General features: G+C 70.5%; 51 protein-coding genes (1 of these 51 running past the window's edge). 20 read left to right on the plus strand and 31 right to left on the minus strand.

Translation table 11 applies throughout. From position 1 onward, the window contains the following. A partial coding sequence (locus ACWIHY_RS29735; protein ID WP_454378991.1) for a hypothetical protein occupies positions 1–232 on the plus strand: 232 nt, incomplete at its 5' end. 199 nt (positions 233–431) lie between these two features. Here the strand turns inward: ACWIHY_RS29735 and ACWIHY_RS29740 are convergent. After that, positions 432–1,439: a stage II sporulation protein M gene (locus ACWIHY_RS29740; protein ID WP_454379116.1), complete on the minus strand. Its 1,008-nt coding sequence runs from the start codon at positions 1,437–1,439 to the stop codon at positions 432–434. Positions 1,440–1,570: 131 nt separating this feature from the next. Between ACWIHY_RS29740 and ACWIHY_RS29745 the strand changes: the two genes are divergently transcribed. Then, a complete protein-coding gene (locus tag ACWIHY_RS29745) occupies positions 1,571–2,602 on the plus strand; it encodes an RDD family protein (RefSeq protein ID WP_454378993.1) in 1,032 nt (343 codons plus the stop codon). 152 nt (positions 2,603–2,754) lie between these two features. Here the strand turns inward: ACWIHY_RS29745 and ACWIHY_RS29750 are convergent, their stop codons facing one another. Both ACWIHY_RS29750 and ahcY read right to left on the minus strand, forming a co-directional pair. Next, complete coding sequence (locus tag ACWIHY_RS29750) at positions 2,755–3,369, minus strand: hypothetical protein (RefSeq protein ID WP_454378995.1); 615 nt, start codon at positions 3,367–3,369, stop codon at positions 2,755–2,757. A gap of 102 nt (positions 3,370–3,471) precedes the next feature. Beyond that, a complete protein-coding gene (gene ahcY / locus ACWIHY_RS29755) occupies positions 3,472–4,929 on the minus strand; it encodes an adenosylhomocysteinase (protein WP_454378997.1) in 1,458 nt (485 codons plus the stop codon). 342 nt (positions 4,930–5,271) lie between these two features. On the opposite strand from ahcY, the gene ACWIHY_RS29760 reads away from it, so the two are divergent. Together ACWIHY_RS29760 and lepB are read left to right on the plus strand one after the other, a co-directional pair. Then, a complete protein-coding gene (locus ACWIHY_RS29760; protein ID WP_454378999.1) occupies positions 5,272–7,488 on the plus strand; it encodes a fructose-specific PTS transporter subunit EIIC in 2,217 nt (738 codons plus the stop codon). A 117-nt stretch (positions 7,489–7,605) separates the two neighbouring features. Continuing rightward, positions 7,606–8,310, plus strand: a complete 705-nt coding sequence (lepB, locus tag ACWIHY_RS29765; protein ID WP_454379001.1) for a signal peptidase I — start codon at positions 7,606–7,608, stop codon at positions 8,308–8,310. 184 nt (positions 8,311–8,494) lie between these two features. Here lepB and ACWIHY_RS29770 read toward each other — a convergent pair whose 3' ends face one another. From ACWIHY_RS29770 to ACWIHY_RS29795, 6 genes are all read right to left on the minus strand, one after another. Further along, a complete protein-coding gene (locus tag ACWIHY_RS29770) occupies positions 8,495–9,463 on the minus strand; it encodes a cation diffusion facilitator family transporter (RefSeq protein WP_454379002.1) in 969 nt (322 codons plus the stop codon). Positions 9,464–9,560: 97 nt separating this feature from the next. Beyond that, entirely contained in the window at positions 9,561–10,733 is a 1,173-nt protein-coding gene (manA, locus tag ACWIHY_RS29775; protein ID WP_454379004.1) for a mannose-6-phosphate isomerase, class I, read from the minus strand. Between the two features lie 70 nt (positions 10,734–10,803). Beyond that, a complete protein-coding gene (locus tag ACWIHY_RS29780; RefSeq protein WP_454379006.1) occupies positions 10,804–11,937 on the minus strand; it encodes an SIS domain-containing protein in 1,134 nt (377 codons plus the stop codon). 110 nt (positions 11,938–12,047) lie between these two features. Next, positions 12,048–12,230 (minus strand): Trm112 family protein, encoded by a 183-nt coding sequence (locus ACWIHY_RS29785; RefSeq protein WP_454379008.1) that lies wholly within the window; start codon positions 12,228–12,230, stop codon positions 12,048–12,050. Positions 12,231–12,569: 339 nt separating this feature from the next. Further along, on the minus strand, positions 12,570–13,949 hold the full coding sequence (locus tag ACWIHY_RS29790) for a phosphomannomutase/phosphoglucomutase (RefSeq protein WP_454379009.1): 1,380 nt from the start codon (positions 13,947–13,949) through the stop codon (positions 12,570–12,572). A 78-nt stretch (positions 13,950–14,027) separates the two neighbouring features. Then, positions 14,028–14,402: a DUF3499 domain-containing protein gene (locus ACWIHY_RS29795; protein ID WP_454379010.1), complete on the minus strand. Its 375-nt coding sequence runs from the start codon at positions 14,400–14,402 to the stop codon at positions 14,028–14,030. Between the two features lie 321 nt (positions 14,403–14,723). On the opposite strand from ACWIHY_RS29795, the gene ACWIHY_RS29800 reads away from it, so the two are divergent. Continuing rightward, the gene (locus ACWIHY_RS29800; protein WP_454379012.1) at positions 14,724–15,182 is read left to right on the plus strand and encodes a metallopeptidase family protein; all 459 of its coding nucleotides are present in this window, start codon (positions 14,724–14,726) and stop codon (positions 15,180–15,182) included. Positions 15,183–15,329: 147 nt separating this feature from the next. Here the strand turns inward: ACWIHY_RS29800 and ACWIHY_RS29805 are convergent, their stop codons facing one another. The 3 genes from ACWIHY_RS29805 to ACWIHY_RS29815 form a co-directional block, all read right to left on the minus strand. Next, entirely contained in the window at positions 15,330–16,874 is a 1,545-nt protein-coding gene (locus tag ACWIHY_RS29805) for a DUF5719 family protein (protein WP_454379014.1), read from the minus strand. Continuing rightward, positions 16,871–20,659: a glycosyltransferase gene (locus tag ACWIHY_RS29810; protein WP_454379016.1), complete on the minus strand. Its 3,789-nt coding sequence runs from the start codon at positions 20,657–20,659 to the stop codon at positions 16,871–16,873. Before ACWIHY_RS29810 ends, ACWIHY_RS29805 begins: the two co-directional genes overlap by 4 nt. Positions 20,660–20,964: 305 nt before the next feature. Further along, a complete protein-coding gene (locus ACWIHY_RS29815) occupies positions 20,965–21,228 on the minus strand; it encodes a WhiB family transcriptional regulator (protein WP_028810740.1) in 264 nt (87 codons plus the stop codon). A 681-nt stretch (positions 21,229–21,909) separates the two neighbouring features. Between ACWIHY_RS29815 and ACWIHY_RS29820 the strand changes: the two genes are divergently transcribed. From ACWIHY_RS29820 to ACWIHY_RS29830, 3 genes are all read left to right on the plus strand, one after another. Continuing rightward, positions 21,910–22,422 (plus strand): cysteine dioxygenase, encoded by a 513-nt coding sequence (locus ACWIHY_RS29820; RefSeq protein WP_454379017.1) that lies wholly within the window; start codon positions 21,910–21,912, stop codon positions 22,420–22,422. Positions 22,423–22,435: 13 nt separating this feature from the next. After that, positions 22,436–23,392: a 2-phospho-L-lactate transferase gene (gene cofD, locus ACWIHY_RS29825; protein ID WP_454379019.1), complete on the plus strand. Its 957-nt coding sequence runs from the start codon at positions 22,436–22,438 to the stop codon at positions 23,390–23,392. 116 nt (positions 23,393–23,508) lie between these two features. Beyond that, a complete protein-coding gene (locus ACWIHY_RS29830; protein ID WP_454379021.1) occupies positions 23,509–24,837 on the plus strand; it encodes a coenzyme F420-0:L-glutamate ligase in 1,329 nt (442 codons plus the stop codon). Between the two features lie 221 nt (positions 24,838–25,058). Here the strand turns inward: ACWIHY_RS29830 and ACWIHY_RS29835 are convergent, their stop codons facing one another. The 3 genes from ACWIHY_RS29835 to ACWIHY_RS29845 all read right to left on the minus strand — a co-directional run bounded on the left by ACWIHY_RS29835 (position 25,059) and on the right by ACWIHY_RS29845 (position 28,726). Next, complete coding sequence (locus ACWIHY_RS29835) at positions 25,059–26,066, minus strand: DNA-3-methyladenine glycosylase family protein (RefSeq protein ID WP_454379023.1); 1,008 nt, start codon at positions 26,064–26,066, stop codon at positions 25,059–25,061. A gap of 75 nt (positions 26,067–26,141) precedes the next feature. Next, on the minus strand, positions 26,142–27,224 hold the full coding sequence (locus ACWIHY_RS29840) for a sugar phosphate nucleotidyltransferase (RefSeq protein ID WP_454379025.1): 1,083 nt from the start codon (positions 27,222–27,224) through the stop codon (positions 26,142–26,144). Positions 27,225–27,310: 86 nt separating this feature from the next. Then, on the minus strand, positions 27,311–28,726 hold the full coding sequence (locus ACWIHY_RS29845) for a peptidoglycan recognition protein family protein (RefSeq protein WP_454379027.1): 1,416 nt from the start codon (positions 28,724–28,726) through the stop codon (positions 27,311–27,313). Positions 28,727–28,864: 138 nt separating this feature from the next. Here ACWIHY_RS29845 and ACWIHY_RS29850 point away from each other — a divergent pair, with 138 nt between their 5' ends. The 6 genes from ACWIHY_RS29850 (at position 28,865) to ACWIHY_RS29875 (ending at position 35,897) form a co-directional block, all read left to right on the plus strand. Next, positions 28,865–29,629, plus strand: a complete 765-nt coding sequence (locus ACWIHY_RS29850; protein ID WP_454379029.1) for a TIGR03089 family protein — start codon at positions 28,865–28,867, stop codon at positions 29,627–29,629. Between the two features lie 165 nt (positions 29,630–29,794). Next, positions 29,795–31,075, plus strand: coding sequence for an LCP family protein (locus tag ACWIHY_RS29855; RefSeq protein WP_454379030.1), 1,281 nt, complete (start codon positions 29,795–29,797; stop codon positions 31,073–31,075). Positions 31,076–31,293: 218 nt separating this feature from the next. Continuing rightward, positions 31,294–33,021 carry an LCP family protein gene (locus ACWIHY_RS29860; protein ID WP_454379032.1) on the plus strand — a complete coding sequence of 576 codons (1,728 nt, stop codon included), beginning with the start codon at positions 31,294–31,296 and terminating at the stop codon, positions 33,019–33,021. A gap of 50 nt (positions 33,022–33,071) precedes the next feature. After that, a complete protein-coding gene (locus tag ACWIHY_RS29865) occupies positions 33,072–34,754 on the plus strand; it encodes an LCP family protein (RefSeq protein ID WP_454379034.1) in 1,683 nt (560 codons plus the stop codon). Between the two features lie 158 nt (positions 34,755–34,912). Next, the gene (locus tag ACWIHY_RS29870; protein ID WP_454379036.1) at positions 34,913–35,341 is read left to right on the plus strand and encodes a hypothetical protein; all 429 of its coding nucleotides are present in this window, start codon (positions 34,913–34,915) and stop codon (positions 35,339–35,341) included. A gap of 109 nt (positions 35,342–35,450) precedes the next feature. Beyond that, positions 35,451–35,897 (plus strand): hypothetical protein, encoded by a 447-nt coding sequence (locus ACWIHY_RS29875; RefSeq protein WP_454379038.1) that lies wholly within the window; start codon positions 35,451–35,453, stop codon positions 35,895–35,897. Between the two features lie 91 nt (positions 35,898–35,988). Here the strand turns inward: ACWIHY_RS29875 and ACWIHY_RS29880 are convergent, their stop codons facing one another. Both ACWIHY_RS29880 and ACWIHY_RS29885 read right to left on the minus strand, forming a co-directional pair. Then, entirely contained in the window at positions 35,989–36,402 is a 414-nt protein-coding gene (locus tag ACWIHY_RS29880; protein ID WP_454379040.1) for a peptidase inhibitor family I36 protein, read from the minus strand. 99 nt (positions 36,403–36,501) lie between these two features. Beyond that, a complete protein-coding gene (locus ACWIHY_RS29885) occupies positions 36,502–37,518 on the minus strand; it encodes a glycosyltransferase family 2 protein (protein ID WP_454379041.1) in 1,017 nt (338 codons plus the stop codon). Positions 37,519–37,642: 124 nt separating this feature from the next. Between ACWIHY_RS29885 and ACWIHY_RS29890 the strand changes: the two genes are divergently transcribed. Further along, positions 37,643–39,070, plus strand: coding sequence for an LCP family protein (locus ACWIHY_RS29890; protein WP_454379043.1), 1,428 nt, complete (start codon positions 37,643–37,645; stop codon positions 39,068–39,070). A gap of 9 nt (positions 39,071–39,079) precedes the next feature. Here ACWIHY_RS29890 and ACWIHY_RS29895 read toward each other — a convergent pair whose 3' ends face one another. Beyond that, a complete protein-coding gene (locus ACWIHY_RS29895) occupies positions 39,080–39,634 on the minus strand; it encodes an acyl-CoA thioesterase (protein WP_454379045.1) in 555 nt (184 codons plus the stop codon). Positions 39,635–39,742: 108 nt separating this feature from the next. On the opposite strand from ACWIHY_RS29895, the gene ACWIHY_RS29900 reads away from it, so the two are divergent. Continuing rightward, complete coding sequence (locus tag ACWIHY_RS29900; RefSeq protein ID WP_454379046.1) at positions 39,743–41,002, plus strand: LCP family protein; 1,260 nt, start codon at positions 39,743–39,745, stop codon at positions 41,000–41,002. Between the two features lie 95 nt (positions 41,003–41,097). Here the strand turns inward: ACWIHY_RS29900 and ACWIHY_RS29905 are convergent, their stop codons facing one another. From ACWIHY_RS29905 to ACWIHY_RS29925, 5 genes are read right to left on the minus strand one after another with little or no spacing between them, the layout of a single operon-like run. Continuing rightward, a complete protein-coding gene (locus ACWIHY_RS29905; RefSeq protein WP_454379047.1) occupies positions 41,098–42,045 on the minus strand; it encodes a hypothetical protein in 948 nt (315 codons plus the stop codon). After that, positions 42,042–43,121, minus strand: coding sequence for a protein phosphatase 2C domain-containing protein (locus ACWIHY_RS29910; protein WP_454379049.1), 1,080 nt, complete (start codon positions 43,119–43,121; stop codon positions 42,042–42,044). The genes ACWIHY_RS29905 and ACWIHY_RS29910 overlap by 4 nt, the downstream gene beginning before the upstream one ends. Before the next feature lie 8 nt (positions 43,122–43,129). Next, the gene (locus tag ACWIHY_RS29915; protein WP_454379050.1) at positions 43,130–43,795 is read right to left on the minus strand and encodes a vWA domain-containing protein; all 666 of its coding nucleotides are present in this window, start codon (positions 43,793–43,795) and stop codon (positions 43,130–43,132) included. Between the two features lie 24 nt (positions 43,796–43,819). After that, positions 43,820–44,299, minus strand: coding sequence for a hypothetical protein (locus ACWIHY_RS29920; protein ID WP_454379052.1), 480 nt, complete (start codon positions 44,297–44,299; stop codon positions 43,820–43,822). After that, positions 44,296–45,555, minus strand: coding sequence for a hypothetical protein (locus ACWIHY_RS29925; protein WP_454379054.1), 1,260 nt, complete (start codon positions 45,553–45,555; stop codon positions 44,296–44,298). The genes ACWIHY_RS29920 and ACWIHY_RS29925 overlap by 4 nt, the downstream gene beginning before the upstream one ends. Positions 45,556–45,752: 197 nt before the next feature. Here ACWIHY_RS29925 and ACWIHY_RS29930 point away from each other — a divergent pair, with 197 nt between their 5' ends. Then, on the plus strand, positions 45,753–46,433 hold the full coding sequence (locus ACWIHY_RS29930; RefSeq protein ID WP_454379056.1) for a tellurium resistance protein: 681 nt from the start codon (positions 45,753–45,755) through the stop codon (positions 46,431–46,433). Positions 46,434–46,486: 53 nt separating this feature from the next. Here ACWIHY_RS29930 and ACWIHY_RS29935 read toward each other — a convergent pair whose 3' ends face one another. Continuing rightward, the gene (locus ACWIHY_RS29935; RefSeq protein ID WP_454379057.1) at positions 46,487–47,644 is read right to left on the minus strand and encodes an acyl-CoA dehydrogenase family protein; all 1,158 of its coding nucleotides are present in this window, start codon (positions 47,642–47,644) and stop codon (positions 46,487–46,489) included. Positions 47,645–47,820: 176 nt separating this feature from the next. On the opposite strand from ACWIHY_RS29935, the gene ACWIHY_RS29940 reads away from it, so the two are divergent. After that, positions 47,821–49,164, plus strand: coding sequence for a UDP-glucose dehydrogenase family protein (locus ACWIHY_RS29940; RefSeq protein ID WP_454379118.1), 1,344 nt, complete (start codon positions 47,821–47,823; stop codon positions 49,162–49,164). 1 nt (position 49,165) lies between these two features. Here the strand turns inward: ACWIHY_RS29940 and ACWIHY_RS29945 are convergent, their stop codons facing one another. Then, entirely contained in the window at positions 49,166–49,669 is a 504-nt protein-coding gene (locus tag ACWIHY_RS29945) for a CGNR zinc finger domain-containing protein (RefSeq protein ID WP_454379059.1), read from the minus strand. A 92-nt stretch (positions 49,670–49,761) separates the two neighbouring features. On the opposite strand from ACWIHY_RS29945, the gene ACWIHY_RS29950 reads away from it, so the two are divergent. After that, entirely contained in the window at positions 49,762–50,133 is a 372-nt protein-coding gene (locus tag ACWIHY_RS29950) for a VOC family protein (protein WP_454379061.1), read from the plus strand. 17 nt (positions 50,134–50,150) lie between these two features. Here ACWIHY_RS29950 and ACWIHY_RS29955 read toward each other — a convergent pair whose 3' ends face one another. The 4 genes from ACWIHY_RS29955 to ACWIHY_RS29970 form a co-directional block, all read right to left on the minus strand. After that, positions 50,151–51,386 (minus strand): dipeptidase, encoded by a 1,236-nt coding sequence (locus ACWIHY_RS29955; RefSeq protein ID WP_454379063.1) that lies wholly within the window; start codon positions 51,384–51,386, stop codon positions 50,151–50,153. A gap of 334 nt (positions 51,387–51,720) precedes the next feature. Continuing rightward, positions 51,721–52,911, minus strand: a complete 1,191-nt coding sequence (locus ACWIHY_RS29960; protein ID WP_454379120.1) for a dipeptidase — start codon at positions 52,909–52,911, stop codon at positions 51,721–51,723. Between the two features lie 5 nt (positions 52,912–52,916). Beyond that, positions 52,917–53,453 carry a 5-(carboxyamino)imidazole ribonucleotide mutase gene (gene purE / locus ACWIHY_RS29965; RefSeq protein ID WP_454379065.1) on the minus strand — a complete coding sequence of 179 codons (537 nt, stop codon included), beginning with the start codon at positions 53,451–53,453 and terminating at the stop codon, positions 52,917–52,919. After that, the gene (locus ACWIHY_RS29970) at positions 53,450–54,568 is read right to left on the minus strand and encodes a 5-(carboxyamino)imidazole ribonucleotide synthase (protein WP_454379122.1); all 1,119 of its coding nucleotides are present in this window, start codon (positions 54,566–54,568) and stop codon (positions 53,450–53,452) included. The genes purE and ACWIHY_RS29970 overlap by 4 nt, the downstream gene beginning before the upstream one ends. Positions 54,569–54,874: 306 nt before the next feature. Between ACWIHY_RS29970 and ACWIHY_RS29975 the strand changes: the two genes are divergently transcribed. Next, positions 54,875–55,390, plus strand: a complete 516-nt coding sequence (locus tag ACWIHY_RS29975) for a GtrA family protein (protein WP_454379067.1) — start codon at positions 54,875–54,877, stop codon at positions 55,388–55,390. Here ACWIHY_RS29975 and ACWIHY_RS29980 read toward each other — a convergent pair. Together ACWIHY_RS29980 and ACWIHY_RS29985 are read right to left on the minus strand one after the other, a co-directional pair. Next, positions 55,383–56,651, minus strand: a complete 1,269-nt coding sequence (locus ACWIHY_RS29980) for an ATP-binding protein (protein WP_454379068.1) — start codon at positions 56,649–56,651, stop codon at positions 55,383–55,385. The genes ACWIHY_RS29975 and ACWIHY_RS29980 overlap by 8 nt on opposite strands. Positions 56,652–56,666: 15 nt before the next feature. Further along, positions 56,667–56,723: the final stretch of a response regulator transcription factor gene (locus ACWIHY_RS29985; RefSeq protein WP_454379070.1), read on the minus strand. Its footprint extends 621 nt past the window's final position; 57 of the gene's 678 nt are visible here — the last part of the coding sequence; its start codon lies beyond the right edge, outside the window; it ends in the stop codon at positions 56,667–56,669.

The following is a 56,723-nucleotide window of genomic DNA, read 5'->3' on the forward strand; positions in this document are numbered from 1 at the left end:
GGTATCAACATATCTGGCGTTGACTTTTGGCACGCTGTTGAGTTCTCAAGGAACGGACGCTTCCTTTGTACTCACCCTCGCGGGCTTTCCTCCGGTATTTCGTGTTTCCAACCTTACCAGATCCGTTTTCCGTTCCGTTTCCGGTTCGACGTTTGTTTCCGGTGGCCGCTGGAGTGGCCTTTTGCCTTTCGGCTTGTCTCCGACTTTATCAGAAGCATTTCCACCGAGCTAATCGGCTTCGTGATTCGAATTGAGAGTCGAAGAGGCTCTCCGGAGAGGTGACTCCGCTGGAGAGCGAGACAGACTCTAACTATTGCCAGTGGGTATGTCCACCCGTTGCAACCGTTTAAATCTACCTCCCCACGCCAGCCGTGTCAACGGGTTTTGTGGGGCGGACAGGACAGTACCAGGTCAGAGGCGCCGCACGCACATCACGCGGCGGTGGGGAGTTCCGCGCTGCGGTCGGTCTCCTCGACGTCACCACGCTCCCCGGCTCGGGCTGCGCGGCCGCCCAGGATGTAGACGTACGCGAGAAACGCCAGCTCGGCGGCGACACCGATGGCGATGCGGGCCCAGGTGGGCAGGCCCGACGGCGTAACGAAGCCTTCGATCAGGCCCGAGACGAAGAGGACCACGGCCAGGCCGATCGCCATTCCGAGGGCGGCGCGGCCTTCCTGGGCGAGGGCGGTGCGACGGGGGCGGGGGCCCGGATCGATCAGGGTCCAGCCGAGGCGCAGGCCCGTACCGGCGGCTACGAAGACCGCCGTGAGTTCGAGCAAGCCGTGCGGTACGACCAGGCCCAGGAAGACGTCGAGGCGGCCGGCCGAGGACATGAGGCCGATGGCTACGCCGAGGTTCAGCATGTTGAGGAAGAGGATCCAGAGCACCGGGAAGCAGAGGAAGGCGCCGAGGACCAGGCACATGGCGGCGGCCTGTGCGTTGTTCGTCCAGACCTGGGCGGCGAAGGATGCCGCGGGGTGGCTGGAGTAGTACGTCTCGTACTGGCCGCCCGGGCGGGTCATCTCGCGGAGCTCGTCCGGAGCGGCGATTGCCGACTGGACCTCGGGATGGGTGCCGATCCACCAGCCGATCACAGCGGCCACGGCGATCGAGAGCAGGGCCGTGGGGACCCACCAGTGGCGGGTGCGGTAGATCGCGGCGGGAAAGCCCGCGGTGAGGAAGCGGGTGGCGTCGCGCCAGGACGCGCGGCGCGTGCCGGTCACCGTGGCGCGGGCGCGGGCCACGAGCTGGGTGAGGCGCGCGGTGAGGGTCGGGTCCGGGGCGCTCGACTGGATCAGCGACAGGTGGGTCGCCGTGCGCTGGTAGAGAGCGACCAGTTCGTCGGCTTCGACGCCGGTGAGGCGGCGGCCGCGGCGCAGGAGGTGGTCCAGTCGGTCCCACTCGGCGTGGTGGGCGGTGACGAAGACGTCGAGGTCCATGATCGGCTGCTGCTCCAGGCACTGGGTCCGTACGGTCCGTACTACGCGGCGCGTGCTGCGGGCCAGCTTGGCAGACTGGGCATCCAGGGGGCAGGGAAGGGCGGCCATGGGTGGCGGAGGGTGGGTTTCCGGTGAGTGAGCTTGTTACGGGCGACGCGGTTGTACTGGGGCTTCGGCCGGCGAGGCTGCCGAGCCGGGCGCTCGCTCTGGCGATCGACATGGCTGTGGTGTGGACGGTTTTCCTGAGTGTTTCGGTCGGGCTGGCGATAGCCACCGCCTCGCTCGACGAGGCGGCCGGTATGGCGATATCCGTGGCGTCGTTTCTGCTGGTGCTGGTCGGGGCGCCGATCGCGGTGGAGACGCTCACCCATGGGCGGTCGCTGGGGAAGATGGCGTGCGGGCTGCGGGTGGTGCGGGACGACGGGGGGCCGATCCGCTTCCGGCACGCGCTGGTGCGGGGGGCGGTGGGGGTCGTCGAGATTCTGATGACGTTCGGGGTTGTCGCCTGTATCGCTTCGCTCGTTTCCGAGCGGGGGCGGCGGGTCGGGGATGTGTTCGCGGGGACTCTCGTCGTACGGGAACGGGTGTCCGCGGGGCGGGTGGCTGCGGTGCCGCCTCCGCCGCCGTGGCTGGTGGGGCGGTTTGCCGGGCTCGATCTGTCCGGGGTGCCGGACGGGCTGTGGCTTGCGATACGGCAGTACCTGACGCGGATGGGGCAGCTTGATCCGCAGGTGAGCTGGTCCATGGCTGAGCGGCTGGCCGGGGATCTCGCGATACGTACGGGGGCGCCGGCGCCGCGGGAGGTGCCTCCGGCGGCGTATCTGGCCGCGGTGGTGAACGAGCGGCAGGCGCGGGATGCGCGGCGGGCTGGTGCGAGGGCGGCGGGGATTGGCGCGGGGGCGGTTGGTGGCGGGGCGGTTGCCGGCGGAGCCGACGGTGGCGGGTGGCTTGGTCGGGGTGCGGGCCCCGCAGCGGAGCCGGGTGCGGCGGGTGTGGGGGTGGCCTCGGGCGCGGGGGGCGTGGGAGTGGCTCCGAGTGCAGGTGCGGCTGCTCGTTCGGATGCGGCTTCGGGTGCTGAGGCTGCTCCGGGAGGGGTGCCGGTGTCTGGTGTGGCGGAGGCGGGGGGTTCCGCTTCGCGGACCGGGTTCGCGCCGCCTGCTTAGGCGCGGGGGTCCCTCCCCGGCCTGCCCCTCCGAGTGGGGGCGCCGTCCCGGTGCTGTGCTCGACTCTCAAACGCTGGGGGGTGCGTCTGCGGCGGTTGAGGAGGCGTCCGGCTCGCTGGATGCCGGGGCGGCCCGTCCTGGGGCGAGGGGGGTCAGAGGAACGCTGAGGGTGGGGTTTCCAGGTGTTCCAGTTCGGTGCCGGGTGCTGACAGGACCACGTCGCCTGCGATGTGGATGTGGTGCTGCTCGCCGGTGTCCAGGGCGTTGACCTGGTACTCGTCCACCATCAGGGGGCCGTTGTCAGTGGCATGCGCTTCACTCTTCAGCAAGGCCCAGGACTGGTCGATCGTGCGAGGGGCCAGGACGGGGTCGGTGAAGGCGACGAGGCGGACACGGGTGGCGGGGGAACCGGGGGTGAGGCGCAAAAGGCGGGTTGTGGCGATGAGGAAGGCGGGGGATGTGCCGGTGAAGGTGTGGGCGGGGACGTTGCCTTCGGTGGCGTGGGTGCCGGTCGGGTCGGTGCGTACCCAGGTCACACCGTCGATGGCGGCGCCGCGAACCTGCCAGCTCGCGGCGTGAAGTTCGAGGCGGATGGGGCGGCCGAGGTCGTCGATGGCCAGGTCGACGGAGCCGGCGTGGTCGCCGGAGGGGGTGGTGATCTGCGAGACGTAACGCCAGCCGGAGGGGCCGGGGGCGCAGTGGAAGTGTTCTTCCCCGAGGGGGGTGTGGTCGTGGGGATCGTGGAGCGAATAACGGCCGCGGGGCATGGGGTCCTCGGGTCCTTCTGGGTCCGGCACGGGGCAGGCCCCCGACACGGGGGTGCGGGGGCCTGCCTGACAGCTACTGCTGCTGAGTGCTGAGCGTGTGGCTCAGTAGCGGTAGTGGTCGGACTTGAACGGGCCCTCGACCTGGACGCCGATGTAGGCGGCCTGCTCGGGGCGGAGGGTCGTGAGCTTGACGCCGAGGGCGTCGAGGTGGAGGCGGGCGACCTTCTCGTCGAGGTGCTTGGGCAGCACGTAGACGTCGGTCGGGTACTCCTCGGGCTTGGTGAACAGCTCGATCTGGGCCAGGGTCTGGTCCGCAAAGGAGTTGGACATCACGAACGAGGGGTGGCCGGTCGCGTTGCCCAGGTTCAGGAGGCGGCCCTCGGACAGGACGATGATGACCTTGCCGTCGGGGAACTTCCAGGTGTGGACCTGCGGCTTGACCTCGTCCTTGACGACGCCGGGAACGGCGGCGAGGCCGGCCATGTCGATCTCGTTGTCGAAGTGACCGATGTTGCCGACGATCGCCTGGTGCTTCATCTTGACCATGTCGGCGGCCATGATGATGTCCTTGTTGCCGGTCGTGGTGATGAAGATGTCGGCGGTCTCGACGACCTCGTCGAGCGTCGTGACCTGGTAGCCGTCCATCGCCGCCTGCAGTGCGCAGATCGGGTCGATCTCGGTGATGATCACGCGGGCGCCCTGGCCCCGCAGGGACTCGGCGCAGCCCTTGCCCACGTCGCCGTAGCCGCAGACGACGGCGACCTTGCCGCCGATCAGCACGTCGGTGGCGCGGTTGATGCCGTCGATCAGGGAGTGGCGGCAGCCGTACTTGTTGTCGAACTTCGACTTGGTGACGGCGTCGTTCACGTTGATCGCCGGGAAGAGGAGGGTGCCGTCGCGGTGCATCTCGTACAGACGGTGGACACCGGTGGTGGTCTCCTCCGTGACGCCGCGGATCTCGGAGGCCAGCTGGGTCCACTTCTGCGGGCTCTCACCGAGCGTGCGGTTGAGGAGCGTGAGGATGTGGGCGTACTCCTCGCTGTCCGCGGTGGACGGGTCCGGAGCGGCGCCGGCCTTCTCGAACTCGACGCCCTTGTGCACAAGGAGCGTGGCGTCGCCACCGTCGTCGAGGATCATGTTCGGGCCGCCGGTGGGGGTGTTCGGCCAGGTCAGAGCCTGCTCCGTGCACCACCAGTACTCCTCCAGCGTCTCGCCCTTCCAGGCGAAGACCGGGACGCCGGCGGGGGCGTCGGGGGTGCCGTTCGGGCCGACCGCGATGGCGGCCGCGGCGTGGTCCTGGGTCGAGAAGATGTTGCAGGAGGCCCAGCGGACCTCGGCGCCCAGGGCGACCAGGGTCTCGATGAGGACGGCCGTCTGCACGGTCATGTGCAGCGAGCCGGTGATGCGGGCGCCGGCGAGCGGCTGGGTGGCGGCGTACTCCTTGCGGATCGACATCAGGCCGGGCATCTCGTGCTCGGCGAGAGTGATCTCCTTGCGGCCGAAGGCGGCAAGGGAGAGGTCGGCGACCTTGAAGTCCTGGCCGGTGGCGACAGTCGTCATGCGGGCTGCTCCTCGTGGTTACGGGTCGAGGTGGGTACGGCTGACTCTGCGGGCGGCGGGCATACGAGTGCCCGGGCGCTCGCAGCGCAGTCCGTCGGAGGCCCTCTCTCCCTCGGCCGGCCCACGGGACCGCCCGACCGCCATCAGCAGCGACGTCTGGCTAGGTCACGAATCTACACCGATCGGCCCAGTGATCCCCAGCCGCCCTGGTCGGGACTGTGGCCGGAAGTCGGGGTCAGGGGTCGGTACGGAACCGGGTTTTCTGGGCTTTTGATCTGGCCGCGCCGTGTTGCACGATGCCTGTGCATCGCATCGGCAACACATGCGCGACAGGAGATTCACGTGACTGGTCCGGCCGGCCCCCCACGGGGCGGAGGCACGAGCGGCGAGAAGAAGCTGAAGCTGCTCGCCGTCACCGCCTGCCCCACTGGTATCGCCCATACGTATATGGCGGCGGAGAAGCTCGCACAGGCCGCCGAGCGGCTCGGCGTGGAGATGAAGGTGGAGACGCAAGGCTCCATCGGTACTGAGAACGTGTTCTCTGACAACGATGTCAGAGATGCGGACGGGGTCATTGTCGCGGCCGACAAGGACGTCGACCGGAGCCGATTCGTCGGGAAGAAGGTGCTGGCTGTCGGGGTGGCTGAAGGGGTTCGTCATCCCGAGCGGTTGATCGAGCAGGTGCTCGACGCGCCCGTGCAGGAGGGAGAAGGCGGTGCGGGGGAAGCGGGTGGGCCTGCCGAGGCGCCGACCGGCGGTGACGGCGGCAGAGAGCGCAGTGTCGCGTACAAGGCACTGATGAACGGGGTCTCGTACATGATCCCGTTCGTCGTGGTGGGCGGGCTGCTGATCGCCGTCTCGCTGGCGCTCGGCGGGAACGCGACGCCGGAGGGCCTCGTCATCCCGAAGGATTCCTTCTGGATGGACGTCAACAACATCGGCGTCATCGGCTTCAAGCTGATGGTGCCGATCCTGTCCGGATACATCGCGTACGCCATCGGGGACCGGCCGGCGCTGGTGCCGGGCATGATCGGCGGCTGGATCGCCAATGACGGGTCGCTGTACGACTCGGAGGCGGGCGCGGGGTTCATCGGTGCGATCGTGACCGGGTTCCTGGCCGGGTACCTGGTGTTGTGGATCAAGAAGGTCAGGGTCCCGAAGTTCGCCCGGCCGATCATGCCGATCATCGTGATCCCGATCGTCGCGACCACGGCGCTCGGGCTTTTCTTCGTCTACGTGATCGGGAGTCCCATTGCCTGGGTCTTCGAGCATCTGACGAGCTGGCTCAGCGGAATGACCGGGACCAGCGCGATATTGCTGGGAGCCATTCTGGGGCTGATGATCGCATTCGACATGGGCGGGCCGGTCAACAAGACCGCGTTCCTGTTCGGGGCGGGGCTCATCGCCACGGGCAATCAGACCGTGATGGGGATGTGCGCCGCGGCGATTCCGGTGATGCCGCTCGGGCAGGGGCTGGCCACGCTGATCCGGCGCAAGCTCTACTCGGAGCAGGAGCGCGAGACCGGGATGGCCGCGCTGTTCATGGGGATGTTCGGCATTTCGGAGGGCGCGATCCCGTTCGCGGCGGCGCGGCCCGCGCAGGTCATTCCGGCCAACATGCTCGGTGGCGCGGTCGCCGGTGCGACAGCCGGCATGGCCGGCGTCACGGACGCCGTGCCGCACGGTGGGCCGATCGTCGCCGTGCTGGGCGCGGTGGGCGGCGTGCCGATGTTCTTTGTGGCTGTGGCGGCCGGGGTGGTGATCACCGCGGTCTCCACCAATGCGCTGATCGGCATCAAGGAGCGGGGCGGGCGTGGTGTGGTCGTGGCTGGCGGTGGGACTGGAGGTACGACTGCGGCTGGGGCGTTGGTGGCTGAGCCTGCGGTCGCTGGGGCTGGTGCGGGTGCTTGGGCTGGTGCGGGTGCTGGGGCTGGTGCGGGTGCCGGCGCTGGTGGTGGTGCGGATGTGCTGGCTGCTGGTGGAGGTCCGGTTCTTGGGGCTGGTGCTTCGCGTGGCAGCTCGGGGGCGGAGGTCAGTACTGGGGTGGGTGTTGGTGCTGGTGTTGGTTCCGGTGCTGCTGCCGTCGTGGCCGGGGTACGGGGTGATCTCCTGTCGGGGTATCTCACCGGGCTGACCGTCAAGGTCGCCCTGGACGCGCGCGACAGGGATGGCGCGATCCGGGAGATGGCCGAGCTGCTGGCTGCCTCCGGGAACGTACGGGACAGCGACGAACTGGTACGGGTTGCGCTCGCCAGGGAAGAGCAGGGCACCACCGGACTGGGTGAGGAGATCGCCATTCCGCATGCCAAGACCGATGCGGTCAGCGCGCCCGTCGTCGGGTTCGCGCGGTCCGCCGAGGGCATCGAGTGGGGTTCGCTTGACGGCACGAAGGCCAAGCTGGTCTTCATGATCTCCGTGCCGCAGGCCGCCGCCGGCGACGAGCATCTGCGGATCCTGGCGCTGCTCTCGCGCAAGCTCATGGACGCCGGTTTCCGCGAGCGGCTCTCGGCAGCCCCGGACGAGGCGGCGATCCTGCGGGTGCTGGGCGAGATCCGGTAGCCGGTACGGACCGGGGCGGGCCTCGCGCGATGTCGCGCGGGGCCCGTCGGCATCCCTACCGCCGGTGGTCTCTAGCATGTGCGAGCACATTTCCGGGGTGGGAGAGGCCAGCGAACCATGCGACAGGCGGCACAAGCGGTGGCAGTGACGGGGGACGGACGGCGTCCGGGGCGAGGGCCGGGGATCGCGGCGGCCGTACTGCTGCCGGCCGGGGCGGTGCTCATGGCGGTCGGTCTCGTCATGGGCCGGGGCGGGTATCAGGCGTCCGAGATCGCCTCGGGGAGCATGGAGCCGACGTACCGGCAGGGCGACACGATCGTCGCCGAGGAAATGGACGGCGCCGATGTCCGGCGCGGCGACGTGGTCCTTTTCTCGGCTCCGGACCGGGTCCCGGTCGGGCTCTCCGTGCAGCGGGTCGTGGCTTTGGGCGGTGACCGGGTGGCGTACCGCAACGGGGACGAGGCGGTGACGCTGAACGGCCGGCCGCTCGACGAGCCGTACGTCAAGGACGGCTCTCCCGGCGCCGCCGGCGCGGAGTTCGACGTCCGGGTGCCCGAGGGGCGGATGTTCGTGCTCGGGGACAACCGCGGGAACTCGCTCGACTCGCGTTACCGCTCCGAGCAGTCCGGCACGGTTGCCGTCACCGCTGTGCGGAGCCGGGTTCTGGACGACTGGACGGTTCCGGCCCTGTTCGTGGTGGCCGGGCTGACCGGAGCCGTGGTCTTCCTGGCAGGGGCCGGGCTCGCGGTGGCTGCCCTTGTGGTGCGGCGGCGTGCGGTGAGCGTCCCGGCGCCCTTTGGGCCCGGGTGGCCCCCGGCGTAGGTGGACGCCCGGCTTGGACAGGCAGCGAGAAGGCCCCCGCCGGTGGACGGCGGGGGCCTTCGTCGGTGACTGGCGGGGCGTCGCACGAGACGCGGCGGGCCTCTCGGCGTACGCCTCCTGCGCGGACCTCAAGGGGCGTACACGTCGTGTCGGGCGTACTCGGTGTACGCCTCCCCTGCGGGCGTCAGGGGGCGGACGGGCCGCCCGGGGTGCTCGCCGGGTTCTCGCCCGCCGCTGCCGCCGTCTCGCTGTAGATGTCCGGCTCCAGGTAGATCACCCGGGCGATCGGGACGGCCGCGCGGATGCGGTCCTCCGCCGCGTTGATCGCGTGTGCGACCTCGGTGGCCGTCTCGTCGTGCTGGACCGCGATCTTGGCGGCGACCAGCAGCTCTTCCGGGCCGAGGTGGAGCGTGCGCATGTGGATGACGCGGGTGACCGTGGCGCCGTCGACGAGCGCGGCCTTGATCTTCTCGACGTCCTCCGTGCCCGCCGCCTCACCGAGGAGCAGAGACTTCGTCTCGGCCGCCAGGATGATCGCGATGATGATCAGCAGGACGCCGATGCAGAGGGTGCCGATGCCGTCCCAGACGCCGTCGCCCGTGGCGATCGCCAGGCTCACACCGACGAGCGCCAGAACCAGGCCGACCAGCGCGCCGAGGTCCTCGAGGAGGACGACCGGCAGTTCGGGGGCCTTGGCGCGGCGCACGAACTCCTTCCAGGAGAGGCTGCCTCGCGTCTGGTTGGACTCGACGATCGCCGTACGGAAGGAGAAGGACTCCGCGATGATCGCGAAGACGAGGACGCCGACGGGCCAGTACCAGGCCTCGATCTCGTGGGGGTGCTTGATCTTCTCGTAGCCCTCGTAGATGGCGAACATGCCACCGACCGAGAACAGAACGATGGAGACCAGGAAGGCGTAGATGTAGCGCTCGCGCCCGTAGCCGAAGGGGTGCTGGGGGGTCGCCTCGCGCTGGGCCTTCTTGCCGCCGAGCAGTAGCAGGCCCTGGTTCCCCGAGTCGGCGAGCGAGTGCACGCTCTCCGCGAGCATCGAGGACGAGCCACTGAAGAGGAACGCCACAAACTTGGCTACTGCGATCGCGAGGTTGGCGGCGAGTGCCGCCACGATCGCCTTGGTTCCGCCTGACGCACTCATGGGTGCCGGATGTCCCTTCCTTGGTGCCGCGGCCCTGGCGCCGCCGTACGGCCGCACATTGTTGCAGCTTGCCGCGGCAGGCAGTACGGACGGTACGTCAGGCGACCACTGTGGCCCGGAAGAGTGTGCCCGTACCGGACAAATCAACGGATTCGCCTGCGGGCACGAAGGCCGACTCTCCGGGCGCGAGCGTCAGTTCGCCGGCCCGGACCCTGCCCGCCGTGCAGAGCAGGATCTGCGGGGTGGCGGACGGCAGGGTGCGCGGCGCGGCGCCCGGTGCCAGGACGTGACGGGAGAGGCGGAATTCGTCGATCGGGGTGTCGTACAGCTCTTCGCCGCTGGACGAGGACGCCTCGGGGCGCAGGATGCCGGGATCACCGGCCTCGAAACGGACGATGCGCAGAAGTTCGGGGACGTCCACGTGCTTGGGGGTCAGCCCGGAGCGCAGGACGTTGTCCGAGTTCGCCATGATTTCGACGCCGAGGCCGCTGAGGTACGCGTGCGGGACTCCGGCGCCGAGGAAGAGGGCCTCGCCGGGCTGGAGTCGTACGTGGTTCAGCAGCATGGCGGCGATGACGCCCGGGTCGCCCGGGAAGTGGTGCGCGAGGGTGGCGTACGGGGCGTGCGCGCCGCCCAGGCGGTCCGCGGCTGCCGCGGCGGCAGTGACGGTCTCGGCCATCTCTGCGCGGTCCGCCGACAGTACGGCGGTGAGGACTTCGCGGAGGGCGGCCTCTTCGGGGTGTGCGTGCAGGAGGTCGACGTACGGCTTGAGGGAGTCGACCCCGAGTGCGGCGAGTACGTCGGCCGACTCGGCGGGGGCGCGGAAGCCGCAGAGTCCCTCGAAGGGAGTGAGGGCGCAGATCAGTTCCGGCTTGTGGTTCGCGTCCTTGTAGTTGCGGTGCGGGGCGTCGATCGGGACCCCGGCGCGCTCCTCGGCGGCGTAACCCTCCTTCGCCTGGGCGAGGTTGGGGTGGACCTGGAGGGAGAGCGGGGCGCCGGCCGCGAGGATCTTGAGGAGGAAGGGGAGGCGGGGACCGAACTTCCGTACCGCGGCCTCGCCCAGTTCGGCTTCGGGGGCCGCGTTGATGACTGCCGACAGTGGCTGCTCGCCCGTACCGTCGCCGCGGTCGAGCCGGGAGGGGGCTCCCGGGTGGGCGCCCATCCACATCTCGGCCTGGGGTTCGCCGGTGGGGGCGGTGCCCAGGAGGGCCGGGATGGCTGTCGTGGAGCCCCAGGCGTAGGGGCGCACGGTGTTCGAGAGGCGGTCCATGGGGCTTCCCCTGGGTGCGGTGACGTTGCTGGTGGTGACCTTGGCGGTGGCCGCCGTCAGGTGCTGGTGCTCATGATCGCCCTGCGGATGCGAGCGCCAGGTAAACGGCGGCGAAATCTGTGATGGCGAGCATCTCGGCGAGGTTCTCCAGCTCGCTGCCGTCCTCGGGTTCGATCTCGCTGATGGCCGTGTCGTGGCTCAGGGCGAGTTCGCGAGCGGCGGGGGCGGCGGTCATTCCGCCGGTCGGGCGGTCGCGGAGGAGTACCACGCGGGCGTGCAGTGCCTGTGCCTCGTTGACGCGGTCGCGGAAGAAGTCGTCGGGGTCGGCGCCGGCGGCGAAGGCTCCCGAGAGCAGTACGCCGTGGGCGGGAAGGGCCTCCGGGAGCTCGGCCGACAGGGCGGGCCGGCCTGCCAGCTCGGCCAGTACGGCGGAGAAACGGCGGCCGACGGGGCCGGCGTACGCGCCCTCCGTCCAGATGAGCGGGAGCGAGTCGGCGAGCTCGGACGCGAGCGTCTTGGCCGGGTTGCTGTACATGGCGATGGCCGGGCCGCAGCGTTCCGCGGTGCGGTCGAGGCGGTCGGCGACGAGGCGCAGGGTGTCCGGCGGTGCGCTGATCAGGCCGAGGCGGTCGAAGAGGACGAGAAGGGGGGTCAGGAGCGCCCACAGTGCGCCGGGGCCGGTGGCCGTGCCCTCGTCGTACTCCTCGTACGGGGCTGTCGCCATCGGTACGACCAGGCCGTGCACGCCGTTGACGGACTCGCTCAGCGGTGAACGCTGCGGGGCCACGGCGACGACGGTGCAGCCGCGGCGGTACGCCTGCTCCGCGAGGACCGCGAGGCCGGGTTCGGCACCGTCCGGGGTGACGAGGAGCAGGAGGTCGACCGAGCCGGCCCAGCCCGGGAGCTGCCAGCGCAGGGCGCCGGCCGCGGGGGCGACGCCGGTGGAGTGCAGCCGGGTGACGGGGCAGGCGGCGCCGGCGAGCGTGGCCAGCAGGTCGGCCACGCCGCTGGCGGCGGTGCCGGGGCCCGCGATCAGTACGGCGCGGGGGCGGCCCTCCGGTTTGATCTCCGCCAGACCGGCCTCCGTGGCGTGCCGGGCGGCGGTCCGTACCCGGGCACCTGCCTCGGCGGCGCCGCGCAGCAGGCCGCGGAGGTCGGCGCGGGCCAGGGACTCCGGGTCGTCGAGCAACGACTCGTCGAGCATGGTGCGGGCCTCCGATCGCCGGGCGCGTGGCCTGTGGTGGGGCGCTGCGCGGGGTGGTGGGTGGTGCGGGGCGGGCGTGTCGGGCGGGGCTGTCGGGCGGGGCCGGCCTGTCAGACGGGGCGGCGGGCCTCGTCGACGAGGAGCACCGGGATGCCGTCCCGTACCGGGTAGGCCAGGCCGCAGTCCTTGCTGGTGCAGATCAGCTCGGGGGTTTCCGCGGCGGACGCGTCGCTGAGGGGCGCGTGACAGGCGGGACAGGCGAGGATCTCCAGAAGGCCGGCTTCGAGCGGCATGGGGTGGGTCCCTTCAAGCATGCGGATACGGGTACGGATTGGGCCAGGTCAGCCTACCGCCGGGTGGGGAGCGGCGCGGGATGGCGGGGCGTGGGTGTTCCGCTCTGCCGGTTCGGCGGCGGGTGGGTGGGTGGTCCTCGCACCACGAGCACCATGAGCAGCACGAGCACCACGAAGGCCCCCACGCGGAACGGCAGCTTCGTGCGCGCAGGTACCGTCCGGCCGAACAGTCGGTTCGCACTGTCCGCAGACCCAGCCCCAGACGCAGACGGGGGCGGCGCGAGTGCCCGCGCCGCCCCGTCCGGAGTGCCTTGCCGTTCCGGCGGGAACCGGCGGCGGCTAGGCGCGGATGAGAGCCAGGGCCTCGTCCCGGGTTTTCGACATCGTGGGCTCGTCCCTCGCCTCCACGTTCAGGCGCAGCAGAGGCTCCGTGTTCGACGGGCGGAGGTTGAACCACCAGTCCGCGGTGGTGACCGTCAGGCCGTCGAGTTCGTCGATGATGATGCCCTCGCGGCCGGCGTACGCAGCCTTGACCGCCGCCATACGGCCCGTCTGGTCGGCCACCATGGAGTTGATCTCCCCCGAGCCCGCGTAGCGGTCGTACTCCGCGACCAGGGCCGACAGCGTGCCCTCCTGGCCGCCGAGGGCCGCCAGGACGTGGAGGGCGGCCAGCATGCCCGTGTCCGCGTTCCAGAAGTCCCGGAAGTAGTAGTGCGCCGAGTGCTCACCACCGAAGATCGCACCCGTACGGGCCATCTCCTCCTTGATGAAGGAGTGGCCGACGCGCGTGCGGACCGGCGTGCCGCCGTTCTCCCGTACGACCTCGGGGACCGACCACGACGTGATCAGGTTGTGGATGACCGCGCCCTTGCCCCCGTTGCGGGCCAGTTCGCGCGCGGCGACCAGGGCCGTGATCGCCGACGGGGAGATGCCCTCGCCGCGCTCGTCCACGACGAAGCAGCGGTCCGCGTCGCCGTCGAAGGCCAGACCGAGGTCGGCGCCGGCCTCGCGGACCTTCGCCTGGAGGTCGACGAGGTTCTTCGGGTCGAGCGGGTTGGCCTCGTGGTTCGGGAACGTGCCGTCCAGCTCGAAGTAGAGAGGGACGAGCGTCAGGGGGAGGGACTCGAAGACGGTGGGGACCGTGTGGCCGCCCATGCCGTTGCCCGCGTCGACCACGACCTTGAGGGGCCGCATCGCCGAGAGGTCGACCAGGGAGAGGAGATGGGCCGCGTAGTCCGTCAACGTGTCACGCTGCGTGATGGTTCCGGTGCCGGTCGCGGGCGCCGTCGTCGGAGCGGGGCCGGCCGACCACTCCTCCACCAGTGCCCGGATCTCCGCCAGGCCGGTGTCCTGGCCGACCGGCGCCGCTCCCGCCCGGCACATCTTGATGCCGTTGTACTGCGCGGGGTTGTGCGACGCCGTGAACATCGCGCCCGGCAGTCCCAGGCGCCCGGAGGCGAAGTACAGCTGATCGGTCGAGCACAGGCCGATCTCCGTCACGTCCACCCCGCGCGCCGCCGCGCCGCGCGCGAACGCCCGCGACAGCCCCGGCGACGAGGGCCGCATGTCGTGACCGGTGACGATCGCGTCGGCCTGCGTCACCTGCGCGAAGGCCGCGCCGAACAGCTCGGCCAGCGACTCGTCCCACTGGTCGGGAACCACTCCGCGCACGTCGTACGCCTTGACGATCTGCGACAGATCAGCCCGGTCAGCAGCCACGGCCAGCCCTCCTGAGGTCCATTTGGTCGCCCTAAAGCTACCCGTAGGGCTACAGGAGCGGCCGGGAGGACGGTGGCTTCAGGAATCCGGGGAACGCAGGACGCGGAGATGGCCGCGGCGCGCGACCTCCATCGGGTCCGCCGTGCGTGCTCCGGCGCCCGCTTCCGCCGCGCGGTCGTGCGGCCTGGCGGCCTCACGCACGGCATTGGCGAGCGCTTCGAGATCGTCACCGCTGGGGTGGGAGGGGGCCGAGCCGTCGACGAGGCGCAGGACCTCCCAGCCGCGTGGCGCGGTCAGCCGATCCGAGTGCTCGGCGCACAGGTCGTAACAGTGGGGCTCGGCATAGGTGGCGAGCGGGCCGAGGACTGCGGTCGAGTCCGCGTAGACGTACGTCAGTGTCGCGACGGCAGGGCGGCCGCACGCGGTGCGCGAACAGCGACGTACAGGGCTCACGACGTTGGACGGTACCGCACTCTTGAGCGGGCCGCGACGACTCTCCCCCACGTCACTCCACCGTGTCGCGGATACCCCTGGGCCCCGGCGGCCCCTCACGCAACTGGTCTGACCTGCGCGGAGACTCGTGGGCACAGGCGGTGACCGGAGTGTGACCAGTCGCCACTTGGGGCAAATGCCGTCAACCGATGCGAGATCGACGGTCGCGTACGGGCGTGAAAACGAGCCCAACGTTGGCTGGAATGCTCAATATGCGACATGCCGCATGCCGCCCCTCCGGCGCGATCCAACCGTCCCCGGGAGGGCTACCCTGCGTCAGTGATGGACAGTCCCGTACCTCCCCTCCCCACCGGCCCGGGGCCCCGGCGACGCGACCGCCACGGGCGCGGCATGCGCGGCCCCGTGGCGCCGCCCCAGGTGCCCCTCTCGACCAGCCGGGCCGCCGCGTTCGGCGACCTCGTACAGGACTCCGTGGAGCGCCTGGAACGGCGGTGGCCGCAGCTCGCCGAGGTCGACTTCCTGGTACTCGACGTGCCGCCCGCGAGCGGCGGCGATTCCGACGGCTGGGCGGCGGAGTCCGTACCGCTCGGCGGAATGATCGCCGCCACGAGCAGCCATCCGGCGCGGATCGTCATCTACCGGCGGCCCGTCGAGATCCGGACCAAGAGCCGGGACGAGCGCGCCATGTTCGTGCACGAGATCGTCGTGGAGCAGGTCGCGGAACTGCTCGGGCTGTCGCCGGAGTCGGTCGATCCGCGGTACGGGGACGGGGAGGCCTGACTCCGGGCGGGTGTCAGGGCCGGGCGGGTGTCAGGGCCGGGCGGGTGTCAGGCCCGCCGGGTGTCAGGCCCGCCGGGTGTCAGGCCCGCCGGGTGTCAGGGTCGGCATACATCTGCCCCACCGGCCTGTCCCCGCCCCCCGTTTCCCTCAGTCGTCCAGTACCGACAGGTCCTGTTCCGCATCCGGCACCGAGACCGTCCCGCGGTCGTCCGGCATCGTCTGCACGGTGAACATCGGGATGCCGTCCTCGGGCAGCTCGAGCGCGCGCGACGCGTGGACCGGGCCGCCGGACCGCGGTTCGACCGTCAGCGCGTACGAGCCCTTGAGCCCGGACGGCACCGGCGGCTTCACCGCGAGCGTCGTACCGGCCTTGACGGTGTACGTCTTGGAGACCGCCTCGCCGCCCCCGCTGCCCGCCGACGCCGTCACCTTCACCTCGGCCGCCGCGCCGGGCGCGGTCAGCGAGAGCACCGACCCCTTCGCCCTGTTGTCGGCCGCCGTGGCCCGGTCGCCCACCTGTCCGGTCGCCGGGATGTACGCCACCTCTTGCGCGGCGCCCTTGCCGCGCACCACGCGCAGCGCGGCGACCACGGGAGTCGGGCGCCCCTGCGCGGCCGGGCTCAGCAGCAGTGAACCCGCCTCGCCCTTGGTGACGTCCTTGAGGTCGACCGCCGTGGTCATCCCCGCCTTGACGTGCAGGGTCTCGTGGCCGGCCGGTGTGATGGAGCCGGTCGGCCCGGCCAGTCGCACCTTGAGGTCGGCGTCGTCGTCACCGGGCGCGAACACCACCAGGCGCACGGACGTCGCGTCCTGCGGGATGCCGGGCAGCACAGCCGTGCCCGACGCCTCGGCGGACGCCGCCAGCCAGTCGCTGCCGCCCTCCTCGTCCACGGCCTGGACGACGGCGCCGACGCGGCCGGTCCGGGTGGTGACGTGAACGGTGACGTTCGCGGCGCCGTCGGCGCTCAGCGTCGACAGCAGTACGGGCACGCTGGACCTCGCCGGGACCGTGATGCCCTCCCCCGAATCCGACTCCAGGGCGCCGTCCTTGCCGTACAGCTCGATGTCGGCCACGGCTGCGGTGTCGTCCGGGTTCGTCAGGTGTACGTAGTCCTGCCGCCCGTCGGCGGTGCTCGCGCCCGGGAACCAGAAGCTGGTGTCCGGCGCGGTGCAGCTGACGCCGAGCACGCCCCGGCCCTGGCCCGCGGTGACCGTGGTGGTCTGCTGGGCGGTCCAGCCGGGCGCGAGGCGTCCGTCGGCCGATCCGACGAGGGCGGGGGCCTCGGCGGTGTTCGCCTCGGCGGTGACGGGCTTGCCCGGTTCCTTGAGGGAGAGGACCGGCTTGCTCGCCTCCGTCTTTCCCGCGCCCTTGCCCTTGTCCTTCTTCTTGTCCTTGCCGTCGTCCGGGGCGGCCAAGGTCGCGTCGGTCGGGAGGAGTTCGGCGGAGCCGGCCTTCGCGTTCGCCTCTCCCTTCCCTGCCGGAGTGAAGGACGTGTACGCCGTCTCCGCGAGGTCGGACGTACTGGGTGCCGGGCACAGCAGGCTCGAGCGCTCCACCGGCATCCGCCCCGGGGGGTTCGCGTCGGCGGCGGTCCCGGTCGTGCCGCCGTCCGGGGCGGAGACGACGGCGAACCCGGTGACCGCGGCGAGGGCGGTGGCGGCGGCGATAAGGGAGAGGGTGGTGCGGTTCATCGGTTGTTGCTCCCGTCGGGACGCTGCTCGGGCTCGTTGCCTTCGCCGTACGGCTGCTGCGGCGGCTGCTGCTGCTGCCCGTAGCCGTACGGGTCGTACTGGCCCTCCTGGTACGGGTCGGCCGCCGGGTACTGGCCTTCCTGGTACTGGCCCTCTTGGTACTGACCGTCCTGGTACTGACCGTCCTGGTACTGGCCCTCCTGGTACGGGTTGGCCTGGTACTGCCCGCCGTCGCCGTACGGTCCGGCCGCCTGGTACGGGTCGCCCTGGTACTGCTCGCCGCCGTAACCCTGCTGCTGTTCCTGGCCGACGTACTGCTGCTGCCCGTACTCGGCGCCCGGGTACGACTGCGTCGCCTCCCACTCGCCGTACTGCGGCTGCTGCGGTACGGACGCGTACACGGCGCTCTCGTCCTGCTCCTGCGGCAGCCGGCCGTACGGGTCCTCGGCCGGCGGGGCCGGCCGCTGCTCCCCGGCCGCCTCCTGCGCGTCCGTCCCCGGAGCGTGCGGCGTTTCCGCCTGCGCCGCCGCGCGCAGCCTGCGCGCCCGGCGGCCCTCGCCCGCGACCGGCTGCGCGGGCACCTCGTACTCCTCCTCGGGCAGGTCGTCGTCGACCTCCCGGCGGCGGCCCGGAAGTGCGAGCACCACGAGGAGCAGGGCGAGGCCGACCTGGGTCCAGATCCACACGGTGTGGGTGAGGGGGACCTCGTACGTGAGGTCGAGCCGACCGCCTTCGGCGGGCAGTTCGAAGCCCTGCGCCCAGCCGTCGATGGTCTTCTTCGGCAGTACGCGCCCGTCGAGCGTGGCCTGCCAGCCCTCGGCCGCCGAGTCCGCGATGCGCAGGACGCGTCCCGCCTCACCGGCGGGGATCTTCGTGTGTGCCTCGACCGGGCTCGACGCGACGGACAGCGGCTCGCCGCCCTCCTTGCCGGAGACGATCGTGGCCCGCGCGACCTGGCGGTCGACGCGCCACAGCGCGCTGCCGTCGAGCTGACTCAGCCGGCTCAGGCCGGGGGTCGAGTCCAGAACGCGGCTCATCGCGCGCGGCGCTCCGTCGCGTACGAGGACGTAGCGGACGGCGTAGCCGCCGAGCTGGTCGGCCTGGTCGGCGCCGGAGCCCGCGACCAGGTTGGAGACGATCTTGTCGAGCTGCGGGCTGCTGCCGCCCGCCTCGGCGAGCTCGCCGTCGCCCAGACGGGCGCCCGAGCCGCGTACGAGGGTGTACGAGACCTTCGCGGCCGACGTGCCGCCGAGGACCAGGGTGCGTGCCTGGTCGCGCGTGCCGCTCTCCTCCGCGACGAACGCCGGCACCTGCACCGGGTCGCGCCGCTCCAGCGGTCCCGCGGCGCCGCCGATCATCCAGCCGGCGGCGGCGAGCAGTGGTCCGGCGGCCGCGGCGAAGGCGATCAGTACGGCGACGGGCTGGCGCCAGCCGAAGCTCTGGGTGGCGACGCGTTCGCGTGCGCCGTCCGCGCCGAGCACGGTGGCGCCGATGAGCGCCAGACCGTAGACGAGGGTCGCGGGGCCGGCCCAGCCGCCTTCGGAGCTGTTCGCGAAGACGGCGAAGAGGAGGGACACGAGCGCCACGGTCCACGCCGTGCGGATGGGATACGTCCGCTCACCGCGCAGCAGGGCGGCCAGCGCCGTCAGGACGATGCCGATGAGCAGCAGCCCGCCCGCCGCCCTGGGGCCGCCGGGGCTCGTGCCGAGCAGGTCGAGCGCGCCGGCCGGGCCCGTACTGAAGTCGAGGCCGGCCTCGCGGAAGAAAGCGGAGGGGCTGGTGAGGAGGGAGAGGGACCAGGGGGCCAGCATCAGCACGGGCGTGCCGAGCGCCGCGACGAAGCGCAGTCCGTACGCCGTGATGTCGCCGCGCCGCAGCACGAGTACGCCGATGCCGAGGACCAGGGCGATCGGCCACACGATCGGCGTAAACGCCATGGCGAAGGTCAGCAGGAGCGCGTACGCCCAGACAGCGCGCCAGCTGGAACGCGCTCCCCCGGCGCGCAGACCGCTCGCGGCTACGGCGCACCGCGCGATGAGGGGCAGCAGGACCGCCAGGACGGCCGTACCGAGCCGCCCGGTCGCGAGCGCTCCGGTGGCGGCGGGCAGGAACGCGTAGGCGACGGCCGCCCAGGCGCGCAGCAGGCGGGACTCGACGAGCGGACGCGAGACGAAGTACGCGGTGAGGCCGGCCAGCGGCACGGAGCAGACCAGCAGCACGGTGAGCGCGAGCCCGGTGGAGCCGAGGAAGACGGCCGACAGGGCGGCGAGTACGGCGAGGTACGGCGGCGCCGTCTGGGTGCCGCCGGTGCCGATCGGATGCCAGACGTCGGCGTACCGCGACCAGAGGCCGGACACGTCGTCGGGCGCGGGCAGCAGGGCGCCGCCGGCGAGCGAGCCGCCGCCGAGGAGGCCGCGGCAGGCGATGAGTGACACGAGGAGAAGCAGCACGAAGAGCATGGGGCCCGGCTTGCGGGCGATCCGCTTCAGGCGCGCGAACTGCTCGATCTCCATGTAGTCGGCGTCGTCGCCGCCGGGGCCCGACTCGACGACGCCGTGCCGGGAGCCCGAGGCCGACTCGGGCTCGGAGCGGGAACCGAAGCTGCCCGCGACCTGTTCGACGGTGGCTCTGATGGTCGCGCCGGTCGGCGGGAAGAGCGGCCGGAGTTCGCTCGCTTCGACCTTGCCCCTTCCGCGCCGCTTCCTGGCCGCGAGGATCTTGCCGGGGCGCAGCAGGGTGCCCATCAGGCCGGTGACTTCGTCGACCGCCTGGCCGGGGACCTTGCCGAGGAGGTAAGCGAGGGTGCGGAGCAGGGTGCCGAGGACGAGGCGCAGCATGACGTACGGGAGGGCGGCGCCCCGCGCGTTCACGAGCATCGCGTAGACGGCGCCCGCCTTGTCGACGCGGTGCGGGTTGGCGACGGAGCGGCCCGCGCAGTCGATGGGCCTGCGCTCGCGCGCGGACGCCTCGGCGTGCCGCAGTACGGCGTCGGGGGCGACGAGCACGCGGTGGCCGGCGGCGTGGGCGCGCCAGCACAGGTCGACGTCGTCGCGCATGAGGGGCAGCCGGCGGTCGAAGCCGCCGAGCTCTTCCCACACGTCGCGGCGGATGAGCATGCCGGCGGTCGACACGGACAGTACGGAGCGGACCTGGTCGTGCTGGCCCTGGTCCTGCTCGCGCCGGTCGAGGCCGGTCCAGCGGCGGCCGCTGTTGGCGATGGAGACGCCGACTTCGAGGAGTTGCTTGCGGTCGTACCAGCCGCGGAGCTTGGGGCCGATGACGGCGGCGTGCTCGTCGGAGTCGGCGACGCGCAGAAGTTCGGCGAGGGCGTCCGGCTCGGGCGCGCAGTCGTCGTGCAGCAGCCACAGCCACTGCACCGGTTCGCCGTGCGGGAGTTCGGGCATGTCGTACGCGTCGTCGCGCCACGACCTGCTCACCGGGTCCCAGCCGCTGGGGCGCTTGAGGTAAGGCAGTTCCTCGGGCGTGAGGACCTGGGCGGTACGGACCGCCTCGTCGACGGCCGTGCCGAAACCGGAGCGGCGCGCGAGGTGCAGTACGCGGTCGGCGCCGATCGCTTCGGTGACGAGTTCGGCGGAATCGTCCGCGCTGCCGGTGTCGGCGGCGACGACGTTCTGTACGGGGCGTTCCTGCCCCAGAAGTCCGGCGAGCGCGTCGGGCAGCCAGCGCGCGCCGTCGTGGGAGACGAGCACGGCGGTGACGACATGCCGGGGGAACTCGGGAGCGGCCGCCGCGTACGGCGCCGACGTTTGGCTGTGCACGGACATCGGGGTACGGGCCCTCCGGCCGGGGTCCGGGGGTCGCCCCCCGGAAGGCTGCTGTCTGACTGCGTCGACGCGCGCGACCCTTGGGGGCGTTGATGCGTCTCGGACAGCGCCCCACACTAACGGCTGGGCAACACAACGGTCCGCCGCCTGCGGCCGGGGGCCGGGCGACGGACCGGTTGATACGTGCACACTTGCGCCATTTGATCAGTGAGCGCCGCGCGGGAACCGCTGGTCTGCTGGACTGTGGGACTGCTGGTGGATCTCGCGTGCTGTCGTCGCGCGCGGCCAGGCTTGGCGGTTCGCCGTCAGACGGCTGCCTTTTTCAGTCGTCGGCGTTCACGCTCGGACAGGCCGCCCCAGATTCCGAACCGTTCGTCATTGCTCAGGGCGTACTCAAGGCATTCGGAGCGGACTTCACAGGCGAGACAGACCTTCTTGGCCTCGCGGGTGGAACCGCCCTTCTCGGGAAAGAAGGACTCGGGGTCGGTCTGTGCGCACAGGGCGCGCTCCTGCCAGCCGATTTCCTCGTCCGCGTCCTCGACCAGCAGTTGCTGGAACAGCTCGGTCATGTGCGCCCCTCGTCTGTCTTTGCTTCCCCGTGATGTAGTCGTTGCCGTTTTCGGCCGAACGACACGAGTGAAATTACAAGTGTGCGGATCCGGGGCAGTCAAGCCGAGATCTGCTATTGAGCCGGTTATTCACTCTGCGGAACCAAAGCTATGCGGAAAGTGTTCAAATCGCTAAAATCTGTGACACATGCCACCGGCTCATCCACGCCCCCTCATCAGGGTGAGATGCGGCGGGGTTTGATCTTGTTGCGATAGATCCGCGGAAGCGATCCGGATCACAGTCCGGTCGCGACGCCGCGACGACGTTTGCTTGCGCGGCTGATGGGCCACATCTCCGCGCCGCCGCCTGCACAAACCTTTCTCCACATCCATTAACCGGATGAGGTGAAACATTAGCCCCAAAACGGTCACACAGTTGACAGCGAGTGAGGGAGCAGGTCTCCTTGAACGCATGTCATTGACCGCAGCGCTCCCCCGGACTCACACGCGTGGGTTCCGTCGCGCTGCCCAGGTCCGTTTTGGCTGTTCCTGTTGCTGTTGTTCCAGCTGTTGAAGCCCCCGCGCTCCAGCTGACCTTTCCTGACTCTGCGTAACGCCCCGAGGTATCCGTCTTGCGACGCCTCCAATCGCGACACCTTTCCTTGCGACACCCCAGCTCTCAAGCCGAGGAACCCCCGCACCATGAACAGCGACAGCGACCTCCAGATCGCCGGCGACATCCTCGCCGTCCAGCACCTTCTCCAGCCCGCCCGTGAGCACCCGGCCACCGTCGCCGAGTTCGCCGGCCTCGCCCGTTCCATCGCCGTCGACCGTGCGCAGTGGGAACACCTCGTCTCGTACGACGCCACCAGCCGCTGGTACCACCGGCTGCGTACCGGACCCGGGTACGAGGTCTGGCTGCTCAGCTGGGTGCCCGGTCAGGGCAGTGGTATGCATGATCACGGGGCTTCGTCCGGCGTACTGACCGTCCTCGACGGCGAGTTGACCGAGCGCAACGGGGCGGGCGGGGCGCAGCGCACGCTCGGGCCGGGATCGCAGCGGGTGTTCGCGCCCGGCTACGTCCACGAGGTCGTGAACGACGCGCTGGAGCCGGCGGTGAGCCTGCACGTCTACTTCCCCGGCCTCACCGAGATGCCGATGCACTCGGCGCGGTGCTCCTCCCCGGGCGCCGCCCAGGATGTCGTACCGGCCTGACAGACTGCTGTGCATGCGCATTGTGGTTCTGGCAGGCGGTATCGGTGGCGCTCGCTTCCTCCGCGGCCTCAAGTCGGCCGCGCCTGACGCGGACATCACCGTCATCGGCAACACCGGTGACGACATTCATCTGTTCGGGCTCAAGGTCTGCCCCGACCTCGACACCGTGATGTACACCCTCGGCGGTGGCATCAACGAGGAGCAGGGCTGGGGGCGTGCGGACGAGACCTTCCAGGTGAAGGGCGAGCTGGCGGCGTACGGCGTGGGGCCGGAGTGGTTCGGGCTCGGCGACCGTGACTTCGCGACGCACATCGTCCGTACGCAGATGCTCGGGGCGGGATATCCGCTGAGCGCGGTGACGGAAGCCCTGTGCGAGCGGTGGCAGCCGGGGGTGCGGCTGCTGCCCATGTCCGACGACCGGATCGAGACGCACGTCGCCGTCGATGTCGACGGGGAGCGGAAGGCCGTTCACTTCCAGGAGTACTGGGTGAGGCTCCGTGCGTCGGTGGACGCGCAGGCGGTCGTGCCGGTGGGCGCGGAGCAGGCGAAGCCGGCGCCGGGGGTTCTGGAGGCCATTGGTTCGGCCGACGTGATTCTCTTCCCGCCGTCCAACCCGGTGGTGAGCGTCGGGACGATTCTGGCCGTCCCGGGCATTCGCGAGGCGATCGCCGATGCGGGGGTACCGGTGGTGGGGCTTTCGCCGATCGTCGGGGACGCGCCGGTGCGAGGCATGGCCGACAAGATGCTGGCCGCGGTGGGCGTCGAGTCCACGGCTGCGGCCGTCGCACAGCACTACGGGTCCGGGCTGCTCGACGGGTGGCTCGTCGACACCGTGGACGCGGGTGTGGTGGACGAGGTGGAGAGCGCGGGGATCCGGTGCCGGGCGGTTCCGCTGATGATGACCGGCGTCGAGGCGACGGCGGCGATGGCGCGGGAGGCGCTGGGGCTGGCCGAGGAGGTACGGGCGTGAGGGGGGCGGGGCCGGAGGTGGGGGCGGCTTCCAACTCCGGTTCGGGTGCCGGCTCCGGCTTGAGTTCGGGTATCGGCTCCGCTCCGGGTTCGGGTGCTGGTTCGGGTGCCGCAGTGGTGCCTGCTCAGGTTTCGGGGGCCGGGCTCGGTGCGCAGGCGCCGGGGTACCGGGTGTGGGCGTTGGCCGGGATGCCGGAGGTGCGGGCCGGCGACGACATCGCCGAGCTGATCGCGGCCACCGGGGCCGGGCTCGTCGACGGCGACATCCTGCTCGTCACCTCGAAGATCGTCAGCAAGGCCGAGGGCCGCGTCGTGGAGGCGGCCGACCGCGAGGCGGCCATCGACGCGGAGACGGTACGGGTGGTCGCGCGGCGCGGGACGCTTCGTATCGTCGAGAACCGGCAGGGGCTGATCATGGCCGCGGCCGGGGTCGACGCGTCCAACACCGCCGCGGGGACCGTGCTGTTGCTGCCGGAGGATCCGGACGCTTCCGCGCGGATCATCCGGGACGGGCTGCGGGACGCGCTGGGTGTGGACGTGGGTGTCGTGGTCACCGACACCTTCGGGCGGCCGTGGCGCAACGGTCTGACCGATGTGGCGATCGGGGCCGCCGGGGTCCGTGTGCTCGAGGATCTGCGGGGCGGGACCGACGCGTACGGCAATCCGCTGAACGTGACGGTCGTCGCCGTCGGGGACGAACTGGCGGCGGCCGGCGATCTGGTGAAGGGGAAGGCTGAGGGGCTGCCGGTCGCGGTGGTCCGGGGGCTTTCGCATGTGGTGGCCGGGGACTCCGGCACGCGTGGCCTGGTCCGGTCCGCGGCCGACGACATGTTCCGGCTCGGGACGTCGGAGGCTGTGCGGGAAGCGGTGACGCTGCGGCGTACGGTGCGGGACTTCACGGACGAGCAGGTGGACCCGGCGGCGGTACGGCGCGCGGTCGCGGCGGCTGTCACGGCGCCGGCGCCGCATCACACGACGCCGTGGCGCTTCGTTCTGCTGGAGTCGGAGGCGGCGCGGGTGGCGCTGCTCGACGCGATGCGGGACGCGTGGGTGTCCGATCTGCGGGCCGACGGGAAGTCGGAGGAGTCGGTCGCGAAGCGGGTGCGGCGGGGGGATGTGCTGCGCAGGGCGCCGTATCTGGTGGTGCCGTGTCTCGTGATGGACGGCTCGCACGTGTACGGGGATGCTCGTCGGGACGCGGCGGAGCGGGAGATGTTCGTGGTCGCGGCCGGGGCGGCCGTGCAGAACTTCCTGGTGGCGCTCGCGGGCGAACGGCTGGGGTCTGCCTGGGTTTCCTCGACGATGTTCTGCCGTGACGTGGTGCGGGAGGTGCTGGGGCTGCCGGAGGGCTGGGACCCGATGGGCGCGGTGGCGGTGGGCCACGCGGCGGCGCCGCCGAAGGAACGGGCGCCCAGGGATCCGGTGGCGTTCATCGAGGTGCGCTGAGGCGGGGCGGTCGCTTCGGACTGCCGTGCCTGCGTCGGGGGCGCGGGTCACGGGGCTCCGGGGTCGTGCCGTGCGGTCGCGTCTCCTCGGGCGCCGAACACTCGGGTAATCGGTGCTGTGCGGGTGATTGCGTTTCGACGCCCTGCCGGGAGTGCCTTGGCACGCCCCCTGCCGGCACTGTGAAGCGTGGGGCGGGGTGGCTCGTCGCGGCGGTTGACGGGTCAGAGCGCGGCGATGTTGCCCGGGGTCATTCGGGGAGCGCGGCGGGGTGGGGTGCGGCCTGAGAGGAGGATCAGGCGGGCCGCCCGGTGGCGCTGACCCGCGTACGGGGCCAGGAGTTCGAGCATGACGTCGTCGTCCGCGTGGCGGTCGCCCGCCAGGGCGTAGCCGACCGTACTGGGCAGGTGGTAGTCGCCGACCGAGACCGCGTCGGCGGCCCCGTTGCTGCGCTGCAGGGTCTCCGCCGCCGTCCAGGGGCCGATTCCCGGGATCAGCTGGAGGCGGGCCGAGGCCTGTTCCAGGGGCATCGTGGACGCCTCCTCCAGGCGCCCCGCCACCCGTACCGCCCGCAGGATCGTCGCCGAGCGCTTGCTGTCCACGCCCGCGCGGTGCCACTCCCACGAGGGGATGAGCGCCCAGGTCCGCGCGGAGGGCATGACGTGCATACGGCCGTCCACCGGTCCCGGCGCCGGTTCGCCGTACTTGCGGATCAGCAGGCGCCACGCCCGGTACGCCTCGTCCGTGGTGACCTTCTGTTCCAGGATGGAGGCGATCAGGGATTCGAGGACCAGGCCGGTGCGGCCCAGCCGCAGTCCGGGGCGGCGGCGCCATGTCTCGGCGACGATGCGGTGGCGCGGCACGAAGGCGGAGGGGTCGTCCAACGAGCCGAGCAGGGCCGGGAGTTGGTCCAGCAGCCAGTCGGCGCCCTCGCCCCAGGCGGATGCCTCGACCGCGCTGTCGCGGGCGGCGACCCGCAGGGTGCCCGGGCCCGCCGGCGTGCGGCAGGTCCGCCAGAAGGCGCCGTCGGGGGTCGCACGGAACACGGGGTCGGCCGGGCCCCGGCGCAGCGGCCCGAGCACCAGGCCGAGGTCGAGCGGTCCCGGTGGTGTCCAGGTCCGGGTACGGGCGACCGGGTCCGCCAACGGCGTGGCCGTCTGGCGCGGGACCGTCGTGCCGCCGCCCCGCACCGTGGTGCGGGTGACGGGGCGGGGCGCGAAGCGGCCTGACACGATTGCGGTCCTTGGGTCGGGAGGTGCGTGGGCTTCGAGCCTACGGGTATCCCGGCCGTGGTGGGTGCGAGCCCGTTACTGGTCCGACGAGAAGCGGATCGAGGCGTCGGGGAGCGAGGCGCCGCACCATACCCGTACGCCCTCGCGCAGCTCGTTGTCCGCTCCCACCGTCGCGCCGTCGCCGACGACCGCGCCGGACACCACTGTGCGGGCTCCGATCCTCGCGCCTGCGCCGATGAGTGAGTCGGTGATCACCGCGCCCGCGCCGATCACACAACCGGGCAGGAGCGCGCTGCCGTCGACGCGGGCGCCCTCGGCGACCACGGCGCCCTCTCCCACGACGGTGCCGCCGGTCAGCTTCGCGTCCGTGGCGACGGACGCGGTCGCCAGGACCAGGCGGTCGCCGCAGCGGCCCGGCACAGCCGGAGACGGGGCCCTGCCCAGTACCAGGTCCGCCGAGCCGCGGACGAAGGCCTGTGGGGTGCCCAGGTCCAGCCAGTACGTCGAATCGACCATGCCCTGGAGATGCGCGCCGGAGGAGAGCAGGTCGGGGAAGGTCTCGCGTTCCACCGAGACGGGGCGGCCCGAGGGAATCGTGTCTATGACCGATCGGCGGAAGACGTACGCACCCGCGTTGATCTGGTCGGTGACGATCTCCTCGGGGGTCTGGGGCTTTTCCAGGAAGGCTGTCACGCGGCCCGTGGGATCGGTGGGCACCAGGCCGAAGGCTCTGGGGTCCTCGACCCGGGTGAGGTGCAGGGAGACGTCCGCGCCCGATGTGGTGTGCGTGGCGACGAGGGCGCCGATGTCGAGGCCGGTGAGGATGTCTCCGTTGAAGATGAGCACCGGGTCGTCGGGGCCCGAGTGCAGGCGCGAGGCCACGTTGCGGATCGCGCCGCCGGTGCCGAGGGGCTCTTCCTCGGTGACGTACTCCAGGTGCAGACCGAGCGCGGAGCCGTCGCCGAAGTGCGGTTCGAAGACTTCGGCGAGGTACGACGTCGCGAGGACGATGTGTTCGACTCCGGCGGCCCTCGCGCGGGCCAGCTGATGGGTGAGGAAGGGCACGCCCGCCGCCGGGACCATCGGCTTCGGTGTGTGCACGGTGAGCGGGCGCAGCCGGGTGCCCTTGCCGCCGACCAGGAGGATCGCTTCAGTCACCTTGTCGTCTCTGCTTCCTGCTGGGGCCGGCCGGGGTACGGGCAGGCCAGTGTATGCAGACCGTTCGATATACCCCGGCCGCCCCGTCAACGGCCCTGAAGGCGGGCCGAGGCGTCCCGGGCCTCGTCGAGCTTGCTGTAGAGGCGGCCTCCCGGACACTCGGTGGCGTATCCGTCCCGATGGCCGGAAATGACGTTGAGCTTGGCGATGGTGCCCTTCTTGAAGCGGTTGCCCCCACCGGACTTGAGCGTGGTCGTCGCGCGCGGGTCGGCGCCGTACAGACCGAGCTTCCAGGCGGTGAGGCGGGCAACTGCGTTGACTACCGCGGCGGGTGGGTTGGCTGTGCTGTACGTACCGAGGACGGCGATGCCTGTGCTGTTGCTGTTGAAACCGAGAGTGTGCGCCCCCATGACGGGCTTGGCCACACCCCCTGCCCGGCCTTCGTAGATGTTTCCGCACTTGTCGACGGCGAAGTTGTAGCCGAAGTCACGCCAGCCACTGCTCTTGACGTGGTAGCGGTAGATACTGCGCAGGACTGAGCCGGCCTGTGAGCAGCTGTAGTTGTTCCCGGTCGCGCTGTGGTGCACGAAGGCCGCCTTGACGCGGCTGGTGTAGACGAAGTTGCGCTCGCGGAGCTGCTCGTTCGCTCCCCAGCCCTTGCGGGTGACGATGCGCGGACGGGGTCCGATACGGGGCTTTCCGCCCAGTACGAAGGTCTGGTCCTCCGTCTCCGCCTTGCTCAGGGCCGGTACTTCGATGGCGCCGAGCGGCGCGAGGTCGGCGTTGACCGCCGAGGCCGCGGCGTCCTCGGCGGTGAGGACGGTGGTGCGGGGGTTGTCCGCGTCGTCGGCGGCCGCGGCCTGGGCCGCGGTGTCGTCGGCGTTGTCGTCGGCCGCTTCGGCGCTGGTGACGGTGACGGCGGTGCCCGCGGGGGGATCGTCGCCGGGGTCCACCAGTTCGAGGCGCAGGCCGGACGGGAGTTCGGCGGGGGTGGCACCGCGTACGGTGGCGGCATCCTCCGGCCGTACTCGTACCTCCACGCCGTCGCTCGCGCCGACCCACAGGGGCGCGGTCGAACCGCGGACCTTCCCCGTCTCGCGCTCCGCCGTTCCGGAGTCGGCGGCGTGCTCGTGATTGTGCGTCTCGAGGTACTGCCATCCCGACCAGACACCCGTCCCTGTGGAGCGGGTACGGACCTGGACCGTGCCGTGGAGTTCGGCCTCGGCGTCGTCCCAGACGACCCCGACCAGCGAGAACGGCCTGGCGTCACGCTCCGTCAGGCCCTGCGGAGCGGCGCCGGCGGCCCGGTCGTTCCAGGGGTCGACCGGCACGAGTGGCACGAGTGGCAACGACTGGGTGGAGCCCCCAGATGCCGTACTGGCGGGGGCAGCGGGGGCCGGAGCGGCGCGGGCAGCGGGGACCGGAGCGGCGACGGCGGCGGTGGGCAGGACCAGAGCGGCGGTGCACGCGACTCCGATCGCGGAAGCAAGGAATGCACGCATGGAGCAGATCTTGGACATAAGTAGACAAATATGTCCATTGGGGAATTGACGGCTCGTCGGCCGAACCGGTGTACGCGCGGCCCTCCCGCACCGGGGCAGCCCGGCCCCCGCACGGAGGCGCGGCGTACTCTTGCGCGGGTGAACGCCACCGATCGCACCCCCGCCGACCTGCTGCGATCCGCGCTCGCCGCGGACCCGGCCCAGCCCCTGGTCACCTTCTACGACGACGCCACCGGCGAGCGCGTGGAACTGTCCGTCGCCACCTTCGCCAATTGGGTGGCCAAGACCGCCAATCTGCTGCAGGGCGACCTCGCCGCCGCCCCCGGCGACCGGCTCGCGCTGCTGCTGCCCGCGCACTGGCAGACCGCCGTCTGGCTGCTCGCCTGTTCCTCCGTCGGCGTGGTCGCGGACGTCGGCGGCGACCCGGCCGACGCCGATCTGGTGGTCAGCGGCCCCGACACGCTGGAGGAGGCGCGGGCCTGCGGCGGGGAGCGCGTGGCGCTCGCCCTGCGCCCACTGGGGGGCCGCTTCCCGCAGCCGCCCGCCGGGTTCGCGGACTACGCCGTCGAGGTACCCGGGCAGGGTGACCGCTTCGCGCCGTACGCACCCGTCGATCCGGACGCGCCGGCGCTGCGGGTCGGCGCCACGGAGCTCACCGGCGCCCAGCTCGTCGACCGGGCGCGCGCGGACGCGCGGACCCTGGGGCTCGGCCCCGGGGCGCGGCTGCTGTCGGGTTCGGCGTACGACACCTGGGAGGGGCTGTCCGCAGGGCTCTTCGCGCCGCTCGCCGTCGGCGGCTCCGTGGTGCTGTGCCGGAATGCCGGTCAGCTCTCCGAGGACGGTCTCGCCCAGCGGATCGCGAGCGAGCGGGTCACCAACACGGCGGTACTACAAGCGCCCTGACTGCCACCCGTCCGGCCCACCGGCTGCCGAGCCCTGCGGCGGGAGCGCCGGACTCCGGTGGATGATCGGCGGTACGCACCGCACAACCAAGCGCGAGGTTCAGCCGTCTACCCCTGCGACCGGCGGCCCAGCGCGCCGCCGACTCCGTGAAGGATGGACGCAGACGTGACCGACAGTGCTGGCACGCCCTCCGGACCGGACACCCCGGCCGAGGAGGACGAGGCGAAGGACCGGGCCACGGAGGACGCGGGCGGGAGTACGGGCGGGAGCGGGGACGGCGCTGCCGACGCCGGCTCGGACACCGACGCCAACGACAACGACAAGCGGCACTGGCTCCGTTGGACCGCGCTCGGAGCCTCCCTCGTCCTCCTCCTCGCGGCCGGCGTCGGCGGGTGGCTCTACCGGAAACTCGACAGCAACATCACCACGGACACCACCGCCGCCGAGGAGCTGGAAAAGTACGAGAAGGAGCGCCCCACAGCCATCGCGCTGGACGCCCGGAACATCCTGCTCATCGGCTCCGACACCCGTTCCGGCAAGGGCAATCGCAAGTACGGCCCCGACAAGGGCACCCAGCGCTCCGACACGACCATCCTGCTGCACCTGGCCGGGGACCGTAAGAGCGCCACGGCCGTCTCGCTGCCGCGCGACCTGATGGCGAACGTCCCCAGCTGCCGCAAGGCCGACGGCAAGCGTACGAACAAGCAATTCACCCAGTTCAACTCGGCGTTCGAGCTCGGCGGTACGGCGTGCACCATCCGTACGGTCGAGCGGCTCACCGGCGTCCGGGTGGACCACCACATGGTCGTCGACTTCGCCGGCTTCAAAGGGATGGTCGACGCGGTGAACGGCGTCGAGATCTGCCTCAAGGAGCCGATCGAGGACGACGACGCCCTCCTGCGGCTGCCCAAGGGCCGCCAGAAGCTGAACGGCGAGCAGGCCCTCGGCTACGTACGCGCCCGCAAGACCGTCGGCGACGGCAGCGACACCGAACGCATGGAGCGCCAGCAGCGGTTCCTCGGGGCGCTGGTGAACAAGGTGCAGAGCAACGGCGTACTGCTCAATCCGACCAGGCTCTACCCGGTGCTCGACGCGGCGACGAAGGCCCTGACCACCGATCCGGGGCTCGACTCGCTCAAGGACCTGTACAACCTGGTGCGCGGCATGCGGAACATCCCCACCGAGCAGGTGCAATTCATGACGGTGCCCCGGCAGCCGTACGCGCAGGACCCGAACCGTGACCAGCTCGTCGAGCCGGACGCGAGCCGCCTGTTCAAGCAGCTGCGCGAGGACAAGCCGGTCTCGGTCGTACCGGCGGGAACCGAGAAGCCGGATAAGGAAGACAAATCCCAGGCCGTCGAGAAGCCGGACGACGCGGGTTCACCGAGCCCGACTCCGACGCCGACTTTCACCGGCAGCAATGCCGCCACCGACAAGTGCGAGTAAAGCCATGGCCAAGGTCGCCCAATCAACAGACACGGATTGGGCGTATTGCCCAGTTGTAAGGGGAGTGGAATTTGTCACGGACGTCGCCCCACGCTGAACTGGGCAGATAGTGTGACGCGATCCGGTGCTTCCGGCCCTGAGGTCGCACTGCTGGAAAGAACGCCAGAGGGCCTGGGGGAGGCGCCTCGTGTGGCACCCGACGGAGGACTCAAGCAACCGTGGATGCGCAAAACCGTGGGCGGGCGGAAGAAATCGACCCCGCAGACCAGTGGGTGCTCAACCCGGCCACCGGTGATTACGAATTGCGACTGGACCAATCCGCTGGGCAGTCGCCCGTACCCTCGCCGCGGAGCTCCCGGTCCAGAAGAAGCACCGTCCGGGAAGCAACCCCCGCTCCGCGACGGCAGGTTCCGGTCCAGCGCAGCCGACGGGCCGCGAACGGCTCCGACGGCAAGGGCCCCGGCGGGCCCGACCCGCAGGCCGGCCGGCGCAAGCGCAAGGCGAAGAAGTCCGGCAAGAAGAAGGCGCTGCTGTGGACCGGCGGCGTCATGGGCTTCGTGCTGGTCGGCGTCTCGGTCGGCGCGTACCTCGTCTACGACCGCCTGAACGGGAACATCAACTCGGTCGACGTGGGCGACGCGGCCAACGGCGGCTCCCTGAGCGACGGGCCGATGAACATCCTGATCATCGGCACCGACAAGCGCACGGGCAAGGGCAACGAGGGCTACGGCGACCGGGAGAACACCACGGGCCACGCCGACACGACGTTCCTCTTCCACGTCTCGGCGGACCGTACGAACGCGACGGCTCTGAGCATCCCCCGCGACCTGAAGACCGACATCCCCGATTGTCCCACCAAGCTGCCGGACGGTTCGGAAAAGATCATCCCCGGTAAGGCGTACACGAAGTTCAACGAGAGCTTCGGCGTGGCGGGCCGTGACCCGGGCTGCACCATGCGCACGGTCAAGGAGATCACCGGCCTCCCGATCCACCACTTCATGATGGCCGACTTCAACGCCGTCAAGACGCTGACCACCGCGATCGACGGCGTGGACGTCTGCCTGACCAAGCCCATCAAGGACGACGACTACTCCAAACTCGATCTGGCGGCGGGGGACCACACGATCCAGGGCGAGGAAGCGCTCGCGTTCCTCCGCAACCGGCACGGCCTCGGCAACGAGAGCGACCTCGACCGGATCAAGATGCAGCAGCAGTTCATCGCGTCGATGATCCGCAAGATGAAGGAAGAGACGCTCGGCAACCCCAAGCGGATGCTCGCGCTCGCGGACGCCGCCACCAAGGCGCTGACCGTGAACAGGGAGATCGGTGACATCCCGAAGCTCAAGGGACTCGCCGAGGAACTGGGCCGGATCAACCTCAAGAACATCACGTTCATGACGCTGCCCGTCGTCGACAATCCCGCCGAGACGGTCAAGGCGACCGTGGTCGTCGACCCCGTCAAAGCCCCGCAGGTCTTCAGCGCGATCCAGAACGACGTCTCCTTCACCGACGTGAAGAAGAAGGAGAAGGCCGCAAAGAGCAAGCAGGCCGCTCTGCTCAAGGGGCCGAGGGCCGAAGCCTCCGAGGTGCGCGTCGACGTGTACAACGGCAGCGACACCAGCGGGGCCGCGCAGAAGACCCTCAACTGGCTGCAGGTGCAGAAGGGCGTGCTCAAGTCCACGAACAAGAGCAACGCTCCGGAGAAGATCACGAAGACTACTCTGGAGTACGCACCCAACCAGGCAGACCAGGCGCGCAAGCTCGCCGACCTGATGGGCCTGCCCGCTTCGGCGCTGAAGAAGGGCACCAAGGACGCCGACGAACTGCAGGCGATGGTCCTGACCCTCGGCGCCGACTTCAAGGGGGAAGGGGTGCCCATCTCGGGTCCCGCGAAGGCGCCCGAGGTGGAGAAGGTCGAAGCAGACAAGAAGGTCTGCGCCAAGTGATACCGGGCCGCCCGAGGATGCGGCGCGCCTGAACGACAGGGGGGCCAGGGGTGGGGCAGAACAGCGTGCGTGGGGAGGGGACGCGAGGGGGCGTCCGCGACACGGGCGAACGCGGCTGGGAGGGCAGCGGGCCGGAGGGAGCCGGGACCGCGGACAGTGCGATTCCGGCGTCGGCCCGCCCGGCATCCGAAGGCGCCGGGCCGCCCCGGCGGCGCGGCGGTGCGCCCCGGCGCGGAAGACGTGGCAAACGGCGCGTACTGCGCTGGGTGTCCGCCGTACTGTCCCTGCTGATACTTGGCACGGCCGGCGCCGGATATCTCTACTACCGCCACCTCAACAGCATCCTGAAGAAGGAAGAACTCAACCTCGGCGACAAGCCGATGGCCGATCACAAGGTCAACGCGGCGGGGCAGACGCCGCTGAACATTCTGCTCATCGGCTCGGACGCGCGTAACTCCGACGCGAACAAGCGGCTCGGCGGCGCCAAGAACACGTTCGACGGCCCGCCGCTCGCCGACGTACAGATGCTGCTCCACGTCTCCGCCGACCGCAGCAACATCTCGGTGATCAGCATGCCGCGCGACACGCTGCTGAAGATGCCCAAGTGCACGGACCCCGAAACCGCCGAGGTCTACTCGGAGACCACGAATCTGCGCATGACCAACGAGAGTCTCGGACGCGGCGGTCCGGGCTGCACGGTCGCCACCTGGTACAAGCTGACCGGCATCACCATCGACCACTTCATGATGATCGACTTCTCGGGTGTGGTCTCCATGGCGGACGCCATCGGGGGCGTCCCGGTCTGCGTCACGGACAACGTCCGCTCACGCAACAGCAAGGGCGAGGGCTCCGGCCTGGAGCTCAGGGAGGGCACCACCTCCATCAAGGGTGAGCAGGCTCTCCAGTGGCTTCGCACCCGCTACGGCTTCGAGGACGGCACCGACCTCGCCCGTACGCACGCCCAGCACATGTACATGAACTCGATGGTCCGCCAGCTCAAGAAGAACACCAAGCTCAGCGACCCGAACAAGCTGCGCAAGCTCGCCGAGGCGGCCACGCGCGCGCTCACCGTCGACGAGGATCTCGACACCGTCAAGAAGCTGTACGACCTCGGCGAGGAACTCAAGCAGGTCCCGACGAGCCGCATCACGATGACCACCATGCCGTCCGTGCCCTCGGGCGCCAGGGTCCTCCCCAAGCCGGGCGAGGCCGACCTGCTCTTCAAGATGGTCCGCGAGGACACCCCGCTGGACGGCAAGGCCTCGAAGAAGCAGAAGCCGAAGGCGTCCGAGGACCCGGCCGCGCCGGATGCGGAGATCGGCGTGATGGTGCAGAACGGCACCTATACGGACACTCTCGGGGCGGCCTCGGGCCGCGCCACCGCGATCGCGGGCGTACTCACGGAGAAGGGCTTCACGCAGGCCAGGGCCGACACACAGCGCAACCCGCTGGAGCGGACCACGGTCTACTTCCCGAGCACCGACCTGGAGGGCGACGCCCAGGCGGTCGCCAAGGCCCTGGGCCTGCCCCTGAGCGCGGCGAAGAAGTCCACCGACGTCTCGGGCGTGACGCTGGTCGTGGGCGCGGACTGGCGTACGGGAAGCACGTACCCCAAGTCCGCGGCGGACGAAGGCAAGGACAAGGAAGAGACCCTCAAGTCCGCCCGTGCGCTGAACGGTGACGACGCCGGAGCATGCATGAAGGTGCAGCCCGGCTTCACCTGGAAGGAATGAGCGGGGGGACACCGCTTTGCGTCAGCAACTCCCCTTTCATGCAGGGGGGTTGCTCACAAGCTCAAGTGACACAGGTCACCCTTCTCGAACCTTTGCGCGAAGTGGATCACTCGAATAACTTCAACGAGCTTTATCTGCTCTTAACTTGGAGTTCTTCCGTGAACCTTGGCAAGAAGATCGCCTCGACCCTCGGCGCGCTCACCGCGATAGCGGGTCTCGGCCTCGTCAACGCCCCTTCCGCCGCCGCCAGCACCCCCGCCGGCTGCAGCAACGTGGGCCAGATCGGCAGCACCCGCGTGATCCAGATCGGCGGCGTGGACGCCGCCTCGGTCAAGCAGTACGCCGGCTGTGGCTACAACTACGCCTACATCTATGTGTGGACGCAGTACCGGAACACGCACAGCAACTGGGACCTCGTCGTCAGAATCGTCAATCACTCGGACTCCGGCACCGACTACGGCAGGGCCGTGCTGAGCAACACCACCAGATCCGAACTCTGGGGCCCGGCGGCCGACACCACCGCGTACTGCACGCACGCCACGGGCTACCTGAACGGCACCGGCGGATCCACCTCCACCGTCTGCTGACCTCACCGAACCGGGCGAACACCCATGCAGAAGCACAGGTTCAGCCGCCGGCTCGCCCCGGTTGGTTCCACTGCGGCTGACCCGACCACCCCTGAACAAAGGTAATTTCATGCGCAAGTTCACGTTCACCCGATTCTTGGCCGTCGCTGCCGTACTGATCGGGATCGGCGTCGTCGCGCCGGTCGCCACGGCGGCACCCGCCGCGGCCGCCGGTTACGGATGCGCCGGCAACCTTGTCTACTCGAAGTCCGTCTACGCGAACCGAAACGGCTACACGGGCAAGATCGGAACCGTGTACAGCTACTACGACGGCACCTACAACTGTTCCGTGTTCGTGAAGTCCGTCTACGTCGGCACGCCGACCCAGATGTCGTTCTCCATCTACAAGGAGGACGACGGCACGTTCGACGAGGACCACGGCGCGTTCAGCAGCTACGCGGGTCCCGTACGGATCAAGGCACCCGGCTCCTGCGTGAGCGAGATGCTCATCATGGACACGCCCGGTGACACGCAGATGTTCTTCGGGCAGGCCGCACCCCCGCACAACTGCGGCTGACCGTACGCACAGGGGTTTCCCTCTTTGTACGCAGAAACGTAGCGGTGCTCCTCGCGGACGAGCGAGGAGCACCGCTATCTGTTTCTCAAAACTAGTTGACCGGGCAGACAGCGTAGTAGTCGAAACACTGCGACGCGTTGTTGTTCTTCAGCGTCGAGTTGAAGTTACCCGAAGCGAGGGGGCGGAACGCCTGGCTGGGGCCGCCGTAGTTCGAGTTGTAGTAAACCCGCAGCGTGTAGTTGTTGTCACCATTTCTCACGGATGCCGCGTTGTTCTTGACGGTGTATCCATTGCTGAAGTAACCCGTGTAATTAAAGATGTACTGGGTGTTGCCCCGACCCTCACCGAACTTCGGTCCGCTGAGGTTGGAGTTGAAGTACAGGCAGGCGGAGTACGTGTCGCACGAGCCCGCGCCGTCGGCGGACGCGGGCGAGGCGCCTATCAGGCCAAGGCCGAGCGCTGCCACCGATACCGCGCCGGCGGTAACCTTGTTCCGGATGTTCATTTTTCTCCCCAATTCGTGCAGTTCTCATGCGTCCCAGGGCTGTTGGACGGTGGAACTTTACACGAATTGGCGAGAACTCGATCATGACTGCAATTGCATTTAGACCGTCGTGGTCCGGATCGCCGGACGGCGGCTCGCGATGACCTTTCTCGCGAGTGAGCGCGGGCTCGTCAGAAAGCCGAAACCCCACGACATGTGCATGGTGGCCAGGGCGACCGGGATTTGCGCCCGGGCCTTCAGCGAAAGGCCCCTGCCGGCCGGAACGGAGCCGGCCACGATCGCGGCCAGGTACCCGGCCGGAACCACGAAGCCCCACGGCGTGAGCGCGGCCCCGACGACGATGCCCGCGGCTATCGCGCAGACTGCGGCCGGCGGCGCGAGGTAGCGGAGGTTGATGGAACCCGCGTGGTAGCGGGCCACGACGTGACGCCAGCGGCCGTACTCCTTGTACTGCTTGGCGAGGGCCTTGACGGAGGGCCTCGGGCGGTACTGGACACGGAGCTCGGGCGAGAACCAGATCAGGCCGCCCGCCTCGCGGATCCGGAAGTTCAGCTCCCAGTCCTGGGCGCGGATGAACTCCTCGTTGTAGCCGCCCTGCTGTTCGAGGGCCTCTCGGCGGAAGACACCCAGATACACGGTCTCCGCCGGCGCGGCCTCGCCGCCCGTGTGGAAGGCCGCGTTGCCGACGCCGATCCTGGAGGTCATCGCGGCCGCGACCGCGTCCTCCCAGGCGTTCTCGCCCTCGGCGTGCATGATGCCGCCGACGTTCTGCGCGCCGGTCTCCTCCAGGAGGCGGACGGCGGTCGCGATGTAGTCGGGCGAGAGCATCCCGTGGCCGTCGACCCGCACCACGACGGGGTGCCGGGAGGCCTTGATGGCGGCGTTCAGCGCTGCGGGGGTACGGCCCGTGGGGTTCGGGACGGTGCGGACGCGGGGGTCCTCGCGTACCAGCTCGGCGGCGATCTCCTCGGTCCGGTCCGAGGACGGGCCGATCGCGATCACCACCTCCATCTCGCCGTCGTACTCCTGCTCCAGGATGTGGCGGACCGAGTTGCGCAGATGCCGCTCCTCGTTGAGGACCGGCATGATCACGGAGACTGCGGGTGTGGCGTTCATATCGGGGGTACGTTACCGCGAATGGGGGACACGGGGTGCGGGCGGCCGCGTCGCTGCCCGGGGTGTTGATCGTATGGGCCTACGTTGCTGGTGATCCCCCCTTGCCCTCGCGGAGGTTTCCCACGTGCCCAAGTCGCCCCGTCCGCAGAAGGGCCGCAGCCGGAGGCAGGACGAGCGCCCGCAGTGGTCGATGCGCCTGTTCACCACGATCTCGGTCCTTGTGCTGTGCGCGGGTGGCATCGGTCACGCGGTGGTCTCCGGGATGGAGACCGGCATTGAACGGGTCGACCCGTTCAAGGACATGAAGAACCGGCCCGCGGCCGGCCACGGCACGAACATCCTGCTCGTCGGCACCGACGGCCGCGACAAGATCACGCCGGAGGAGAAGCGGAAGTACCGGCTCGGCGGCGAACCGTGCCACTGCACCGACACGATCATGATGGTGCACCTCTCCGCCGACAAGGGGCGCGCGAGCATCGTGAGCCTGCCGCGCGACAGCTACGCGGAGGTGCCCGAGCACACCGACCAGTCCACGGGGAAGCACCACAACGCACACCCGGCGAAGATCAACGCGGCGTACGCCGAGGGCGGTCCCGGGCTCACGGTACGGACCGTGGAGCACATGACGAAGGTGAAGATCGACCACTACCTGGAGGTCGACTTCACCAGCTTCATGAAGACCGTCGACGTGGTCGGCGGCGTCGAGGTCTGCACGGTCCGCCCGCTGAAGGACAACTACACCGGTCTCGACCTGCCCGTCGGCACCCATCAGCTGAACGGCGGCCGGGCCCTGCAGTACGTCCGTTCCCGTCACATCGACGGCGCCGCCGACTTCGGCCGCATGCAGCGCCAGCAGCGCTTCCTCGCCGCCTTCATCGCCAAGGCCACCACCGGCGGCGTCCTGCTGAACCCGGTGAAGTTCCGGCAGGTGACGTCCACCCTGCTCGGCTCCGTACGGGCGGACAAGGGTTTCGGTACGGAGGAGATGCTCGCCCTGGGGCAGGCGATGCGGGGCTTCACGCCCGCGTCGTCGGAGTTCACGTCCGTACCGATCTCCGGGGTCAACGCGCCCGTCGAGGGCATCGGTTCGACCGTCAAGTGGGACGAGACGAAGTCCAGGAAGCTCTTCCAGAACCTGCGCGACGACAAGCCGCTCGCGCCGCCGCGCCCCAAGAAGACCGCGACGACCGTCGAGGTGGCGCCGCAGCAGATCGCCGTGCAGGTCTACAACGGGACGCTGATCCGCGGCCTGGGCAAGCGCGTGGACGACGGGCTTCGCTCCACCGGCTTCAAGACCACCCGCGCCCCCGAGGACGCCGACCGCAACGATGTGCGGCGCACGCTCGTCACGTACGACCCCCGCTGGGACCGTTCCGCGAAGTCGCTCCGGGCGGCGCTGCCCGGGTGCGAGCTGCGGGAGGTCGAGGGGCAGGGCGCGCTGCTGAAGGTGATGGCGGGTACGGACTTCAAGGGCGTGCGGACGGTACGGGCGGACGATCCGTACCAAGGTGAGTTCGGCGCGGTCACCGGCGACCAGGTCGTCTGCCCGTAACGGGCCGCGTCAGATCTCCGTGTCCAGGCCCTCGGCAGCGCGCTTGTCCCGCAGTTCCTTGATCGCGCGGCGGCGCGCGAGGCGGTGCGTGCGCCGGATCTGGGCCTCCTGGTAGCGGCGGCGGTCGCGTTCCGTCTCGGGTACGACGGGCGGTACGCGGCGGGGCTTGCCGTCCGCGTCCACGGCGGCGAAGACGAGGTAGGCGCTGCCGACCTGGGTGGCCGGGGTCGACTCGTTCCAGCGCTCGGCCAGGACCCGTACGCCGACCTCCATCGAGGACCGGCCCGTCCAGTTGACCTGGGCCTTCACATGGACCAGGTCCCCCACGCGCACCGGCTCCAGGAAGACCATCTCGTCCATGGAGGCGGTGACGGCCGGCCCGCCCGAGTGGCGGCCGGCGACGGCGCCCGCCGCGTCGTCCACCAGCTTCATGATCACGCCGCCGTGCACCGTGCCGAGGAGGTTGGTGTCACTGCCCGTCATGATGTGGCTGAGCGTGGTGCGGGAGGCGGCGGTGGGCTTGCCCGGAATGTCGTCTTCCGGGTGCTGGGGCTGATCTGTCATGCCCTCCACCTTATGCGCGGGGCGCATTGCATCAGCTCTGCAACAGCCCTGCTGCGATTTCCCACCCGCCCTGTAAGCGGCCCACCCCCAGCCTGCACACTGGTCCGCATGAGCGACTGGCCGGACGGATGGAACGACCGCAGCGACCCGCGCGGACGCGGCAGCGGCGGCGCGCAGCCCGAGGGCGCGCGCGTGATGAGGCATGTCCAGCGCGGCCAGGTCCCGCCGCCGGCCGCCCCTGTGCCGCCCGTGCACCGCCCGGTGCCGTCGCAGCCGCAGGGTTACGACGACGGTTACGGCCAGGGCTCCCACGGTGACGGATACAACACCGGCCAGGTCTACGGCGGCGGTGGCGGCCGGCCGCCCCGCGCGCCGCGCGTCGGCGCGGCGCCGGACTGGAGACGCCGCATCAAGCTGGGATCGCTGACGCTGGTCGTCGTGCTCCTCGCCGTCTCCATCGGCACGTACTTCTGGGCGGACGGCAAGCTCAAGCGCGAGGTCGACCTGTCGAAGGTCATCGAGCGGCCGGAGGCCGGTGACGGCACCAATTACCTGATCGTCGGCTCCGACAGCCGCGAGGGCATGAGCGCCGACGACAAGAAGAAGCTGCACACCGGGTCGGCCGAGGGCAAGCGGACCGACTCGATGATGATCCTGCACGACGGTTCCAACGGCCCCACCCTGATCTCGCTGCCGCGCGACTCCGACGTGGAGATCCCGTCGTTCGTCGGGTCGGAGTCCGGCAAGAAGTTCCCGGGCCAGGGCCGGCGCGTGAAGCTGAATGCAGCGTACGCCGAGGACGGCCCCGAGCTGCTGGTCCGTACCGTCGAGCACAACACCAAGCTGCGCATCGACCATTACGTCGAGATCGGCTTCGCAGGCTTCGCCAACATCGTGGACGCGATCGGCGGGGTGGAGATGGACATCCCGAAGGCGTTCAAGGACAAGAAGTCGGGCGCCGACTTCCAGGCGGGCAAGCAGACCCTCAACGGCGAGCAGTCGCTGGCCTTCGTCCGCACGCGGTACGCGTTCGCGGGCAGCGACCTGGACCGTACGAAGAACCAGCAGAAGTTCCTGGCGGCCCTGGCGAGCCAGACGGCGACGCCGGGCACGATGCTCAACCCCTTCAAGCTCTACCCGACGATGGGCGCCGGCCTCGACACGCTCATCGTCGACAAGGACATGAGCCTGTGGTCGCTGAGCCAGATGTTCTTCGCGATGAAGGGCGTCACGGGTGGCGAGGGCAAGTCGATGAACATCCCGATCTCGGGCAGCAGCGGCGGCAACCTGGTCTGGGACAAGGCGAAGGTCGCACAGCTCGTGGAGCAGCTCAAGAACGACGAGAAGGTCACGGTCACCGGCAACTAGCGGTCGTGACGCAGGGGCCCGGACGGATCACCGTCCGGGCCCCTTCTTCTGCCTCGCGCCCGGCCCGGCGTTCGGCTCCGTGCTCAGTTCCGTGCTCAGTCCCGCAGGCTGATCGTGCCCCGCTGCCGGTCCCCGTCGAACTTCGACCGGTCGACAGCGGGACGGGGAACCGGTCTTGCCGCGATCAGCTTGATCGTGTCGCGGCCGGCCAGCGCGGTGCGCCACTGCCCCAGGTCGGGACGTGCGCCGCACGCTCCGCCCGCCTGTCCCCAGAGTCGCAGTACCGCCGCCTCCCGCCGCTCGTCCAGCACGCCCGGCACCGGTTTCAGCGGCCTGCCCGGAGTCGCGTAGGCGTCCTGGGTGAGAACCCGGCCGATCATCAGCGCGGCCTTGTAGCGGTCGCTGTCGACGGAAACCGTCCCCGGCGGGGCCAGTGGATCGTGCCAGTCGGGGGTGTCCGCCTGGTCGAGCACCGGCCGCTGCCCCGCGAGCCGCACGCCGTCGCAGTCGAGCAGGTACGCCGCGGGGGCGGGACGCAGGGTCCACAGCACGTTGGCGTGCGACACGTCGCCGATCACCAGGCCCATCGCGTGCAGCCACTGGAACAGCTCCACCAGCACCACGGCCAGCGTGTACCGCTCCGCCGGGGAGGGCTGCGGGACGGACTGCCAGGCGGCCTTCGGCTGGTGCAGCAGGTAGGTCAGCTCGACCAGCTTGCTGCCCCCCTTGGAGGTCTGCCAGCTCATCACGTCGGGTGCTCTGTGCATGAGGAAGCCCGTGACCCGGCCACCGTCCGTGACCCGGCACAGCGGCCACGCCGTCTCGCGGTCGAGCCGGTCGCGGTCGGCCGGCGCCAGCCCCTGACGCAGGGCGACCAGGGCCCCCAGGGCGGCGCCGTCGACCTTGTGCGGCTCCCGGTAGCTCTTGTAGAGCAGCCTGCCGGGGCCACCGACCGCGTGCACCTCTCCCTGACCGCCGTCGCCGACCTTGGCGAGCAGCTTCAGGGAGGCGTACGGCATGTCGACGCCGTCGTGGACGCTCACGCGGTGCCTTCCCACAGGACGACCGCGGTCCGGTCGTCGTCGTACGACTTGACCCGGTACTGCGCCTGCCAGAGGAAGTCCGCGGGGCCGGGGACCACGCCGCTCCCCCATGCCGCGCCGAGGAACGCGCGCATCTCCGGCTCCCCCGCCAGGGGCGTCGAGAGCCCGTCGGTGCAGAGCACGAAGACGTCGCCGGGCCGGGCGGGTCCGATCAGCCGTGTCACCGCGGTGCGGGCGAACGGGAGAGCGGCGGTACGGGTGTCGATCATCCCGGAGCCCTCGTCCTCCTCGCCGGTGATGTCCAGCTGCCACGCACCTTCACGGAGCAGAGACGTACCGCCGTCCCCGACGGCGAGGAATCCACGGGTGCGTACGGCGGGGTCGAGCGGGACCAGCAGGGCCCGCAGCGTCGTGGCGTACGCTCCGGGGTCCTGTCCGGCGCGTACCGCCCGGTCCGTGAGCAGCGCGGCGATCTGGCCGACCACGCCGTCGGCCAGTTCCGCGAAGCCCGTTCCGTCACCGGCCTCCAGCACGGCGAGCAGGCTCCCCGCCACACGGTCCAGGTAGGCGGCCGCCAGGCGGCACACCTCGTTGGATCCGATGTGCGAGCGGCGTGCGGACCCGACACCGTCCGCCACCGCGAGGAGGAGCATCTCGCCCGTCTCGGGGCCGCCGATCCGGGTCACGCACAGGGCGTCCTGCCGGGGTTCGCCCAGATACCGGTGGGAGTCACCGCGGACCGACACCGCTCGTACGGTCAGCGGACCGTACGCCGCACCGTCCACGACGATGTCCGGCAGGACCGCGGCCTCCAGGTCCGCGCCGGCAGCCGGCAGCCCTTGCGGCACCGGCGGATACATGGGCGGCTTGTTCCCGCTGTGCCACGGGGCCTCCAGCACCGGCGGCCGCGGCGGCCGGGCCGGCCCGGGCTCCGAGCCGGGGGCCTGTTCGAGGTCGAGCGGGTCGAGTACGGGTGCCCCGGGCGGTGACACGACCGACTCGACCGACCTCCAGGTCGCGCTCAACGGGTCGCCGTGCTCGGAGGCCCCGGCCCAGTCCGCCCTCTCCTGCTGCATCGTCGCCCTCAGAGCTTGTCGAGGGAAACGGTCGAGAAGCCGGGCACCGTCTCGTCCACGGCCAGGGAGAAGCCGGAGCCGCCGTCGGCGGCGATGCTGCTCGCGGACCGCACGATGGAACGGGTCAGGCTCGAGGCGAATTCGCGCAGCGCCTGTGCCGGTGACACGTTGGCCTCCTGCTGGATGAACGCACGGAAGTTGGCGACCTGGCCGATCGTCGCCGCTTCCGCGTCACCGATGCCGAAGGCGATGATCTTCGGGCAGAAGCGGGACTGGGTCAGTTCCTTGTGCGCCTGCTCCCACCCGTCGTCGGTGGGGATCCCGTCGGAGAGGAAAAAGGCGACCGGGCGGTAGACCTCGTGCCCCTGGGCCTTGAGCGCTGCCACATCCGCCTCGATGCACCGCAGCAGCGTACGGAACACGTCGCCGTACGACGTGAGGCCTCCCGCCGCCAGTGCCGGAACCTCCTCGATGTCGCTCAGGTCCACGAGCGGCTGCAGCACATTGGCACTGCTGGAGAAACCGATGAGACAGAACCGCGTCTTGTCGGCGACCGTCGGATTGGTGCTGATCTCGTGGTGCAGCTCGGGCAGCGCCTCGTTGATCGCCTCGATCGGGTCGCCGGACATCGAGCCCGACTCGTCGCAGAGCAGGTAGAACGGAAGGATCTGCACGGTCTCGTACCTCCGGTGGTCCGGTCAGTAGGTGTAGAAGTAAATTTCGATGTCGGCGTGCCCGGAGGCCCCGCCCTTCCAGAAGTCGCGCGTGGTGGCGCCCTTGAACATCTCCGGACGCGCCTTCTTCAAGAGGGAGTTGACCTCGTGGGCGTAGTCGCCTCCCGGGCCCGGGTCCGGGTGGCGCCCGAACGTGAGGACGAACGCCGCCTGGCGGTCCTTGTACGCGGCGGTCACCGCGCGCAGGCGCTGCTCGATGCGCCGCCTGTCGCCGGAAGCCGCCTCGATGGACACCTTCACGGGCTTCTTCGTCACGGCTCGGGGGCCTGTGTGCTTCGGAGGCTTTGACGGCTTCGGCGCGGAGGACGAGGCGGAAGGCTTCACGGCGGCCTCGGCCGCCAGGGGATCGCCCTCGTCGCCCATCGCCACCAGAGCGAGCACCAGCAGCATGTCCGCGAAGAGCCAGCCCGCCAGATGGAGCGGATTGAACCGCGGCGCCCTCATCGCCTGTCGGCCAGGGACGGCACAGCATCCGCCGGGAACTTCTCCAGCGCCACACCGGCCGGCTCTGCCGTCGGCAGCGGCAGCTCCCGCAGAGCGTCCACGAGATCGGCGAACCGCTCCGCCAGCTCCCGCAACGATCCGGACTGCTCGGCCAGTTGACGCACGACCGCCTGCGACTCCGCGGCGCCCCGGGCGGATTCCTCGCTCACGTCGCCGAGGCGCGCCAGCACCTGGGCGGTCACATCGGAGGCCACCTCGATGCCAGTGGTGAACGAGCGCTGCGACGCGGCGAGAGCCGTGACCGAGTCCTCGACCCGGTCACCGGCCAGGCCGAGCACATCACGCACCTCACCGCTGGTGCCGCGCACGTCCTCCAGCGCCTTGCGCACCATGACACCATTGCCGCTCACCGCGGCCTCGATCTCCTTGCCGCTGCCCCGCACAGCCTCCTCGATGCGCCCCGCCGCGTCTTCCAGCGGCCGTACGGAAGTGTCGATGCCGGCGAGACGCCGTTCGGCCCCCTGAACGGCGTCTCCCACGACAGCGGCCGCCGCGGACAGATCCTGCTGCGCCTTGGCCGACCGGGTGCCGAGCCGGTTGAGAGTGGCTGCGGCGCCGGTGAGTTCGGCGGCGAACCGCTGAGGCGAGGCCATGCGGTGCACGTTCAGTACGAGTTGAGCCTGGGTCAGCACCGGCACGAGGCGACGCATCAGCCGGTCCGCCTCACGCTGGGCGTGCTCCTCGCGGCGTGTGACGGCGGACCGGCGGAAGCCGTGCACCAGCACGAGCGCGAACAACAACGCGATCGCGACGGTCGCGCCCATCGCGACATGGCCGAAGGTGAAGGCACCGGTCAGGTGCCCTTCGAAGCCGGACTGCCACAACTGGAGGAACGGCCGGGCCGCGGCCTTGGGGTCGGCTCCGATCAGCGCCTCGTAGGCGCTGGACGCCTGCGTCAGCCCGTACCAGGTCAGCATCAGCGGTACGAAGACCAGCGCACCGAGCACCGCCTCCAGCCAGGACCACGCCTTGTGTTCTTCGCCGGCACCGGCGACCGGGCCGACGCTCTCCGGTCTGGCGTAGGCGTGGAGCAGATCCAGGTCCGCCCACGGGTCCAGCCCGGTCGTCTCCTTCGCGCCCAAGGCGTCGGCGAGCGCGGCGAGTTCAGCTCGTCTGGGAACGAGCCCCGGCTCACCCGCAAGCTTCTTGATCTGCTGGGAGACCGTATGACGGTCCGCCAAAGCCCCTACGGGCATGCCCACCCCCATGAGAGAAACGCGGGGGCTTCCCACCTCGCGCTTCTCGCTCCCCAGCGACAACGAAGCGCCCTGCCCCCTCACGGCACCACCACGCAACGTGCTGCCGTGGGCGCAGAGCGTACCCCACACCTCTCACGCCAGGCATACAATCCTGACCCACGTAACCCGATGGAACGTGCCGAACTGGGGGGCTCATGAGCGCCGACGACCGCCCGCGTGGAGTGATCCGGCTGCGAGATGCGCGGCCCCGGGCCGGCACCGACTCACCGCCTCACCTGCTGACCAGGGCCGCTCCGCAGGCGAGGATCTCCGGGCGGGGTGTACTGCAGGCCAATCTCAACTGGCTGCCGGGCGTCGGCGCGGACTTGAACCTGTGCTGCCTGGTGTCGTTCACGGACGGCTCGGCGACGGTGGTACAGGCCCTGGGCGACGACTACGGCTCGCTCACCTCGCCGCCGTACGTCGCCCTCGATCACGACGACCGGACGGGGGAGTCCTCGGACGGCGAGACGCTGCGGGTGAGCCTGGAGCACCGCGCGGCTTTCCGGCGGCTGCTGTTCTTCGTCTACATCTACGAGGGCGCCGCCGACTTCCGGCGCCTGGGCGCGACCGTGAACGTCACCGCTCCCTCCGACGCCGGCTGCCGCATCCTGCTCGACGACTCGCCGGCGGGGTCGACAGCCTGCGCCATCGCCCTGGTCGCACCGGACAACGGCGGCCTCTCGGTACGCCGCGAAGTCCGCTGGTTCACCGGCTGGCCGGTGATGTCGCCCCATGAGCAGATCGACCAGGCGTACGGCTTCGGAATCGCGTCGTGGACGACGATGGCGAAGCGGCCCCTGCCGGCGGACGGCCGCGGACGTTCCGAGAACTGACAGAGGCACCCCGAAGGGTGCCTCTGACCTGCACTGACCGCTGCAGTCGCGGACTACGGCAGGTTGCGCGCCATGACGATCCGCTGGACCTGGTTCGTGCCCTCATAAATCTGCGTGATCTTCGCGTCGCGCATCATGCGCTCGACCGGGTAGTCACGGGTGTAGCCGTAGCCGCCGAGGAGCTGGACCGCGTCCGTGGTGATCTCCATGGCGGCGTCGGAGGCGTAGCACTTGGCCGCGGCGCCGAAGAACGTCAGGTCGGCGTCGAGGCGCTCGGACTTGGCGGCGGCCGCGTACGTCAGCTGGCGGGCGGCCTCCAGCTTCATGGCCATGTCGGCGAGCATGAACTGGACGCCCTGGAAGTCGCCGATCGGCTTGCCGAACTGCTTGCGCTCCTGGACGTAGCCCTTGGCGTAGTCGAGGGCTCCCTGGGCGATGCCGAGGGCCTGGGCCGCGATCGTGATGCGGGTGTGGTCCAGGGTCTTCATCGCCGTGGCGAAGCCGGTGCCCTCCTCGCCGATCATGCGGTCGGCGGGGATGCGGACGTTGTCGAGGTAGACCTCGCGGGTCGGCGAGCCCTTGATGCCGAGCTTCTTCTCCGGCGCGCCGAAGGAGACGCCCTCGTCGGACTTCTCGACGACGAAGGCGCTGATGCCCTTCGAGCGCTTGGTCGGGTCGGTGACGGCCATGACCGTGTAGTACTCGCTGACGCCGGCGTTGGTGATCCAGCGCTTCACGCCGTTGAGCACCCAGTAGTCGCCGTCGCGGACCGCCTTGGTCTTCATGCCCGCAGCGTCCGAGCCCGCGTCCGGCTCGGAGAGGCAGTACGAGAACATGCCCTCGCCCTTGGCGAGCGGGGTCATGTACTTCTTCTTGAGGTCCTCGCTGCCGGAGAGGATGACCGGGAGCGAGCCCAGCTTGTTGACCGCCGGGATCAGAGAGGAGGAGGCGCAGACGCGCGCGACCTCTTCGATGACGATGACGGTGGCCAGCGCGTCGGCGCCAGCGCCGCCGTACGCCTCGGGGACGTGGATGGCCTGAAGGTCGTTGGAGACCAAGGCGTCCAGCGCCTCCTGCGGGAAGCGGGCCTCCTCGTCGACCGCTGCGGCGTACGGCGCGATCTTCGCCTCGGCGAGCGAGCGGACCGCGTCACGGAGCATGTCGTGCTCTTCGGACGGGCGGTACAGGTCGAAATCAGGCGAGCCTGCCAAGGTCTCTCACTCCCCAAAGATGCTAACTACCGTTAAGTAACCCAATTTTAGGGGGCGGGCAGCCCGGAGGGATACGTGAGCTTGCCGACAGGGGGGAACACGAAGACACGTTCCCGCAGGCAGCCCGGTCTATGCTCGGTCGGCGAATGTCTGCCCGTACCTCTCTGGAGCACCACATGGCCCTCAAGATCACCGTGATCGGCACCGGGTACCTCGGCGCGACCCACGCCGCGGCCATGGCTGAGCTGGGCTTCGAGGTCCTCGGCCTCGATGTCGTACCCGAGAAGATCGAGATGCTGGCCGCCGGCAAGGTCCCGATGTACGAACCGGGTCTCGAGGAGCTGCTGCGCAAGCACGTCGCGGGCATCGAGGGCTCCAGCGGGCGGCTGCGCTTCACCACCTCGTGGGAGGAGATCGGCGCGTTCGGCGACGTGCACTTCGTGTGCGTGAACACGCCGCAGAAGCACGGTGAGTACGCGTGCGACATGAGTTACGTCGAATCCGCCTTCGCCTCGCTCGCGCCGCAGCTCACGCGGCCCGCCCTCGTCGTCGGCAAGTCGACCGTCCCGGTCGGCAGCGCCGCGCGGCTCGCGGCGACGCTCGCGGAGCTGGCGCCCGTGGGGGCGGACGCCGAGCTCGCGTGGAACCCGGAATTCCTGCGCGAGGGGTTCGCCGTACAGGACACGCTGCACCCCGACCGGATCGTGGCGGGCGTGGAGAGCGAGCGCGCGGAGAAGCTGCTGCGCGAGGTGTACGCCGGGCCGATCGGGGACGGGTCGCCGTTCGTGGTGACGGACTTCCCGACGGCGGAGCTGGTGAAGACGTCCGCGAACTCGTTCCTGGCGACGAAGATCTCGTTCATCAACGCCATGGCCGAGGTGTGCGAGGCGGCCGACGGCGACGTCGTGAAGCTGGCCGAGGCGATCGGGTACGACGAGCGGATCGGCCGGAAGTTCCTGCGTGCGGGCATCGGCTTCGGCGGCGGGTGCCTGCCGAAGGACATCCGGGCTTTCATGGCGCGTGCGGGCGAGCTGGGGGCCGACCAGGCGCTCACCTTCCTGCGCGAGGTCGACTCGATCAACATGCGGCGGCGCGGCCACATGGTCGAGCTGGCGCGCGAAGCGGTGGGCGGCGGCGGCTTCCTGGGGAAGCGGGTCGCGGTGCTGGGTGCGACGTTCAAGCCGGACTCGGACGACGTACGGGACTCGCCGGCGCTCAATGTCGCCGGGCAGATCCACCTCCAGGGCGGCCAGGTCACGGTCTACGACCCGAAGGGCATGGAGAACGCGCAGCGTCTCTTCCCGACGCTGGGCTACGCGCCCACCGCCGTCGACGCGGTGCGCGGCGCGGATGTGGTGCTGCACCTGACGGAGTGGCGCGAGTTCCGGGAGCTGGACCCGGCGGCGCTGGGCGAGGTGGCTTCGGAGCGGCTGATCCTGGACGGACGCAACGCGCTGGACCCGGAGCTGTGGCGCGAGGCGGGCTGGACGTACCGGGCGATGGGCCGCCCCAAGGCGTAGGTCAGGTCTTCGCGCGGGCTGCGCGGTACTTGCGCATTTTCGCCCGGCTGCCGCAGACCGCCATCGTGCACCAGCGGCTGCGGCCCGCCGGGCTGCGGTCGTAGTACGCCCACAGGCAGTCCTCGGCCTCGCACGCCTTGAGGCGCAGCCAGGTGCCGTCGGCGGTCGCCGTCGCGATGGCCGCGGCGACACGGGACACCAGGGCACGCGGGTTCGCCGGACGCAGGGTGGCCGCGCCCGCGGCGTCCACCGTGACGAGCAGCGGGGCCGCCGCCAGCAGCCGGTCGAGGGGCGCGGTGGAAACGTCGTGACCCGCGTGGGCCAGGCACGCGGCGCGCAGGGCCTCACGGAGTTCGCGCGCCGCCGGTACGTCGGCTTCGGCGAGGCCGAAGGCCGTGCGGCCGGCCTCCGTGCCGAGGGAGTCGGCGCCCTTCTCCACGTCGAGCGTGTTCACCAGGGCTTCGACCAGTGCGAGCTCGCCCGGTGCGGGTGCCCTGTCATTCATGGTTGCGAGGTTACCTCCAATGCGGGACCATGCAGTAACGGTTACCTGTTGAAGCCATATGCAGGTAACCGACCGCCGAGGGAGGGATCAGCATGGGAAACACAGCCGTAGCCAAGCTGGGCACCGTCGTCCTGGACTGTCCGGATCCGGACGCTCTCGCGCGTTTCTACGCGGAGCTGCTGGGTGGAGAGCCCAAGGACAGCGACGAGGGGTGGGTCGACCTCGCCGGATACGAGGGGACGCCGCTGGCCTTCCAGGCGGCGCCCGGGTTCGTACCGCCGCGGTGGCCGGCCCCGGAGGGCTCACAGCAGTTCCACCTCGACCTGACGGTCGACGATCTGGACGCGGCGGAGGAACGGGCACTCGCGCTCGGCGCGAAGCCGCTGGACGCGGCGGACCGCGGACGGTCCTGGCGGGTCTACGCCGACCCGGCCGGGCACCCGTTCTGCCTCTGCGCCTGCTGACTGCCGATCGCGCGCCGCTACGGGGCAACGGGGGTGGGGCGGCGGCGGGCGGCGCGGGAGGTGAACTCCGTGTCCCGTACCACCCGTGCCGCGTTGCCCCACGTCAGCAGGGCGAGGTCGGCCTCGCTCCAGCCGCGGTCCAGCAGCTCCGCGAGGAGATGCGGGTAGCAGGAGACATCCCTGAGGTCCTCCCCGTGCGGCACGTCCGCCGTGTCCGCCCCGTACATCCCGCTCAGTCCCACACACTCGGGCCCCGCGACCTCGCGCACGTGGTCGAGGTGGTCGGCCACCCGGCGCACGGTCTGTTCGGGCGCGAACCCGACCATGCAGACGCCCTTGTCGGGGGTGAGCGCGCGCAGTACGTCGTCGGAGGCGTTCACCGGGGCGTCGGTGAGCGCGCGGGCGCCCGAGTGGGAGAGGACGACCGGGGCGCGGCTGACGGACAGTACGGCGCACACCGTCTCGGCCGGGACGCCGGTCAGGTCGATGAGTACGCCGATGCGGTTCATCTCCCGTACGACCTCCTGGCCGAACGGGGTCAGCCCCTCCCCCTCGGCGCCGTCCCAGCGCGTGCCGGCGAACGCGAGGCTGCGCACGCCGAGTGCGTGGTACGCGCGGAGCGTGCTCAGGGACTCGCCGAGGGTGTGGCCCGAGACGGGGCCGAGGAGGGAGGCGATGCGTCCGCAGTTGCGGGCGTCGGCCATGTCGCCGGCGGTGAGGGCGAGGCGCAGGCTTTCGGGGTAGGCCGCCACGACCTTCTTGATGAGGTCGATCTGTTCGAGGGTGGCGCTGATGGCGCGGTCACCCGCGTACTCCGCCGGGACGAGAAGGGACCAGAACTGGGCGCCGACCCCGCCGGTGCGCAGGCGGGGGATGTCGGTGTCCAGCGTGCTCTCCCCCAGCTCGAGGTCGTGCCACTGGCGCTGCCCGAGCGTCCACGCGAGGCGGTTGTACCCGTCGGCGACGGGGTGCTCGACGAGCAGCGCGCGGGCGCGGGCGAGGCTGTCCTCGGGGGCGGGCGGCGGCTCGGTGGGCGGCGGGGCCTGAGGCCGGGACCCGGGCTCGCGCTCGGGCTCGCCGCACGCAAGATCGTCGAACACGACGTCGTCGGAATCCGCGGCCGGTGCGGCCTGGGACACGGACTCCGGTCGCGCGGGTTCCGTGCGCTCCGGGACGGCCACCGGCGTTATTCGGTCGAGCTCGCCGATCGCGGCGGTGGACGAGGCGTGCGGGTCGTCCTGCAGATCTGCCATGACGGGACTCCGAATTCATGGACGCAGTACGGCCACGGTGACACGGGAGCGGCGGCGGTTCACGGCGAGTGGTGCGTTCGGGGTACGGACCAGGCGTACGACGGACCGGGACGGAGCCGCTGCGCGGTCTTGCCCGCCCGGACTCGTCCCGCCCCACCCGTACCGGTGCCGGGAGGGCGCGTGGCGGGAGGGCGCGTGGCGGGTCGCTCCCCGCAGGGTGTCGGACGTAGCCGGGCCGGACGGGACCGAGTGGCGAAACCGTCCGGCCCCCGAGGAGGCGCCCCGGCGCGGCACCGACCCCGGCGACGCCGCCGTACCCCGGCCACCCGCCCGGTTACCCGTCCAGTTCGCTCAGCGTCGCGTTCGACGGCGTGAGGTGGCCGAGAGTGGCCGACACCGACTCCGCGTCGCGCACCGCCCGTACCGCGTTGTGCCAGGTCAGCTTCGCGATCTCCGGCTCCGACCACCGCCGCCGCAACAGCTCCGCGATCAGGTTCGGGTAGCCCGCCACGTCCTCGAGGCCCGCCGGAGTGAACGCAGTCCCGTCGAAGTCGCCGCCGATGCCGATGTGGTCCACGCCCGCGACCTCGCGCATGTGGTCCAGGTGATCGGCCACCGTGGCCACCGTCGCGACCGGACGCGGATTCGCTTCCTCGAAGGCGCGCTGCACCTTCATCGCGTCCGCCGTCATCTCCAGGTGATGCAAGCCGTGCGCCCGCATGTTCTCGTCCGCGCGCCGCGTCCACTCCACTGCCTCCGGCAGCACGAACTTCGGCACGAACGTCACCATCGCCACTCCCCCATTGCCGGGGAGCAGCTCCAGCACGTCGTCCGGAATGTTGCGCGGGTGGTCGCACACCGCCCGCGCCGACGAGTGCGAGAAGATCACCGGGGCCACCGACGTGCCCAGCGCCGCCCGCATCGTCGTGGCCGCCACGTGGGACAGGTCCACGAGCATGCCGATGCGGTTCATCTCGCGTACGACCTCGTGGCCGAAGGGCGACAGGCCGCCCACCCCCGGCTCGTCCGTCGCCGAGTCCGCCCAGGCGATGTTGTCGTTGTGGGTCAGGGTCATGTAGCGGACGCCCAGCGTGTGCAGCGCGCGCAGCGTGGCGAGGGAGTTGTTGATCGAGTGGCCGCCCTCGGCGCCCATCAGGGAGGCGATCCGCCCGTCGGCCCGCGCCGACTCCATGTCGTCCGCCGTCAGGGCCCGCGCCAGGTGGTCCGGGTAGCGGGCCAACAGCTGCCCGACGACGTCGATCTGCTCCAGCGTGGCGCTGACCGCCTCGTCCCCGGCCAGGTCGGACCGTACGTACACGGACCAGAACTGCGCGCCCACACCCCCCGACCGCAGGCGCGGGATGTCGGTGTGGAGGCAGGCCGACTGGTCGGCGGCGATGTCCCGCCGGTCCAGGTCGTAGCGGACCTGCTCGCGCAGCGCCCACGGCAGGTCGTTGTGGCCGTCGACCACCGGGTGCGCGGCGAGCAGCTCGCGCGCCCTGGCGACCAGCCGGTCCTGCTCCACGGGCGTCACTTCCCGAAGCCGAACGAATCCGCGCCCAGCGCCTTCGCCCTCAGCCGCTTGCCCTTCTCCGTCGCCTGGTCGTTGAGCTCCTGCTGGAACTCCCGCATGCGGGACATCAGGTCCGGATCGTGCGCGGCGAGGATGCGGGTCGCCAGCAGTCCAGCGTTGCGGGCGCCCGCCACCGACACCGCGGCGACCGGCACACCGGCCGGCATCTGGACGATGGACAGGAGCGAGTCCATGCCGTCGAGGTACTTGAGCGGCACCGGTACGCCGATGACCGGCAGCGGGGTCACCGACGCCAGCATGCCCGGCAGGTGCGCCGCGCCGCCCGCGCCCGCGATGATCACCTTGAGGCCGCGGCTGTCCGCCTCCTCGCCGTACGCGATCATCTCGCGCGGCATCCGGTGCGCCGAGACGACGTCGACCTCGTACGGGATCGCGAACTCGTCCAGGGCCTTCGCGGCGGCCTCCATGACCGGCCAGTCCGAGTCCGAGCCCATCACGATGCCGACTACGGGAGCTGCAGCAGGGGTCGTCATTCGGTGATCGTTCCTCGCAGGTAGCCGGCGGCATGACGGGCGCGCTCCAGCGCGTCGTCGAGGTCGTCGCCGTAGGTGTTGACATGGCCGACCTTGCGGCCGGGCTTCACGTCCTTGCCGTACATGTGGATCTTGAGCTGCGGGTCGCGTGCCATGCAGTGCAGGTACGCCTGGTACATGTCGGGGTAGTCCCCGCCGAGGACGTTCGCCATGACCGTCCACTTCGCGCGCGGGCGCGGGTCGCCGAGCGGAAGATCCAGGATCGCGCGGACGTGGTTCGCGAACTGCGACGTCATCGCGCCGTCCTGCGTCCAGTGCCCGGAGTTGTGCGGGCGCATCGCGAGCTCGTTGATCAGGATGCGGCCGTCCCTCGTCTCGAAGAGTTCGACGGCGAGGTGGCCGACGACTCCGAGCTCCTTGGCGATGCGCAGCGCCAGCGCCTGCGCCTGGCCTCCGAGCTCCTCCGAGAGGCCGGGCGCCGGGGCGATCACGGTGTCGCAGACGCCGTCGACCTGCTGCGACTCGACGACGGGGTAGGCGACGGCCTGGCCGTGCGGGGAGCGGACGATGTTCGCCGCCAGTTCCCGTACGAAGTCGACCTTCTCCTCCGCGAGGACCGGGACGCCGGCCTTGAAGGGCTCCTCGGCGTCCTTCTCGCTGCGTACGAACCAGACGCCTTTGCCGTCGTATCCGCCGCGCACGGTCTTGAGGATCACCGGGAAGCCGCCGGTCTCGGCGGCGAACGCGGCCGCGTCCGCCGGGTCGCTCACGATGCGGTGGCGCGGGCAAGGCGCTCCGATCTGCGTGAGCTTCGCTCGCATGACGCCCTTGTCCTGGGCGTGCACCAGTGCGTCGGGCCCCGGCCGGACGGGGATGCCGTCCGCTTCCAGGGCCCGCAGGTGCTCGGTCGGGACGTGCTCGTGATCGAAGGTGATCACGTCGCAGCCGCGCGCGAAGGCGCGCAGGGTGTCCAGATCGCGGTAGTCGCCTATGACGACATCGCTGACGACCTGGGCCGCCGAGTCCTGGGGGGTGTCACTGAGGAGCTTGAATCTGATGCCGAGGGGGATGCCCGCCTCGTGGGTCATACGGGCGAGCTGACCGCCACCGACCATGCCGACTACGGGGAACGTCACAGCTCCAGGGTATCCGCAGGCCCGGGGGCTCCGGTCCGCGCGTCGCCCACGTCCGCCGCGGGCACCCGGAACGGGCCGCCGGGACGCCACGAAAGCGCCGGGGCATCAACAGACGCGTGCGCCTGGGCATCCGCCGAACCGTCCGCCGGGCCTCTGTGCCGTCACTACCTCGCGGCGTCTTCGATGGCGTCCACAAGCATCCCGGGGGGCCGCTGGTTAGCATGGCTGGGTTGACGACATGACCGAACGTCGACGACACCGACCGAAACGGGGCTGGCGAACACCATGAGTGGACGGGACGGCGGCCCCTTGCGCAGGCGCCTTGAACGGCTCGCGCGCGAGTTCGCGAAGTTCGGGGCCGTGGGCGGTCTCGGGCTCCTCGTGGACCTCGGGCTCTTCAACCTGCTGTGCCACTTCATGGACGTTCCGGTCGTGCCCGGCGGCATCATCGCCACGGTCGTGGCGATCGGTTTCAACTATCTGGGCTTCCGCTACTTCACGTACCGGGAGCGCGACAAGAACCGCAGGAGCCGGGAGCTCACGCTCTTCCTGCTGTTCAGCGCGATCGGCCTGGTGATCCAGAGCGGTGTGCTGTACATCGCGACGACCGGCTTCGGCTGGGACAGCCCGCTCCAGTCCAACGCCTTCAAGTTCCTCGGCATCGGCATAGCGACCGTCTTCCGGTTCTGGTCGTACCGCACCTGGGTCTTCCAGAAGCTGGCGCCGCAGCACGACGCCGTCCGCACGGCGGAGTCGTTCCTGGACCACCCGCGGGTGTCCCAGGGCGACCGCGTCACCTGACGGTCGGCTCGGGCGGCTCCTCCTTGGGGCGCGCCACCCTGCTCAGGAACAGCGCGAAGACCGGCGGCTGCTGCTGGAGCATCTCCAGACGCCCCCCGTCCGCCTCCGCGAGGTCCCGGGCGACGGCCAGGCCGATCCCGGTGGAGTTGCGCCCGCTGATGCTCCGCTCGAAGATCCGCGCGCCTAGGTCGGCGGGGACGCCGGGGCCCTCGTCGGTCACCTCGATGACGGCCTGGTTGCCGGTGACGCGGGTGCGCAGGGCGACCGTACCGCCACCATGCATCAGGGAATTCTCGATCAGCGCGGCCAGCACCTGGGCGACCGCGCCCGGCGTGCCGACGGCCCGCATGCCGTGCTTGCCCGAGTGGACGATGGCGCGGCCGGCGCTGCGGTAGGCCGGGCGCCACTCCTCGATCTGCTGCTTGACGACCTCGTCGAGGTCGAAGGCGACGGCGGAGCCCGTGCGCGGGTCACGGGCGTTGGTGAGCAGCCGCTGCACGACGTCGGTGAGCCGCTCGACCTGCGTCAGCGCGATCGACGCCTCCTCCTTCACCGTGTCCAGGTCCTCGGTGAGGGTGATCTCCTCCAGGCGCATGGACAGCGCGGTCAGCGGCGTACGGAGCTGGTGGGAGGCGTCGGCGGCGAGCCGGCGCTCGGCGGTGAGCATCCGGCCGATCCGCTCGGCGCTGGAGTCGAGCACGTCGGCGACCCGGTCGAGCTCGGGCACGCCGTACCGCTTGTGGCGCGGCCGCGGGTCGCCCGAGCCGAGGCGCTCGGCGGTCTCGGCGAGGTCGGTGAGCGGGGACGCGAGCCGGTTCGCCTGACGTACGGCGAGGAGGACCGCGGCGATCACGGCGAGCAGCGCCACCGCTCCGATGATCATGAGCGTCCGGCCGACCTCGTCGGTGACGGTGGAGCGGGACTCCTCGACGGTGACGGTCTCGCCGGATTCGCCCCGCTCGACGCCCTTGATGACGCTGCCTTCGGGGCGTTTTCCGATTTCGATGGGGGCGCGGCCCGGGATCTCGATGCGGGCGTACCGCTCCGGGTGGATCTGATCGCCCAGCACACCGGGGTTGACGCCCTCCTCGCCGAGAACGCGGCTCTCCACGACGCTGATCAGGCGCAGCGCCTCGGAGTCGACGCTCTCCTGGGCGCTGTTGCTGATGGTGCGCGTCTCGACGATGACGAGGGAGACGCCGAAGACTGCGATGACGACGAGCACCACGGCGAGCGTGGAGTTGATCAGGCGGCGGCGCATGGCTGTGTGTGTACGTCAGCTCTTCTCGAAGCGGAAGCCGACGCCCCGCACGGTGGCGATGTATCGGGGATT

The organism is Streptomyces sp. NPDC055287, from assembly GCF_053646035.1.

What these genes read in the sequence shown, in the direction of transcription:
- ACWIHY_RS29885 (WP_454379041.1), bottom strand. Translation starts at nt 37,518, where the DNA reads ATGAACGCCACACCCGCAGTCTCCGTGATCATGCCGGTCCTCAACGAG.
- ACWIHY_RS29945 (WP_454379059.1), bottom strand. Translation starts at nt 49,669, where the DNA reads ATGAATGACAGGGCACCCGCACCGGGCGAGCTCGCACTGGTCGAAGCC.
- ACWIHY_RS29950 (WP_454379061.1), top strand. Translation starts at nt 49,762, where the DNA reads ATGGGAAACACAGCCGTAGCCAAGCTGGGCACCGTCGTCCTGGACTGT.
- ACWIHY_RS29820 (WP_454379017.1), top strand. Translation starts at nt 21,910, where the DNA reads ATGAACAGCGACAGCGACCTCCAGATCGCCGGCGACATCCTCGCCGTC.
- ACWIHY_RS29800 (WP_454379012.1), top strand. Translation starts at nt 14,724, where the DNA reads ATGGACAGTCCCGTACCTCCCCTCCCCACCGGCCCGGGGCCCCGGCGA.
- ACWIHY_RS29925 (WP_454379054.1), bottom strand. Translation starts at nt 45,555, where the DNA reads ATGCCCGTAGGGGCTTTGGCGGACCGTCATACGGTCTCCCAGCAGATC.
- ACWIHY_RS29970 (WP_454379122.1), bottom strand. Translation starts at nt 54,568, where the DNA reads ATGGTCGGTGGCGGTCAGCTCGCCCGTATGACCCACGAGGCGGGCATC.
- ACWIHY_RS29930 (WP_454379056.1), top strand. Translation starts at nt 45,753, where the DNA reads ATGAGCGCCGACGACCGCCCGCGTGGAGTGATCCGGCTGCGAGATGCG.
- ACWIHY_RS29980 (WP_454379068.1), bottom strand. Translation starts at nt 56,651, where the DNA reads ATGCGCCGCCGCCTGATCAACTCCACGCTCGCCGTGGTGCTCGTCGTC.
- cofD (WP_454379019.1), top strand. Translation starts at nt 22,436, where the DNA reads ATGCGCATTGTGGTTCTGGCAGGCGGTATCGGTGGCGCTCGCTTCCTC.
- purE (WP_454379065.1), bottom strand. Translation starts at nt 53,453, where the DNA reads ATGACGACCCCTGCTGCAGCTCCCGTAGTCGGCATCGTGATGGGCTCG.
- ACWIHY_RS29815 (WP_028810740.1), bottom strand. Translation starts at nt 21,228, where the DNA reads ATGACCGAGCTGTTCCAGCAACTGCTGGTCGAGGACGCGGACGAGGAA.
- ahcY (WP_454378997.1), bottom strand. Translation starts at nt 4,929, where the DNA reads ATGACGACTGTCGCCACCGGCCAGGACTTCAAGGTCGCCGACCTCTCC.
- ACWIHY_RS29785 (WP_454379008.1), bottom strand. Translation starts at nt 12,230, where the DNA reads ATGCCGCTCGAAGCCGGCCTTCTGGAGATCCTCGCCTGTCCCGCCTGT.
- lepB (WP_454379001.1), top strand. Translation starts at nt 7,606, where the DNA reads ATGCGACAGGCGGCACAAGCGGTGGCAGTGACGGGGGACGGACGGCGT.
- ACWIHY_RS29895 (WP_454379045.1), bottom strand. Translation starts at nt 39,634, where the DNA reads ATGACAGATCAGCCCCAGCACCCGGAAGACGACATTCCGGGCAAGCCC.
- ACWIHY_RS29955 (WP_454379063.1), bottom strand. Translation starts at nt 51,386, where the DNA reads ATGGCAGATCTGCAGGACGACCCGCACGCCTCGTCCACCGCCGCGATC.
- ACWIHY_RS29810 (WP_454379016.1), bottom strand. Translation starts at nt 20,659, where the DNA reads ATGTCCGTGCACAGCCAAACGTCGGCGCCGTACGCGGCGGCCGCTCCC.
- ACWIHY_RS29900 (WP_454379046.1), top strand. Translation starts at nt 39,743, where the DNA reads ATGAGCGACTGGCCGGACGGATGGAACGACCGCAGCGACCCGCGCGGA.
- ACWIHY_RS29910 (WP_454379049.1), bottom strand. Translation starts at nt 43,121, where the DNA reads ATGCAGCAGGAGAGGGCGGACTGGGCCGGGGCCTCCGAGCACGGCGAC.
- ACWIHY_RS29875 (WP_454379038.1), top strand. Translation starts at nt 35,451, where the DNA reads ATGCGCAAGTTCACGTTCACCCGATTCTTGGCCGTCGCTGCCGTACTG.
- ACWIHY_RS29845 (WP_454379027.1), bottom strand. Translation starts at nt 28,726, where the DNA reads ATGCGTGCATTCCTTGCTTCCGCGATCGGAGTCGCGTGCACCGCCGCT.
- manA (WP_454379004.1), bottom strand. Translation starts at nt 10,733, where the DNA reads ATGGACCGCCTCTCGAACACCGTGCGCCCCTACGCCTGGGGCTCCACG.
- ACWIHY_RS29740 (WP_454379116.1), bottom strand. Translation starts at nt 1,439, where the DNA reads ATGGACCTCGACGTCTTCGTCACCGCCCACCACGCCGAGTGGGACCGA.
- ACWIHY_RS29940 (WP_454379118.1), top strand. Translation starts at nt 47,821, where the DNA reads ATGGCCCTCAAGATCACCGTGATCGGCACCGGGTACCTCGGCGCGACC.
- ACWIHY_RS29920 (WP_454379052.1), bottom strand. Translation starts at nt 44,299, where the DNA reads ATGAGGGCGCCGCGGTTCAATCCGCTCCATCTGGCGGGCTGGCTCTTC.
- ACWIHY_RS29770 (WP_454379002.1), bottom strand. Translation starts at nt 9,463, where the DNA reads ATGAGTGCGTCAGGCGGAACCAAGGCGATCGTGGCGGCACTCGCCGCC.
- ACWIHY_RS29880 (WP_454379040.1), bottom strand. Translation starts at nt 36,402, where the DNA reads ATGAACATCCGGAACAAGGTTACCGCCGGCGCGGTATCGGTGGCAGCG.
- ACWIHY_RS29750 (WP_454378995.1), bottom strand. Translation starts at nt 3,369, where the DNA reads ATGCCCCGCGGCCGTTATTCGCTCCACGATCCCCACGACCACACCCCC.
- ACWIHY_RS29780 (WP_454379006.1), bottom strand. Translation starts at nt 11,937, where the DNA reads ATGCTCGACGAGTCGTTGCTCGACGACCCGGAGTCCCTGGCCCGCGCC.
- ACWIHY_RS29975 (WP_454379067.1), top strand. Translation starts at nt 54,875, where the DNA reads ATGAGTGGACGGGACGGCGGCCCCTTGCGCAGGCGCCTTGAACGGCTC.
- ACWIHY_RS29805 (WP_454379014.1), bottom strand. Translation starts at nt 16,874, where the DNA reads ATGAACCGCACCACCCTCTCCCTTATCGCCGCCGCCACCGCCCTCGCC.